The organism is Nocardia veterana NBRC 100344, from assembly GCF_000308855.1.
GTDB lineage: Bacteria > Actinomycetota > Actinomycetes > Mycobacteriales > Mycobacteriaceae > Nocardia > Nocardia veterana.
In genome coordinates this window covers 1-57671 of record NZ_BAGM01000113.1, presented here as the reverse complement: position 1 = coordinate 57671, position 57671 = coordinate 1, and the positions used below count along the sequence as shown (strand labels likewise).

The window sequence follows — 57671 nt, the reverse complement described above, 5'->3', positions numbered from 1 at the left end:
GCACGTCCTGCCCGTGGCGGGGCCCTGGGTGCCGAGCATTCCGGAGATCGGTGACGGCAGTACCGCCTTCATCGCGGGTGTGCTGGTGGGGCTGCGCGAGACCCGGCCGGATATCGATGTCGACAGCTACCTGAGTCCACGCGGCCGCGAGCTGCTCGACAGCATCGGCGCCCTCTGCCTGGACAAGATGATCGACCAGGTCGCCGGCTCGTCGCTGGGGGCCCTGCTGGCGAAGCCCCTGGGTGATCCCCGGTTCACGGCGGCGCTGACCGATTATCTGGCCGTCCCGACGAGCGGATACGACGCTCCGATTCTGTTGTTGCTCAACGCGACCGACAAGACGGTGCCCTCCCCGCTGCACGCGGCGCTGGCCGCGCAGCTGGCCGCCAACGGTGTGGACGCGCGTTCGGTGGTCGGCTTCGGACAGCACTGTGAGTTGAACCCGCAGATGTGGGCGGCGATGGACGAGTTCGTGGCACGGGTCCGGTCCACGCCGACCGAGCCGTAGCCGCACTGATACCTTGTCGGGCGTGTCCGAACCTGTGAGCGAAGCCCGTGGCCGGGCCGAATTGCTCGGCCCCGCCGAAGTGCGGGTACTGGCGGAGCGGTTCGGCGTGCGCCCCACCAAACAACTCGGACAGAACTTCGTCCACGATGCGAACACGGTACGCCGGATCGTCGCCACGGCCGGGGTGGGACGCGAGGACGTGGTGCTGGAGGTCGGCCCCGGCCTCGGCTCGCTGACGTTGGCGCTGCTGGACGTCGTCGAACGAGTGATCGCGGTGGAACTGGATCCGGTACTGGCGCAGCATCTTCCGGAGACCGTGGCCGACCGCGCCCCCGAACTGGCGGACCGGCTCACCGTCGTCCCGGGTGATGCGCTACGGGTGTCGGCCACCGATATCCCCGGCGCGCCGACGGCGCTGGTCGCGAACCTTCCCTACAACGTCGCCGTACCCGTGCTGCTGCATCTGCTGGCCGAACTGCCCAGTATCCGAACGGCTCTGGTGATGGTGCAGGCCGAGGTCGCCGACCGCCTCTCCGCCGAACCGGGTACTCGCATCTACGGCGTCCCCAGTGTGAAGGCCGGCTTCTTCGGCACCGTCCGGCGGGCCGGGGCGGTGGGTCGGCAGGTGTTCTGGCCGGTACCGCAGGTCGAATCCGGGCTCGTCCGCATCGAGCGGTTCACCCGGCCGCCGTGGTCGCTGGACACCGCCCATCGCGAACGAGTCTTCGCGGTCGTGGACGCGGCTTTCGCTCAGCGCCGCAAGACATTACGCGCGGCCCTGGCCGGCTGGGCGGGCTCGGCCGCCGAGGCGGAGCGGCGATTGGTCAGCGCCGGGATCGCGCCGACCGCGCGGGGCGAAACACTCGACACCGCCGCCTTCGTGCGCCTCGCCGAACAGGGTTGAACGCTGTTCGGCGTCGCCCTCGGGTGTTCGGCTAGCGCGACTTCAAGGCGGCGAGCAGGCGGTGGCTGCGCGCGCTCATCGCCGCGGCCGACTCTTCGGGATGCCGCAGCCACCAGTTGACCAGCGCGGTCACGATTCCCATCCAGGCATCGGTCAGCGCGGAGAGGTCGGCGGGATCGGTGATCCCGGTGGCGCCGACCACCGCGGCGACTCCCCGCGCGGCCTGGTCCGCGATGCGGCGCCGGACTCGCCGGGCGGCGTCCGCGGCGTCTCCTTCGTCGGGGTGGGATCTGTCGAAGATGACGTTCCAGTCGTTCGGGCGCGGTTCGAGGGCGCCGAAGATCGCGTCGAGTGTCCGCTGCACCGTGTCCAGGCCCGCCGGCTCGGCGATCACTCGCTCGATCGCCTCGCCGAGGATGTTCCCGGCGCGCTCCACGCAGGCCGCGTAGAGCCCGTCTTTCGACTGAAAATAGGCGTACACCAGCGGCTTGGATACGCCGGCGCGCACTGCCACGTCTGCCAGGGACAGGCCCGCGTACCCGTGCCTTCCGATCTCGGCCACGGCGACGTCGAGGATCTGGCTCTCCCGTTCGGCCCGTGGCACGCCCTTGGTTCCGGCTGTACTCACATCCGACATCCAACCATTGCGGCCTGCCTTGCGATGGAATTGACCATTTAGTAAATTACGAATTGGTCAATTTAAGGAGCTGCCATGTCTGCCCTGTGGGAACTCGTGAACACCCCGTTGCTCTACGCGCTTCCGTTTTTTCTGGTGTTCATCGCGGTCGAGGCCGCGAGCCTGCGCCACGGACAGGGCGGGCCGGCACGGCCGTACTCGACGATCGATACCCGCACCAGCCTGAGCATGGGCATGGTCGCTTTGGGCTTCTTCGCCCTGTTCAAGCTGACCCTGATGCTGTTCGTCTTCGTCTGGAGCGCGCTGGCCCCGTGGCACATACCGACGAACACCTGGTGGTACTGGCCACTGCTGATGGTGGTCGTCGATCTGGCCTGGTACTGCAACCACCGGTTCTCGCATCGGGTGCGCCTCGGGTGGGCCGGGCATCAGGCTCACCACTCCAGCGAATACTTCAACCTCGGCACCGCGTTGCGGCAGAAGTGGAACCCCTGGTCCGAGGCGATCTTCTGGCTGCCGCTGCCGCTGCTCGGTTTCGCGCCGTGGACGATCTACATCGCCTTCATGCTCAACCTGATCTATCAGTTCTTCACTCACACCGAGACCATCGGCACCCTGCCGCGGCCGCTCGAGTTCGTGCTCAACACGCCGTCCCATCACCGCGTCCACCACGGCAGCGATCAGCTGTACCTCGACAAGAACTACGGCGGCATCCTGATCGTCTGGGACCGGTTGTTCGGCACCTTTCAGAAGGAATTGCATACTCCCACATACGGATTGACCACGCCGGTGAACACGTACAACATCGTGCGGCTGCAATACCACGAGTACGGCAACATCATTCGTGATGTCCGCGGCGCCACGCGCTGGCGAGACCGGCTCGGCTACATCTTCGCTCCACCCGGCTGGCAACCCACGGACGTCGCCCGGCCGGACCGTCAGGAGCTGCCCGCGTGACCGTCTTCGACCCGATGGGATTGTTGCTCGACCCGCAGCTGCTGTGGCATCACCCGGTCGTTCGCCGGGCTGCGGGCGGCACCACTTCCGTTGCGGGTAAGACGGTTCTGCTCACCGGTGCGTCCTCCGGCGTGGGTAGGGCGGCTGCGTTCAAGCTCGCGGCGCGCGGCGCGCATCTCGTTCTGGTGGCTCGCGGCGCCGAAGCCCTCGGTGCGGTGCGGGATGAGTTGCGGGCGGAGGGCGCTCACGCCGAGGCGTTCGCCTGCGACCTGTCCGATCGTGACGCTGTCGACGCCCTCACCCGGGCGGTACTCGACCGATTCGGCACGGTCGATGTCCTGGTGAACAATGCGGGCCGTTCCATCCGGCGCGCCGCCGTCGACGCGACCGACCGCGTCCACGACTACGAACGCACCATGGCGGTGAACTACTTCGGTGCGGTACGGCTGACCATGGGACTCCTGCCGTCGATGATGGAAGCGCGCCGAGGCCATATCGTCAATATCTGCACCTGGGGTGTCGCGGCCGGAACGATGCCGCTGTTCACCGCGTATCACGCGTCCAAGGCCGCGCTGAGTGCGTTCGGCCGCAGCCTCGGTGCGGAGACCCGGCCGCACGGGGTGTGCGTCACCACCATCGGCTATCCATTGGTTCGCACCGAAATGATCGCTCCCACAGCCGAATACACGGACCTACCGGCGCTGTCGCCCGAGCGGGCCGCCGACTGGATCCTGACCGCGATCCGGACTCGACCGGTCGAGATCTACCCGCGGTACAGCCGGCTGCTACAGGCCGTCGGGTTCCTCGCGCCCAGCGCGGTGGATGCCCTGGTGTGGCGGATGGGAATCTGACGTCGAGGCGATGCGTGAGCGGTGACGGACTCGGTGGAGTCACCGGAGCGGTACTCGGCGGTGCGGCCGGTGCGGCCCTCGCGAGTCCCACGGTGGTCGGCGCCCCGGTCGGCGCGGTGGCCGGGGGCGTGCTGGGAGCGACCGCGGGTACGTGCGTCGGGTACTACGCGGGCGTCTCGGCCGGAACCGTTGTGGCCGAACAGGCTCCGCAGCTCGTTCCGAACATTCTGCCCTGAGTTCGGCGTAAAGGACCGCAGCCGAAGGCGATTCGGCAACGGTGCCCACCGGTGGTGAACGCCGAAGGTCCCGTCCGATCGGCGGATCGGACGGGACCTTCGGCTGTTCGTTCAGCGGAAGCGCCGTAGTCGCAGACTGTTGCTGACCACGAATACGCTCGACAGCGCCATCGCCGCACCGGCGAGCATCGGGTTGAGCAGTCCGGCCGCGGCCAGCGGGATCGCCGCCACGTTGTAACCGAACGCCCAGAACAGGTTGCCCTTGATGGTGCGCAGGGTGGCTCGGGAGAGCCGGATGGCGGTGCCGACGGTGCGCAGGTCGCCCCGCACCAGGGTGATGTCGCCGGCCTCGATCGCCACATCGGTGCCGGTGCCCATCGCCAGACCCAGATCGGCCTGGGCCAGGGCGGCCGCATCGTTGACGCCGTCGCCGACCATCGCGACGACCTTGCCCTGCTCCTGCAACCGCTTCACCACGTCCAGTTTGTCGGCGGGCAGCACCTCCGCGATCACCTCGTCGATGCCGACCTGATCGGCGACGGTGCGGGCGGTGGCGGCATTGTCACCGGTCAACAGCACCGGAGTCAGGCCGAGGGCGCGCATATCCGCGATCGCGTCGGCACTGGTCGACTTGATCGCGTCGGCGATGACCAGCACACCGCGCGCCGTTCCGTCCCAGGCCACGACGATGGCGGTGCGCCCGGCCGCCTCGGCCTCGGACTTGGCCCGTGCCAACGAGTCCGGCAGCGTGATCGACCAATCCGCGAGTAGTTCCGTGCGGCCGATCACGACCGCACGGTCGCCGACCAGCCCCTGAACACCCTTGCCGCCGTGGCTGACGAACTGCTGAACCGGCTCTTCGGTCAGCCCCCGATCGGCGGCGCCGCGCACCACGGCACGAGCGACCGGGTGCTCCGAGCCGTGCTCCACGGCCGCGGCGACGGCCAGCAGCTCGGCCTCGTCCTGCCCCTCGGCGGCGATCACCTGCGCCAGTGACATGGTGCCGGTGGTGACGGTACCGGTCTTGTCCAGCACGACCGTATCGATGCGACGCGTCGATTCCAGCACCTGCGGACCCTTGATCAGGATGCCCAGTTGCGCACCGCGCCCGGTGCCGACCAGCAGTGCGGTCGGCGTCGCCAGGCCCAGAGCGCAGGGGCAGGCGATGATCAGCACCGCGACCGCCGCGCCGAAGGCCACCGCCACGGCGGCGCCGCTGCCGAGCCAGAAGCCCAGCGTGACAACGGAAATCGCGATGACGATCGGGACGAACACGCCCGCGACGCGATCGGCGAGCCGCTGCACGGGCGCCTTGCCGTTCTGCGCCTCCTCGACCAGCGCGGCCATCTGCGCCAGCTGGGTATCGGCGCCGACCCGCGTGGCCCGCACCGTCAGCACTCCGCCGGCATTGACGGTCGCACCGATCACGGCATCGCCGGGGCCGACTTCGACGGGTACGGATTCGCCGGTGAGCATGCTCATGTCCAGCGCCGAACTGCCCTCGTTCACCACGCCGTCGGTGGCGACCTTCTCGCCCGGCCGCACCAGGAACAGGTCACCGACGTGCAGGTCGGCTACCGGGATGCGCTGTTCGGTGCCGTCGCGCAGGACCGCCACATCCTTGGCGCCGAGTTCCAGCAGCGCCCGCAGCGCGGAACCGGCCCGGTCCTTGGCGCGCGTTTCGAAATACCGGCCGGCCAGGATGAAGACGATCACGCCGGCGGCGACCTCGAAGTAGATATTCGACGCCGAGGCCGAACGTTCGATCGCGAAGCTGAAGCCGTGCTTCATCCCGGGCATGCCGGCATCGCCGAAGAACAGGGCGTATACCGACCAGGCGTAGGCGGCCAGGGTGCCCAGCGAGATGAGCGTATCCATGGTCGCCGTCGCGTGCCGGGCGTTGACCCAGGCGGCGCGATGGAAGGTGGCGCCGCCCCAGAACACCACGGGGGTGGCGAGCGTCAGCGATAGCCACTGCCAGTTCCGGAATTGCAGCGCCGGGATCATCGCCAGCGCGATCACCGGAATCGCCAGGGCAAGGCTCACGAGCAGTCGCTGCCGCAGTTGCCGTAGCGGGGAGTCGCTCGAGTTGTCTTCGGCGGCAACGGTTTCCGTGGGACGCGAGTCGTGCACGGTGGCGGTGTAGCCGGTGTCCACGACGCGTTCGATGAGTTGATCCGGTGTCACCGATTCGGGGTAGCTGACCTTCGCCTTCTCGGTGGCGTAGTTGACGGTGGCGGTGACCCCGTCGATCCGGTTGAGCTTCTTCTCGATCCGGGCGGCGCAGGAGGCGCAGGTCATCCCACCGATATCGAGCTCGATGGAGCGTTCGGTCGTGGGCGCGCTCATTGCTGACCTCCTTCGTGCCGATTGTGGTTGCCGTGCTGGTTGTCGCCCGGGTGGTTGTCGCCGGCCACCGCCTGTGCCGTGAATTCCGCGGTGTGGACCGCGCCACCATGGGCGAAGTCGAGGAACAGTCGGTAGTCGGCGGCGCTCGGGGCCTGCGCGTGGAAGGCTACCCGCGGCCCGGCGGGGGTCGAACCGACCTCTCCCTCCGGACGAACATGCAGGTAGGCCAGATCGTTCCCGCGCAGCGCGACCAGATGTCCGTATGCGCCGAGATACGGCTGTAGATCGGTGACCGGCTTGCCGTCCTTGCTCACGGTGAAACTCAGTTCGCCGCCGGCGGTCGACAGGTCACCGTCGAGGCGAACCTGGTAGCCGTCGACCGTGGCGGTGCGCGAAACCGGCGGGAGCGGGCGCTCGACGGCCGAGCCCGCGACCGTGACGGTCCGGCTCAGGACCAGCTCGCCGGGGGCGCCGACGGGCTGGGCGTCGGCGAAGATGCGGTAGGTGCCGGGTTCGGCCCATGTCCAGTCGATCGACCAGGTCCCGGCGGCGTCGCGGGTCGGGTGCACATGGCGGTACTGCGTGCTGTCGGAGCGGACCGCGATCAGGTGCAGGTCTTTTTCGTGCAGGTCGCGGTAGGCGGTCACCGGGGCGCCGTCCGGACCGTCGATCCGGAACCGGAGGGTGCCGGGGGCGTCGGGGGCATCGGGCGCGCTCATTCCGGCCAGGGTGTATCCGGACTCGGTGGTCCGGAGGCCGATCGGCTCGCTGGTAGCCGAGGTGTCGTGCCCGGGGGCCGGCCCGGTCGGATCGCCCACCAGGGCGCCGATGCCGAGCGCGGCCCCGAACAACACGACCAGCCCGCCGCCGAACGCGGCGAACTTCAGTCCGTCGTTCATGTCAGCTCGCCACCTGATACCCCGCCTCGTCGACGGCGGCGACGACGTCGGCCTCGGCGACTGGTGCGGCGGATTCGACCTGGACGCGGCCGGAGGCGAGATCCACGTCGACGTTGGTGACACCGTCGATCTTGCCGATCTCCTTCTGCACCGACGCCACGCAGTGGCCGCAGGTCATCCCGGTGACGGTGTAGGTGCTGGTAGCCATGATCGCTTCCTTCGCTCGCTCTTATACGGTGAGGGGGTATCCCCTGACATCCACGAACATACCCCCCACGGGTACCCGACGCAAGCCGCCGGCGGGGAAATTTCGCCGACTGCCGCCGCCCCGGCTCGCAGTCGGCGAATCACCGCAGGTCATGGCGGGACGAGAGGTGCGTCACCCGAGGACCGTGCGCGCGATGCGCGGCTAACCGGCCGATTGCCGCGCGGCCCGATAACCTAGCCCGGTGCTGTCTGTAGTACCCAGTTCGGTGGTTGTCCGCGCCCCGTCGAAGGTGAACCTTCATCTCGGGGTCGGTGATCTACGCGGCGACGGCTACCACGAGCTGACCACGGTCTTCCAGGCCCTGTCGCTCTCCGACGACGTGCGCATCGCGCCGGCCGGATCGCTTGCGGTGACGGTGCGTGGTGAGGGCGCCGGGCAGGTGCCGACCGATCGCACGAATCTGGTGTGGCAGGCGGCGGTCCGGCTCGGACATCTGGCCGGGCGGGCCCCGCTGGTGGAGATCGAGATCGACAAGGGGATTCCGGTGGCCGGCGGGATGGCCGGTGGTAGCGCCGATGCCGCCGCCACCCTGGTCGGACTCAACGAGCTGTGGAATCTGGAGATGTCGCGCGACGACTTGTCCGCAGTGGCCGCCGAACTCGGCAGTGATGTGCCCTTCGCCCTGCACGGCGGCACGGCGCTGGGGCGCGGGCGCGGCGAGAAGCTGCTGCCGGTCCTGGCGCGCAACACTTTTCACTGGGTGCTGGCCCTGGCCAAGGAGGGTCTGTCCACCCCGAAGGTCTTCGGTGAACTCGACCGACTCCGTGAGAACGGCACCCCGCCACGTCTGGGTGATCCGCAGGACCTGTTGCAGGCCTTGGCATCCGGCGACGCTCATCAGCTGGCCCCGCTGCTCGGCAACGACCTCCAGGCCGCCGCGCTCTCCCTGAATCCGGCCTTGCGCCGCACCCTCCGCGCCGGCGTGGAGGCGGGTGCCCTCGCCGGAATCGTCTCCGGGTCGGGACCCACCTGCGCCTTCCTGTGTTCCGATGAAGTGGCTGCGGTCGCGGTCTCGGCCGAACTGTCCGGTGCCGGCGTATGCCGCAGCGTACGCACCGCGACCGGTCCGGTACCGGGAGCGCGGTTACTGGGTGACGGCCGGCACTGACCTGGTCCACTCTCCGAGTCGATGCCGGATAGCCGATCGGTGAGCGTTCCCGGCGGTGGCTGAGCGGAGAACCGAATTGCCCTGTGCGGGGTCTGGTTCGGCGCTCAGCCCAGTACGTCGGCGAGTCGGTCGACTTGTTCCGGATCTCGGCCGTAGCAGTAGAAGATCACTTCGTCGGCGCCTAGGTCGGCGAATTGCTTGGTGACCGTGCGGATCCGGTCGGGCGTGGTGAGCATGCCCTCGACCATGAAGTCCGCGCGGCCGCTGAAGTCGTAGTACGCGGCCATGGCCGAGCGGGCCTCGTCGATCACCGAATCGGGGCCGAGGGCAGCATTGACCTGGGCGACGATGCGGGGTGTGCCCGGGCGGCCGTATTCCTGCCAGTAGCGGCGCACGGTGTCGAACAGGCGAGGTGCCCACGACGGCGCGGCCGCGGCGAGGAAGCCGCCGCCCCAGCGGGCGGCGCGTTCCAGGGCGGCGGGCTGGAATCCGCCGAACAGCAGCTCCGGCCCGCCGGGGGTATGCGGTCGCGGACCGATCGCGCCGCAGCTGTCGGTGTACGAATCGCCGGACCAGAGCCGCCGCATCGTCGCGATCTGCTCGTCCAAACGCTTTCCGCGCGTGCGTAATTCGGTGCCCGAGGCTTCGTGGTCGTCGGCCCGTCCGCCGACGCCGAGACCGAGGGTGAAGCGGCCGGGAGCGAGCCGATCGAGGGTGGCGACCTGTTTGGCGAGCAATGCGGTCTCGCGCAGCGGTGCGATGAGTACCTCGGTCTGCAATCGGATCCGCTCGGTGGCGCCGGCCAGATGAGCAAGTGTCACAAGGGGTTCCGGATTGTCGTAGACGAGCCGGTCGAGCAGTCCGAGGGTGGCGAACGGGCCCGTCTCGGCCCGCGTCGCCCACTCGACGAGCAGTTGCGGATCGGCGATCGGGAGCCCGATGCCGACCCGGATGTCCGAGCGGTCGGCTTGTTCGGGCATCCGCGAGACCGCGGGCACACCGGAATTCTGCGTATTCCTGGTTGACGACGAGGCAGCGGACGGCGACGAGGGGGTCATGAAAATCCTCCGAATGTGGGTTCGACAAATCAGCGCCGCCCACTCCGCACCCGGTGACTACCGGGTGGGCGCTCCCGCACTACGGCAATACTTCTGGAGAGCACCTCTTGGATTGCGAGCAGAGTACCCACGGGACAACAGCTTCCGCAAGCGCAGGCATCCGGCAGACGCACCGCCGACAATGTCGACCCCGCCGGAACCCCCGCGTAGCGCCGCCCGACCGCGGCCCGCCTCGGGTGCTCGCCGGTCCCCGCCTGCAGGCGAGGCGTGCCGCCCTGTCGGAGGTCGCCGTCGGCAACCAGCTCGCAGCGGGCGGAGAGTCGGCCAGGAGGCGGTATCTGCGAAATCCGACGTCACGTTCTTACTCGACATCCCCATGTCGGCGTAGGTCAGCGCCACGACGGGAAGGGTGTCACATCGGCGAGTGGTGACCCGGCCACTTTCAGCGAGGTGCTGAACGCGAACAGCAACCGGGCGATCATCGCCTGCAATTGGTCGCGGTCGATGGATTCCACAGCAGGGTCCGGCGCCCAGGAGGTTCTGGATGTGCAGGTGATCTTCACTTCGCTGCCGGACGAGTGGAATGACAAGGTCCGTTCTACTCCCTGGCCATACAGGTCGATCTCGCCGACTCGGTATGCATGGAGATCATCGAGAAGATCGGGGAGTTGTTCGACCAGCGTCGACAGATCGTAGGCGATGTCCACGGGCCAGTCGTCGGAGCCGAACCCGCCGAGGGCGAACACGCAATCGGTCTCGGCGAGCACCTGACACGCTTCCATGACAAGCGAGTCGTAGTCCAAGTCCCTGTCCGGCGGGGGAGCAACAGTTCCGAGTGGCTTCGTTGCGGGTATGAGGGAGAAGGAAAAAGCCATCGTGTGTCCGTCCGGAGGTGAGGCTGCGGGCCGCGGTTCTGGTATGGGTAGCGCAGCGTGAGCGGCGTCCGACCGTGAAGACGATGCTATCCGCGACCGACTTCCGGTTCACCGGGCACCGGCTACAGCAGGCATATCCCTCTCGTGCCGTAATCTGCACTGGTGAAGCCGACGGGCGTGGTCCCGCCGCTGCGGGAGGGCAGCCGGCGCGCGCGACGCGGCCGGATCTCCGCCGAGCTCGTGGCACGTCCGTAGGCCCCGCCGTACTCGGAGAGGACAGACCCCTTGGCGAATCTGATCAATCTGGAGCAGGTCCACAAGAGCTTCGGAATCACCCCGCTGCTGGACAACGTGTCCCTCGGCGTGCAGGAGGGTGAGCGGATCGGGGTCGTCGGTCTCAACGGCGGCGGTAAGACCACGCTGCTCGAGGTGCTCACCGGGCTCGAGGAACCGGACAGTGGGCGGGTGAGCCGGATCAACGGCCTGCGGATGGCGGTGGTGACGCAGCGCGGTGTGCTGCCGGAAGGGGCGACGGTCGGTGAGGTGGTGCTGGCCGGTTTGGCCGAGGACGCCCGCACCGACGGCGTGGCCGAACACGAGTGGGCCGCCAACCCGCGTATTCGCAGCGTGCTCGACGGTATCGGGATCGCCGATCTGGGCATGGACGCGGCGGTCGCGAATCTGTCCGGTGGTGAGCGGCGCCGGGTCGCGCTGGCCGCGGCGCTGGTGCGCGAACTGGATCTGCTGGTCCTCGACGAACCGACCAACCACCTCGATGTCGAGGGTGTGCAATGGCTGGCCGAACATCTGCTCGCCCGGCGCAGCGCGCTCGTGGTGGTGACCCACGACCGCTGGTTCCTCGACACCGTCGCCACCCGCACCTGGGAGGTGGTGGGTGGCAAGGTCGAAAGTTACGAGGGCGGCTACAACGACTGGATCTTCGCCCGCGCCGAACGGGCGCGGCAGGCCGACGCCACCGAGGCGCGGCGCCGCAATCTGGCCCGCAAGGAATTGGCCTGGCTGCGGCGGGGTCCGCAGGCCCGCACCTCGAAACCGCGCTATCGGGTCGAGGCGGCCGAAGCGCTGATCGCCGACGTCCCGCCGCCGCGTGACACCGTGCAGCTCGCTTCGTTCGCGCGGAAACGCTTGGGGCGGGTGGTGATCGAACTCGAGGATGCCACCCTCACGACACCCGACGGGCGGGAACTGGTTCGCGATCTGACCTGGCGGCTGGCGCCGGGGGAGCGGGTCGGCCTGGTCGGCGTGAACGGATCCGGTAAGACGACGCTGTTGCGGGCGCTGGCCGGTGACGTGGAACCTGTTGCCGGTAGGCGGATCCAGGGGCAGACCGTACGGATCGGCTGGTTGCGTCAGGAACTCGACGATCTGCCCACGAATATGCGTGTCCTGGAGGCGGTTGCCGACGTCGCGGAGCGAACCATGCTCGGCGACAAGGAGATCAGTGCCGGACAGCTCGCCGAGCGACTGGGGTTCAGTCCGGCCAAGCAGCGCACGCCGGTCGGGGACCTCTCCGGTGGTGAGCGCCGCCGGCTGCAGCTGACCCGGATCCTGATGGGTGAGCCGAACGTGCTGCTCCTCGACGAGCCCACCAACGATCTCGACATCGACACCCTGCAGCAGCTGGAGGATCTGCTCGACGGCTGGCCGGGCACCCTGGTCGTGATCAGCCACGACCGATATCTGATCGAGCGGATCAGCGATTCCACCTGGGCACTGTTCGGCGACGGCAAACTCACCAACCTGCCAGGCGGTATCGAGGAATATCTACGCCGCCGGGCCGCCCTCGCCGACACCGCGCGCCGCCCGTCCGGATCGCCCGCTCGAGCCGAAACATCCGCTTCCGCAACCGATTCCGCTGCCTATCGGGCCGCGCGCAAGGAATTCGGCCGCTTGGAGCGAACCCTGGAGAAACTCACCGAGCGTGAGGAGCGGCTGCACGCCGCCCTCGCGGAAGCGGCCACGGACCCCGAGAAATTGGTCGGTCTCGGCGCAGAGCTGAAACAAGTTCAGGCCGAGAAGGAATCGACCGAAATGCGCTGGCTCGAACTTGCCGAGGAGGTCGGGTAAGGCCGGTTCACGACGGTCGCGGCGACCCGGGCCTCCGGCTCATTACAGCGCACTGAGTCCCGGACGTCGTATCCGTCGGAGAGCCCGGCCGTCCGCGTCCGGCGGATCCGGGCCGATGAGTGCGCACGGACGGGTCAGAGGGCGTGGCCCCGCGGCGGCACCGGCAGGCATGCGGTGGTGAAATCGGTGCCGAACGAGGTCAGCGCGATACTGCGGTAGGCGACCTTGGTGCCGAATCCGCGCTTGAGCAATCGGCGCACCTCGGGCTGCGATTCCAGCAGCTGATAGCGCGTCGGATTGTCGAGCTGGTCGCCGTCGACCGTGATCAGGCCGAGGCGGCGCAGATTGGTCAGATACGTGATCGCGCGGTCGGCGAAGCGCAGCGCCGCGGTCTCGCCGATCAGCGACATGCCGACCTCGATCCGCTGGGTGCCCGAACTCAACGGGCGGCCGGTGCGAATGTCCAGTGCCGGCTGTGGGCCGTCGAGATACAGGAACCGCAGGATCCGGGCCTCGTCGGGGGCCAACTCGGACAGGATGCGGGTGAACGCCGGGTGGTCGGTGTCGGCGGAGTGCACATCGGCGGAGCGGCGCAACAGTTCGGCGCCACGGTCGCGCAGGCTGGGGGCCGCGGTGGCGGCCGCCCCGGAGGCCGCGCTGTCGACGCCCAAGGCGCGCCGCACCGAATCGCGGACCTGTTCACCGGCCTGCGACAGCACCTGCCGGGGCGGTTGTCCGGCCATACTGCCGCGCACCACGGTGGCGGTCACTCCGACCGCGGTGCCGAGGCCCCAGGAGGCGGCCTCGGTGACCGCCGACAGCGCCACCCACACCACGCCGGTCGTGGTGCGCACGGGTCCGGCCCAGCCGGGCCGGGCGTCCTCGGCCACCATCAGCTCCGCCGATCGGCGCGCCACCAGATCGGTGGACGGCCGCGGATCCGGGTGGACCGTCTCGATCTCGGCCGAACCCGCATCGCCCGCCGCGTCCGCGCCGGTTTCCGTCACCGCCTCGTCGTACTCGATCGAAAACTCGGCGCCACCACCGGATTCGGGGGCGGAGTCGGGTCCGCTCACAGCCATACGTTCGCCACTTCCGTTCCGAAGATCAGAAGATGAGCGTAACCGGCGATGAGGCCCAGCACACCGCCATGAACGAACAAAAGCCACTCGTCCTGTTTGATCGCCGCGCGCAACATGTCGACGAAGTCCGGCGGTTTCAGCGCCGCCATCTGCTTGGCGATGTACTGGCTGACCTGTCGGCTCTGCTGGGCGTTGAAGCCCGGATCGGCGAAGGCCGCCGGAGCCAGCGATTTGGCCTCGTCGGTGAAGCGCGTCTGCAGCGTGGCGTAGTCACGGCTGCCGATCATGAATTTCAGCGCCCCGCGCATCGGGCCCAGGGCGCGGTCGGTCGCCGGGCGCAGGGTGTCCTCGAGTACCTGCATGGTGCGATCCGAGCGCGGGCCGTTGAGCAGTTCGTCACCGACATTGGCGACGGTGATGATCTGGGTGGCGACCAATTCGGCATAGCCCTCGGTGATTTCGGGTTGCCGCTTGATCAGCAAACCCTGCCGCCACGGGCACCACCACTTGGGATAGGCGGGCTCGAAGATCATGTTGAGCCCGATCCAGTTGACCACCCAGCCGATGATCACCCCACCGATCGGCAGCACCACCAACGGCGACCAGTGGGTCAGATGCAACACCCCGACCAGCACCAGACCCATCGGCGCGCCGAAATAGAAGCCGAAGTTCTGCATGAACCGCAGTTCCTTGGCGCCGAGCACCTGAAATACCGTGTTGAGCAGTTGCGGCCGCGACTGGAAATACCGGATCACCATCTGTTTGACATCGAGCAGTTGTTCGATGTTCGACCCGAGTTCGTCGGTCAGTTCCCGGAGAATATCCGGCAGCTGTTCCCGGACCCGTTCGTGTACCAACTCCCGGACCTGGACGGGCAGGTTGTACCAGAGCTGGGGATGTTCGCGGCGGGCGATCTCTTCGACGATCTCCCGAATCTGCGACTGGGCCATATCGGTGAGGTGGGCGGCCAGTTCGTCGGGCTCGAGTTCGCGATAGAAGTCGGCCACACTGCCGAGTTTCGACAGGCCTTTGTCGACCGCGATCGAGGCCATCTTGTCGGCGCGCGACGGCACGATTCCCTGCCAGCCCATCCGGCCGTCGTACTGCAACAGCGGCAGCACCTGAATGCGCTTGGGGAGGTATGGAAAGAGCCATTTCAAACCGGGCACCCGAAAGCCGTGAAAGCGAAGCGGCTTGAACAGCATCAGGATGCCGGTCCAGTTGGTGATGTAGCCGATGACGCCCGTGAACAGAGGGATCGTGATCAGTTCCAGCAATATCGTCGGGTGAAAACCCAGCAAACTATCCAGCACGACACCCTCCTGCCGACCCCTTACCGAGTGACCGCCGTCACACCGGCACTTCAACGTACCCCGTCGGCCAGGCGAACCTTACTGTGAATTCCGGAAACGGGTCCAATTGCGACCGGAGCGACGCGGCCGGAGGAGGCAGCGCGCGTAACCCCGGAGGCCGCCGCGGAGGTCGCAGGCAATACGACCGGAGCGACGCGGCCGGAGGAGGCAGCGCGCGTAACCCCGGAGGCCGCCGCGGAGGTCGCCAATGCAATACGACCGGAGCGACGGCCCGGAAGTCGCCATGGGATTCGGGTTGGAAGCTGCTACACGGTAGCGTATTCAGCGGAGACTTCGATCACATCGGGCGATCGGAATGTCGCACCGGACAGCGGCAGCCGCAAGAATGACCGGAACCACATTCATGCCGCGATCGCTGTGCGGGTGTCGGTGCTCATGGCCGAGGACCGCCGAACATGAGCCGGTGGCCTCGGGGTGCGGTAGGAATATGTGAGCGGATTCGTTCACCTGGCGATATTCGGAGAAGGACGTGGCAGACGACAGGACCGGACAGGATGTGGTCCGACCCGGTTCCCGAGCTGTGGAACGCAGCTCGGACGTGGAGAAGCGGCAGATCAGCAACGAAGCCCGCATGATCCGCGGCGTCTTCCGCGCGGCGGGTCTGGCCGCCGGGACGGCGGTTCGCGGCGGGCAGTGGGCGGTCGGCACCGGACTCGAGGTCACCAAGCAGATCGCGCAGGCCGCCCTGGACGGCGAATCGTCCACCGAGATCGCCGAACGCACCGGCGCCGCACTGCAGTCCGTCGCCCGCAGCGTCCTCGGCGTGACCGAGGGCTCGGTACGGGAAATCGTCAGCTACGTCCCCACCAACGGACATGCGGCCGGGCCCGCAACCGGCGGACTGGTCCGCTCGTCCACCCTCGCCGACCTGCGCCGTCGCGGTGACAATCTGCTCGCCCGCTCGGCTGATGTGTACTTCACCGAGGAGGTGCACCCGGCCTACGACCGCATTCTCGACCAGCTGTCCTCCGACGAGGCCCGGATTCTGCGGTTCATGGCCATCAACGGTCCGCAGCCCACGGTCGACGTGCGCACCAATCGTCCGCTGGGGATCGGCTCGGAACTGGTCGCGGGCGATCTGACGTCGGTGCCCGAGCAGGCCGGCGTGCGCTATCCGGACCGGTCGCGGCTGTATCTGATCAATCTGAATCGGCTGGGTTTGCTGACCACCTCCGACGACCCGGTGGTACTGAGCCGTTACATGGTGCTCGAGGTCCAGCCGATCGTGGAATCGGCGCTCAAACAGGCCGGGCGGGTACCGAAGATCGTGCGGAAGAGCCTGCGGCTCACCGAGTTCGGCGAGGATTTCTGCAAGACCTGCTTCACCATCAACGGGTCCTGACCCACCGCCGCCGGTGAACGCTGTATAGCGATCCGATACAGATTTCCGGATCTGCGCAGATTCGCCGGATCCGGTGGGATTGTTGAGGTATGGACTCCGATGCCGTCTCCGCGATCAGCCGGCTGAAGTTCCGGTACTTGCGAGCACTCGATACCAAATCGTGGGAAGACTTCGCCGACACGATGATCCCGGAGGCGACGGCGACCTACAGCGAATATCTGCAGTTCGAATCGCGTGACGCCTTCCTGGCGTTCATGCGCAATACGCTCGGCCCGCACGTGATCACCGAGCATCGGTGCGACCACCCCGAGATCGATATCGACGGCGACGCGGCGACCGGCACCTGGTACCTCGCCGACACCGTCCTCATCCCCGGTCACAACATGCTGCTGCGCGGAGCGGCGTTCTACAACGACCGGTACGTGCGCTGCGACGACGGGCATTGGCGGATCGCGCACACCGGCTACGAGCGAACCTACGAGGTGGTGCTGTCGCTGTCGGACCTGCCGAGCCTGCGGCTGACCGCCAGCCGGTGGGGTGTGATCACCGGCGAGCCCGGCACCGCGCCGGACATTCCGGGGGTGGTGTCCCGAATCGAGGACACGCCCGGCGGCGTGGAGGAAGAACCGGACGAGCAGGCGATCGGGTAGGTGCTCGGCTGCGGTCGTCCCGCTCCGCTGCCGCCTTCGGTCGTCCCCGTCAGTCCGCGGTGGCGACGAGCGGTTCCAGCGTCAGGTCGGCCATTTCCTTCTGGATGTACTGCAGCCGCCACTTATCGCTGAACAGGGCCAGGATCGCCCCGTCGGTGCGGGTGAAGACCTCGACTCCGCGCTGGCGGTCCAGCTCCGGCGCCGAGGCGGCGTCGGTGCGGCGGGCCAGCTGGTAGGGCAGGAAGTCCAGCTGCGTTTCGACGTTGAACTCGGCCTGCATGCGGGCGGTGACCACCTCGAACTGCATCGGGCCGACTGCGGCCAGAACGGGGGAGGCGTCGCCGCGCACGTCGTTGCGCAGCACCTGCACCACACCCTCGGAGTCGAGCTGATCGATCGCCTTGCGGAACTGCTTGTACTTGCCGGCGCTACGGGCGCGCAGGGTGGCGAAATGTTCCGGGGCGAACGACGGGATCGGCGGGAACTCCACCTTCTTGTCCACGAACAGGGTGTGTCCGGGCGCGAGCGCGGTCGCGTTCACCAGGCCGACCACGTCACCGGGATAGGCGGTGTCGACGGTCGCGCGTTCCCGGCCGAACACCGTGAGCGCGTATTTGGTCGCGAACGGGCGACCGGTCTGCGCATGCGTGACGACCATGCCGCGCTCGAACTCTCCGGAGACGATGCGCATGAAGGCCAGCCGGTCGCGGTGCGCGGCGTCCATTCCCGCCTGCACCTTGAAGACCACCGCGCTGAACGGGTCCGAGGGTTCCCGCGGAGTGCCGGTGATGTCGGTGCGCGGGCCCGGTGACGGTGCCAGGGCTACCAGGGTGTCGAGGAGTTGCCGGACACCGAAGTTCAGCATCGCGGAGGCATAGATGACGGGGGAGGTCTGGCCGGCCAGGAACAACTCCTGGTCGTGGTCCTGCCCGGTGGCCGACAGCAGTTCGCTCTCCTCGGCCGCGGTCTCCCACGGCTCGCCCTCGCGAGCGGCGGCCTGTTCGGGGGTGAACGATTCCTCCGGCGCGATGGTCGCGCCGCCCGCGGTCCGGGTGAAGTGGATGTATTCGGTGGCGACGCCGTCGGGCCCGCGCCGCAGCAGCCCGCGGAAGTCGCCCGCGATACCCACCGGCAGGAACAGCGGCGTCGGGGTCAGCCCGATTCGCTCGTTGATCTCGTCGAGCAGTTCGAGTGGGGCGCGGCCCGGCCGGTCCCACTTGTTGATCACGGTGATCACCGGAATGCCGCGATGCCGGCACACCTGGAACAACTTGAGCGTCTGCGGTTCCAGGCCTTTGGCCGCGTCGATCAACATGACGGCCGCGTCGACGGCGGTCAGTACCCGGTAGGTGTCCTCGGAGAAGTCGGAGTGACCGGGGGTGTCGACCAGGTTGATCACACACTCGCCGTATTCGAACTGCAGCGCGGTCGAGCTGACCGAGATACCGCGTGCCTTCTCCATCTCCATCCAGTCCGAAACGGTCGACTTGCGGCCCGACTTGCCGTGGATGGCGCCGGCCTCGGAGATCATCTTGGCGTGCAGCGCGAGCGCCTCGGTGAGCGTCGATTTACCGGCGTCGGGATGGGAGATGACCGCGAAGGTGCGCCGCCGTTCCGCCTCCTGCGCCACCCGCCCGGATGTGGTCGTGCTGGCTGCGGGGGAATTCACCGATCGGCTCCTCTTCGCGGGACAGGGCAAAGCATCAGAATACGGGAGCCAGCGGCTCGGCCCGGCATCGGGAGGACTGCGGCCGGAGGAAAGCTGCCGGTCAGAGCGGGTGTTACCGCGCGGCCGGGTCGCCGCACCCCGACGCGAGGCGGCGTCCTCCGCGATCGGGTTCAGTCGGACAGATGTCGCGCGACGGTCCGCAGTACCAGCCGGTCCAGATCGATCCCCGGTGCGATCAGTTCGACGCTGCGGTTGGCCACGAGCGTGGCGATGCCGTGCAGATTGGTCCACAGGCCGAAGGCGCGCTCGTCCGCGCGGTCGGACACGCAGCTCGCGACCAGGTCCGTCCACGCCCGGTAGAGCGGAATCGTCTTGCGGCGCAGATTCTCTCCGGAGCCCTGGAGCAGGTCGTGGCGGAACATCAGGGTGAACATCTCCGGCCGCGCGGCCGCGAAGTCGATGTAGGCACCGGCCATGTGGTCGATGCGGATCCGCGGGCTCTCGTCGTCGTGCCGCGCGAATCGGGCGCTCAGATCGGCGAAGCCGCGCACCGCGACGGCGGCGAGCAGCGCATTGTGCGTGGGGAAGTAGCGTCGCGGCGCTCCGTGCGACACGCCCGCCGCCCGCGCGATCGCCCGCAGTCCGAGTTGGGCGGCGCCCACCTCCTCCAGCAGCCCCACTCCCGCGCTCACCAGCCGCTCCCGCAGTGGTTCGTCGACATCCATGCGGGTCATTGTCGCGTGTCGAGGTCGGCGTCGGCTGCGGGCAGCCGCCGTCGGCCGCGGGTGTAGACAGTGTCTACTAAACTGGCGTAGACAATGTCTACAAGCGGTCGTGGAGGGTGCCCATGTGGTATTGGCTTTTGAAGTTCGTCCTGATCGGTCCGTTCCTGCGGATTCTGGGACGGCCGAAAGTCGAAGGGTTGCAGCATGTTCCGAAGGACGGGCCGGTCATCATCGCGGCGAATCACCTGGCCGCGATCGACTCGCTGTATCTCGCGCTCGTGCTGCCCCGCCGCATCACCTTCCTCGCCAAGAGTCAGTACTTCGACGAGCCGGGATGGCGCGGGCGGCTGCATCGGTGGGTGATGACCGCGACCGGGCAGGTTCGGGTCGATCGTTCCGGCGGTTCGGCGTCGGCGGATGCGCTGGCCGCGGCCGTGCGCATTCTCGAGTCCGGTGGGGTGTGGGGAATCCACCCGGAGGGGACCCGGTCGCCGGACGGCCGGGTCTACCGGGGCCGGACCGGCGTGATCCGGGTGGCGATGCAGACCGGAGCGCCGGTCGTGCCGGTCGCGTTGAGCGGCACCGACCGGGTCAACCGGCGCGGGCACCGGCTGCTGCGCTTCGGCAAGGTGCGGATCGTCTTCGGTGCGCCACGCACCTTCGGTCCGGTCGACCGTGCCGCGGTCCGGGCTGCGACCGACGATCTGATGGTGGAATTGGCGATGCGTTCGGGTCGTCGCTACGTGGACTGCTACGCCGCGCACTTCCGGTCCGAATCCGCCTGACCGGGTGCGGGGCCGCGCGCCCCGCCGGGTGGTGTCGCGGCTCATTACCGCATCGGGGTGCTGTGCGGAAGCGTTTTCCGCTACATGCTATTGTTCTCAGGTTGTCTCGGCGAGGGTGTCGCACCCAGTGCACACCGTGATCGACGCGGCTCGGCTTCCGGTCGTTGTCGTGCGGTCGTCGCCCGACGAGCAGACCCTTTCGCCAGGGCGGTCCGCATTCCGGACGGTACCTGGCCCGCACACCGTCCGCCCCGGAAAGCCGTAGGAGAGTATTCCAGTCATGTCCGACGTCAGCGTCCTCGAAGCCACGACCCGCACCGAATTCGGCAAGGGCGCCGCGCGCCGCACCCGTCGCGCCGGCAACGTTCCCGCCGTGCTGTACGGCCACGGCGAGGCGCCGAAGCATCTGTCGGTCAACGCCCAGGCCTTCGCCGCGATCCTGCGCGAGCACGGCACCAACGCCGTCGTGGACCTGGAGATCGACGGCAAGAAGCAGCTGGCCATGACCAAGTCCGTGGTCGTGCACCCGATCCGCCGCTACATCGAGCACGCCGACCTGCTGATCGTCAAGCGCGGCGAGAAGGTCGTCGTGGACGTGCCGGTCGCGCTGGCCGGCGATGCGGGTCCGGGCACCCTGGTCACCCAGGAGGCCACCACCGTCTCCATCGAGGTCGACGCGCTGAACGTGCCCGAGTCCATCGAGGTCTCGATCGAGGGCGCGGAGGCCGGTACGCAGATCACCGCCGGTCAGATCGAGCTGCCGAAGGGCGCCGCACTGTCCGGCGACCCGGAGACCCTGATCGTCAACATCATCGTCGCGCCGGCCGCCGAGGCCATCGAGGGCGAGGGTGAAGGCGAGGCCGAGGGCGAGGGCGAGAGCGCCGAATAAGTCGGTCCCCCAACCGTTTTCCGATGACGGAATCGACCGTGCCGGCGCTCGTCGTCGGGCTGGGTAATCCCGGCGCCGAATACGAGCGCACCAGGCACAATGCCGGTTTCCTGGTCGCCGATGTGCTCGCCGAGCGCATCGGCGGCCGGTTCACCGTGCACAAGAAGTCGGGCGCCGACCTGGTCGAAGCTCGGCTCGACGGCCGGAAGGTGCTGCTGGCCAAGCCGCGCAGCTATATGAACGTCTCCGGGCGTCCGGTCGCCGCGCTGGCGCGGTTCTTCTCGGTGCCGGCCACCGAGATCATCGTCGTCCACGACGAACTGGATCTGCCCTTCGGCACCGTGCGGCTCAAACGCGGCGGCGGCGAGGGCGGCCACAACGGACTGCGTTCGATCTCGAATGCGTTGTCCACCAAGGATTATCTGCGGGTGCGCTTCGGTGTGGGGCGTCCGCCCGGTCGGCAGGATCCGGCCGACTTCGTGCTCAAGCCCTTCTCGGCGGCCGAACGCAAAGAGGTTCCGGTTCTCGTCGAACAGGCCGCCGATGCGGTCGAGCTGCTGCTGCGGGTGGGTTTGGAAACCGCGCAGAACCAATTGCATTGAGCCCCTTGCCCGGAACCGATCGCTGAACCGAGCTCGGCGAGCACATCGCAACGATCGGGCGGAAACGATTGCACCGAGGCGTCCGTTTGCGATGATGCCCGGTGTGCAGGATTACACGAAGATCTTCGACCGTTACCGGGGCACGCTGCTGGGCGGGGCGGTCGGGGACGCACTGGGCTGGCCGATCGAATTCCTGAAGCTGGAGCAGATCCGGGACCGTTTCGGGCCCGACGGTCTCACCGATTTCGCCACGGCCGCAGCCGATTCCGCGCCTCGGCAGATCACCGACGACACCCAGATGACGCTGTTCACCGCCGAGGGCCTGCTGCGTTGCGCGGTGGGCGCCGATCCGGTGCCGGTGCTGCGACGGGCCTACCTGCGCTGGTTGCGGACCCAGCGGGAACCGGGACCGGCCGGGCAACCCGACGGTTGGCTCGCGAGTCTGCCGTATCTGTATGCGGTGCGCGCACCCGGTAACGCCTGTATGCGCGGGCTGACCCGCCAGGAGCAGAGCTACCTGTCGCCGCACCCGTTCGGCCTTCCGGGCGAGGTGAATTCGGACTCGAAGGGCTGTGGCACGGTGATGCGCTCGGCGCCGTTCGGTCTCGCCGCGGCCGGCCCCGAGCAGGCATTCGAGGTATCGGCGCGCTGTGCCCAGTTGACGCACGGTCATCCCACCGGCTATCTGGCCGCAGGCGCCTTCGCCGCCCTCGTCCACCGCGTGGTGAACGGGGCGGACCTGCGAACCGCCGTGGACGAGACCATCGTCCAGGTCGCGGCGGTGGCCGGTGGCGCCGAGACCGCCGCCGCCCTGCGCACAGCGGTCACCGCCGCCGACGCCGGGCCGGCCACCCCCGAGGGAGTCGAACAGGTCGGTGCCGGCTGGGTCGCCGAGGAGTGCCTGGCCATCGCGGTGTACTGCGCGCTGGATGCCGAGCGGACCGGCGATGTGCGTCGTGCATTCCTGTTGTCGGTCAACCACTCCGGTGATTCCGACTCCACCGGCGCGGTGACGGGCAATCTGCTCGGCGCTCGGCACGGTCTCGACGCCCTGCCTCTGGACTGGTGCGCGGCGGTCGAGGGTCGCGACGACCTGGCCCAGGTTGCCGACGATCTGGTGGCGGCGTTCGTGTACGGCGATCGCGCGCCGCTCGGCGATCGCTATCCGATCGACGCCGACGCCGACTGACCGCCGGCGCTCAGCTCAGATGGACCGCGGTCGCGGACCGGCGCAACTTCCCGGACGAGGTCTTGGGCAGCGCGCCCGGCCCCAAGACGGTGACACTGCGTGGCCGGGCCCCGACCGCGGAGAACACCTCGTGCACCACGTCGTGTTCGATCCGGCGCACGGCCTCGGGATCGGCGAAGTCGTTGCTCTCCACCACAACCGCGAAACTTTCCCGCTTCTGCCCGGCGTCGAGCCGGACGGCGACCGCGTTGCCGGGGCGCACGCCGGCGACCCGTAGGGCGGCCCGCTCGATATCGGTGGGAAAGATGTTGCGCCCGCCCATGATGATCACGTCCTTGATCCGCCCGCAGACCACCACCGACCCGTCCTCGGTCAGGTAGCCGATATCGCCGGTGTCGAGCCATCCCTCGGCGTCCTGCGCGGGCCGGAACCCGTCGACCGTGACGTACCCGGACGAGACCGCCCGCCCGCGCACCTCGAGGACCCCTACGGACCGGGTCGGCAGCGGTCGGCGTTCGTCGTCGACCACGCGCACGGTCAGATTGTCGACCGGCCGGCCCAGTAGCGGGAGCCGCCGCACGGCGCCGTGATGGGCGGCCGGATCGGTCACCGGCACCGCTTTACCGAGCGCTTCCAGGAGATCGGCGTCCACGGTGTCGATCACCTGGCCCGCGCCCGGATCCGGAATGGACACCGCCAGGGTGGTTTCGGCCATTCCGTACACCGGTGTCAGCGCGGAGGGACTGAGACCGAACCGCTTACCGGCGCGGGCGAGCGCCTCCATGGTGTCCGGGTCGACGGGTTCGGCGCCGTTCCACATGTATCGCACGCTGCTCAGATCCACGGCGTCGTCGTCGGCGCGGGCGAGGCGCCGGGCCAGCAGCGAATAGGCGAAGTTGGGTGCGGCGGTGACGGTTCCGCGGTACTTCGAGATCAGCTCGGCCCACAGCACCGGCCGCCGGAGAAAATCCATCGGCGTCACGCAGACCACCTCGGCGCCGAATTGCATGGGCACGCTGAGGAATCCGACCATCCCCATATCGTGGAACAACGGCAGCCAGCTGACCATCACGTCCTGATCCAGCTGGAACTTCACCCGATCGAACATGGCGTAGGCGTTGACGTAGAAGTTGTCGTGGGTGATCCGCACCGCCTTCGGTGATCCGGTCGAGCCGGACGTCAACTGCTGCAGGGCGATATCGGATTCCGCGGTGGGCAGCGGATCGGTGTCCGGTCCGGCGGCGGCGTCGTCCACCAGCACGACGGTGATACCCCGTTCGGCCAGCAGCGGAGCCGCCACTTCGAACGGGGCGCCGAGTACCACCGCCCGGGCGTCGATCATCTGCAGCACGGTTTCGGTATCGCGCGCCCACAGTTGCAGATCGGTGCGCGGGGTCGGCTGATGCAGCATCGTGATCGAGGCCCCGCGCATCCAGATCGCCTGGCATACCGGGGCGATATCGGCCGGCAGTCCGGCCAGCACCCCGACCGCGTCGCCGTGCCCGATACCGGCTGCGGCCAGTCCGCCCGCCATCCGTCGCGCGATCCGATGGATCTCGTCCCAGCCGCGCCGCAGGGGCGCATCCGGCTCCCCGGTGACCAGCCCCCGCCGGGAACTACGTGCGGTCGCGAACATTTCCTCGGTGAACCGGCTCACCCTCGAACTCCCGTCTCCACCCGACCGGCGGTCGGACCCTCTGCACTATCTCGGTACGCCGGTGTGGTGTTAGCCCGGCGTGGTCGATACGAATTGCGTCACTGCGGATAACACGGTGGAAGTCGAACCCCGGTTCGCCCGCGCGGCGACCGTCGACTGCGACGGTCGCGGCGGCGAACCCCCGACGAGACTAGTCGGCCGCTCGACGAACGCGGTCGACGGCGTCGAGGAAGCGATCGAGCTCGTCGGTGGTCACGAAGCAGTGCGGTGAGGCGCGCACCACGGAATCCAGTTGCCGCGCCGACATATCCAGCAGTGTCGAACTCCGATGGCTGACCGTCACCGTGATGTCGGCTGCGCGCAGTCGATCACGCACCTCGACCGGTTCGACGCCGTCGACGGTGAAGGACACGATGCCGCACTGTTCGGTGCCGAGATCGCGCACGGTGACGCCGGGAACAGCGGACAGGTGCCGGCGCAGATAGGCGGCATTGGCGGCAACGGCGGCGAAGACCTCGTCCGGCCCCTGGTCGAGCAGATAGCGGACGGCCGCACCGAGCCCCAGCCGGGCCGCCACATCGCACTCCCAGAATTCGAATCGGGTGGCGTCGGGGGCGAGCCGGTAGTCGGCGGGCCCGGTCCACGTCGCGCTGTGCAGGTCGAGGCGGCCCGGTTCGAGTTCGGCGCACAGCTCCGGGCGCACGTACAGGAAGCCGGTGCCGCGCGGGCCGCGTAGCCATTTCCGGCCGGTGGCAGACAGTGCGTCGACACCGAGTTCGGCGACGTCGATGCGGATCTGGCCGACCGACTGACAGGCGTCCAGCAGCACCAGGGCGCCGACCCGGTGGGCGATGCGGGTGGCTTCGGCCGCCGGGTTGACCAGGCCGCCGTTGGTCGGCGTGTGCAGCAGCGAGACGATCCGCACTCGCTCGTCGAGCATCGCGTCGAGCGCCGCGAGATCGATCCGGCCGGTGTCGTCGCTGGGAATGCTCTCGACGACGGCGCCGGTGGCGCGGGCTCGCTGCAGGGCCGCGATCGCATTGCTCGCGTAGTCCGAACCGGAGATCAGGATCCGATCGCCGGGTCGTAACGGGATCGAATAGAAGAAGTCGGCCCAGGAACGAGAGGCGCTGTCGCTGAGGGCGATTGCCGAGGGGTCGGCATTGATCAGGGTCGCGATGGCGGTTTTGACCGCGGCCAGGTCGTCGAGTCGTTCCGCGGCCGCGCGATAGCCACCGACCTCGGCCTCGCGCCGCAGATGCGCGACGGCGGTGTCGATCACCACCCGGGGCGGTAACGAGGATCCGGCACTGTCGAGAAAGACCGGCGGTGGTCCGTCGGCGTCGGCGTAGGCGGGAATGTCCGCGCGCAGGCGATCGATATCGAGCACCCCATCGACGTTATGTCATCGTCGGCCGCGCTCGCCGAATCGGCTGCCCGCCGTGCCGTCGGGCGGGGCGAACAGCTCCGGACGCGCGGGACCGGGAGCCGCCCGACCCGGCCCCGGACCGCGGGCGCCCGCGGTGCCGCCGGTACGCCCGTGACCGGGATGTTCATCATTTCGTCGGAAATTTTGTCGGTGGCCGCGGTTACCCTGGGTCGAGTCGGCGGAAGAATCGGGGCGGACTTCGGTGTTGTAACCCACACAGCCGGTGGTGGTGAGGAGCTGGGCCGGCCGGGTACGTGCCCGGGAGGCTGATCGGAGGGTGGCATGTCGGAGGGTGGCATGGCGGTAACGGTGGATCGGGCACCGGCCGAGACGGGGGCAGGCCTGTCGTCACGCGCCGCCGCGGAGGCGTATGTGGGAGGTGTCTGTTTCAAGCAGGGGCCGCCTGCCTTGATCGGTGCCGAATTGGAGTGGCTCACCGCGCACGGTGGGTCGTCGGCGCCGAGTTCGCGTCCGAAGCTGTCGCTCTTCGCGGACGCGTTGGGACCCTATGCACCCCAGTCCATTTCGCCCGATTCTCCCGCCAAAGTGCTTCCGGGGGGAAGCCGGATCACCATCGAACCCGGCGGTCAGATCGAACTGTCCAGCGCCCCGTTCGCCGATGCCGCGCAATTGTGCGCGCGGTTGCTCGAGGATTCCCATTTTCTGTCCGGCCTGCTCGGCACCCGGTCCATCCGGATGATCTCCGCCGCGGCCGATGCCGATCGTCAGGCCCGCCGCGTGCTGCGGCTGCCGCGTTACCGGGCGATGGAGCGGTCCTTCGCCGGCGTCGGCCCCTACGGCAAGCTGATGATGTGCAATACCGCTGCCACCCAGGTCAGCGTGGACGCCGGCGCCGACCGGGCCGAGATCGCGGCCCGCTGGAAGGCGCTGTACGCGGTGGGCCCGGCACTGGTCGCGGCCTTCGCCTGTTCGCCGGTCCTGTACGGAGCGCCGGTCGGTGCGTGGGCGTCGCAACGGATGCGGACCTGGTTGCGCCTCGATCACACCCGTACGCGGCCACCGGTGCGCAGTTGGGCCGATCCGGTCACCGAATATGGGCGCTGGGCGCTCGAGGTGCCGCTGCTGTGCGTGCGGCGCGGCGCGGCGGGGGAGGATTGGTCCGCGCCGCCGGGGGCAAGTTTCTCGGATTGGCTGTGTGGCGCCCTCGACGACGAGATCGGTCGCCCTCCGGAGATCGCGGATCTCGATTACCACCTGACGACGATCTTTCCGCCCGTGCGCGCCGCCGGGCACCTCGAGGTGCGATATCTGGACGCGCAACCCGGCGATCAGTGGGCGGTGCCGATCCATGTCCTGGACGCGTTGATGTCCTCGCCGGCGGTGGTGGCGGAGGCGACCCGAACGGCCGACCCGGTCGCCGACGAATGGGCGATGGCCGCCCGCTGTGGCCTGGCCGACCCGCAGATCCGCACGGTCGCCGTCGAGTTGTTGACGCTGGCCGCCGAACACGCCCGCGGCGCCGAGGCGGCCGACCGAATCGGCGCCGCGGCGCGGCGGTGTCGCAGCGGCCGCATTCCGGACGGATCGGTCGCCCGCTGCCTACCGGAGGAGGCGACGGAATGAACGGTGCCGTCCCGCCGCGTGCGACGAGCCGGTCACGACCCATGGGAGAGCGCAGATGACCCTGTACATCGGATCCGATCATGCCGAGACCGAGCGATTACGGACCCGGATCGCCGAGGCCCTCACCCGGGCCCGGACTCGCACGACCGCGTTGACCGATGCGGTGGACGAGGCCGAACTGGTGGCTCAGCACTCGCCGCTGATGAGCCCGCTGGTGTGGGACCTGGCCCATATCGGCAACCAGGAGGAACTGTGGTTGGTGCGCGATGTCGGGGGCCGGGAACCCGTGCGCGCCGATATCGATCACCTCTACGACGCCTTCCGGCACGCCCGCGCCGACCGCCCCGCCCTGCCACTGCTGGATCCGGCCCAGGCCCGCAGCTACGTCGGCACCGTGCGCGACAAGGTCTGGGATGTGCTGGATTCCAGCCCGTTGGCCGGTAATCGCTTGGTGGACAGCGGCTTCGCCTTCGGCATGATCGCCCAGCACGAACAGCAGCACGACGAGACCATGCTGGCCACCCATCAACTCCGCGCGGGGGCGGCGGTGCTGACCGCACCGCCCGCGCCCGCGGCCCGGGTGGCGGTCGGCGCCGAAGTCGTGATTCCCGCAGGCGAATTCACAATGGGCACCACCGCCGACCCGTGGGCGCTCGACAACGAGCGGCCCGAACATCGGGTGTACGTACCGGCCTTCGCGATCGACGCGGCGCCGGTGACCAACGCGCAGTACCAGGCCTTCATCGACGACGGCGGCTATCGGCGCCCGGAGCTCTGGTCTGCGCGCGGTTGGGCGCATCGTACGGAGGCGGAGCTCACCGCGCCACAGTTCTGGGAGCGCGACGCGGACAATCGCTGGTGGCGAAGGGTTTTCGGAACCTTGCAGCCCGTGCGCCCGCAGCAGCCGGTGGTGCACGTGTGCTGGTTCGAGGCCGAGGCCTATGCCAACTGGGCCGGCAAGCGTTTACCCACCGAGGCCGAATGGGAGAAGGCGGCCCGCTTCGATCCGGCCACCGGACGGTCTCACCGCTATCCGTGGGGCGATGCCGAACCCGACGAGACCACCGCGAATCTGGGCCAGCGGCACCTGGAACCGGCCGATGTCGGCGCCTATCCCGCCGGTGCGTCGCCGCTCGGGGTGCACCAGCTGATCGGTGACGTCTGGGAATGGACCGCGTCGGGTTTCGATCCGTATCCGGGCTTCGCGGCCTTCCCGTATCGCGAATACTCCGAGGTGTTCTTCGGCGGCGACTACCGCGTCCTGCGCGGTGGTTCCTTCGGCACCGATCCGGTCGCCTGCCGCAGCACCTTCCGGAATTGGGACCATCCGATTCGCCGCCAGATCTTCGCCGGTTTCCGCCTCGCCCGCGACCTGCGCCCCGAAGAGCGCTGATGTGCCGACATCTCGGCTACCTGGGTCCCCCCGCGCCGGTGGGTGAACTGCTCACGCGAGGCACCCATTCGCTGCGCACCCAGTCGTGGGCGCCCACCGACATGCGACGCGGCGGCACCGTCAACGCCGACGGCTTCGGTGTGGCCTGGTGGGTGCCGACCCTTCTGGAGCAGGCGGACGGCGAGGGCCCGAGCGACGGGCGGGTGGCCGGCCGGATCGGCGGTCGAGCGCCGGTGACACTCCTGGCCAGCCGCTACCGCAACCCCGCTCCGATCTGGACCGATCCCGCGGTGGACGAGGTGTTGCCGCAACTGCGGTCGACGGCCGTGCTCGGGGCGGTGCGGTCGGCGACGGTCGGCATGCCCGTGGAGCGCAGCGCGTGTGCGCCGTTCACCGACGGACGCTGGGCCTTCAGTCACAACGGCGTGGTCCAGAACTGGCGGACGGTCCTGCCGGCGGTGGCGCGGCAATTCGGGTCACCCGATCTGTTGGCCGCCGAATCCGCCACCGATTCGGCGACGCTCTGGGTGGTTCTGCGGGCCGCGCTGGCCGGCGCCGAACACGACTCGGCGGTGGCCGAGGTGCTCGCGGCCACCGTCCGAGCGGTATTGGCCGACGCTCCGAACGCACGACTGAATCTACTGCTGGGCGACGGTGAAACCCTCTGGGCGACAACGGTGTACCACTCGCTGTCGGTGCTGGTCACCGACGACTTCGCGGTGATCTCGTCCGAACCCTACGACGACGATCCGCGCTGGCGGTCGATTCCCGACCGGCAGGTGCTGACGGTGCGTCCCGGCCATCTGGTCGTCGAACCGCTGGCTGCTGTCCCCCACCCAGGACCTGATGAATCCGAAAGGGCCCGTTCATGACCGAACCGACAGTGGACATCCATCTCACCGACGACGATCTCGCCGCGGCGCTGCGGTCGGATGCGCGGGCCGGACTCACGAGCACACCGAAAAGCCTGCCGCCGAAGTGGTTCTACGATGCGCGCGGCAGTGAGTTGTTCGAGGCGATCACCGAGCTTCCGGAGTACTACCCGACCCGGACCGAGCGGTCCCTGCTGGAGCGCGTCGTCGGCGATATCGCCCGCACCGCCCAGGCCGAGGTGCTGGTCGAACTGGGCGCCGGTTCGGCGGCCAAGACGCGATTGCTGTTGTCGGCGCTGCTGGCCGAGGGTCCGTTGAAGACATATGTGCCACAAGATGTTTCGGTCTCCGCCCTGCGCGGTGCCGCCGAGCAGGTGAGTGTCGAATTCCCGAATCTGGCGGTGCACGGCGTGGTGAGCGACTTCACCGACACCCTGCACAATCTGCCGCGCGGCGGTCGCCGCATGATCGCCTTCCTGGGCGGGACGATCGGCAACCTGATCCCGGCGGAACGGGCCGAATTCCTCGGCAGTATCCAGCAGGTACTCGAACCCGGTGAACAATTACTGCTCGGCGCGGGGCTGGTGACCGATCCGGCCGTGCTCGTTCCGGCCTATGACGACGCCGCCGGCGTGACGGCCGAATTCAACCGGAATGTGCTGCACGTGTTGAACTCTCGGCTGCACGCCGACTTCGATCCGGATGCCTTCACCCACATCGCCCGCTGGGACGCCGAGAACGAATGGATCGAGATGCGGTTGGCCGCCACCCGGGCGATGACGGTGCGAGTCGCAGATCTCGATCTGGTGGTGGATTTCGCCGAGGGGGAGCAGATGCGCACCGAGATCTCCGCCAAATTCCGGGTCGACGGGCTGGGCCGGGAACTGGACCGCGCCGGATTCGCTACCGAACAGGTGTGGACCGACCCGGACGACCGTTTCGCGCTCGTCCTCGCCGAACGACGCTGACGTCCCCGGCTGTGCCGGCCGGGGTCAGCGGAGTCGGTTTCCGATGACAGCGGACAACCACTCGACCAGCGGCCGCAGTTCCTCCCACGCGGCCCGGACCTCGGCGCCGGCGCGGGGAGTTTCCAGCCAGGGCGGCGCCCCGAAGTCCTTGTGGATCACGAGGGATTTGTGCCGCAGCAATTCGATGCGAGGGTGGTCGGCGGGGTAGCCCTTGGGGCGGGTCTTCAACCGTTCCCCGCCGATCGCATAGCCCGCGGCCGCCAGCCCGTCGAGCAGGTTCTGCAGTTCGCGGCCGCGGACCTCGTCGTCGATGGTGGTGCGCAGCCGAGCGAGCTGTTCCGGCGTGGGGGAGTACACACCCGCGCCCACATAGAGGCCGGGTGCGCCGATCCGCACATACCAGCCGGCGCCCGGGGCCGTCCGCACCACCGCGCCCTGATGATTCTTGTAGGGCGTCTTGTCCTTGGAGAACCGCACGTCGCGATACGGCCGGAAAACCTTCGCCGGGCCGAACGCATCCTCCAACTCGGCGGTCAACGCGATCATCGGGGCCCGGACGGCCTGCTCGTAGATGTGCTTGTTGGCCGTCCAGAAGGCCTTGGAGTTGTCGGCCTCCAGATCCTCGTAGAAGTCCAGCCCGGCGAACGGGAACCCGGCGAATCCGCTCATACCGCCAACTTAACCCGCCCTCAGTCGCCCGGTTCGTCCACCACCTCGATGGCGGCGACCTCGGCGGGCCGCTCGTCCTCGGCGCGCAACTCCTGGCGGTACCGACGGCGCGTCCATTCCTGGTCGAGTTCGCTGCGAATGCCCAGGCGCCCGTCGTCGTCGTTCTCGTGATACTTGATCACCAGATCCTCGGGCGGGTCGTCGATGTAGCGCTGATACTCGCGGATCTCGTCGGCCTGTTCGTCCTCGCCGAGGTCGTAGTCCAGATCCTCGCGCTCGTCATCGCCCATCTCGAACACCTCGTCCATCAACGGGTAAGTGTCGTCGTCGGCCATCCCAAGCCCACCTTTCTCGCAGGCTCCCCCGCCTCTCCGGGGATTGTGCGTGCCGTGAGAGCCGCTCGACCAGGCAGTCGGTCTCACCTCACGACGTATGAAGTTGTGGGTGTACCGGGCGAGTTACCCATGCCCTCGCGAAATCGGTCGATACGTCGGCTTCCTTCGTGAGGACCCGGTACCCCACTTGCTCCATTCTCTACTCGAGCGCAGCTCCATGGAAGCGAGGAGGCTTTTCTTCCTAGGCGGAGCCGTTGAACAGGCCGGTCACGGACCCGTTCTCGAACACCTCGCGGATCGTGCGCGCGAGCAGCGGGGCGATCGACAGGACGGTCAGCGAGGGGAACTTCTTGTCCTCGGTGATCGGCAGGGTGTTGGTGACGATGACCTCTTTCGCGCCGCAGGACGCCAGGCGCTCCGCGGCGGGGGAGGACAGCACGCCATGGGTGGCGGCGATGACCACGTCACCGGCGCCCGCCTCGCGCAGGACGCGCACGGCCTCGGCGATGGTGCCGCCGGTGTCGATCATGTCGTCGATCAGGATGCAGGTCCGGCCCGCGACGTCACCGACGGGACGGTGCGACTTCACCTGGTTCGGCACCAGCGGATCGCGGGTCTTGTGGATGAACGCCACCGGGGCGCCACCCAGCGCGTCGGCCCACTTCTCGGCGACCTTCACGCGGCCGGCGTCGGGGGAGACGATGGTGACGTTCTCGGTGCTGTAGTGGTTACGCACGTACTCCGACAGCTGGACCAGGGCATGCATGTGGTCGACCGGGCCGTCGAAGAAGCCCTGGATCTGGTCGGTGTGCAGGTCCACGGTGATGATGCGGTCGGCGCCGGCGGTCTTGAGCAGATCGGCGACCAGGCGGGCGGAGATGGGCTCACGGCCGCGGTGCTTCTTGTCCTGGCGGGCGTAGGGGTAGAACGGCAGCACGGCGGTGATCCGCTTGGCCGAACCGCGCTTGAGCGCGTCGATCATGATGAGCTGTTCCATCAGCCACTGGTTCAGCGGTGCCGGAAAGCTCTGCAGCACAAAGGCATCCGAGCCACGCACCGATTCCTCGAAGCGGACGAAGATCTCACCGTTGGCGAACTCCCGGGCAGTCTGCGGCGTGATCGCGACGTCGAGTTCCTTCGCGACCTGTTCGGCCAACTCGGGGTGAGCGCGCCCCGAGAACAGCATCAGGTTCTTCTGGTTATCGGTGGAGAACGCGGTCACTCTGTGTTGCCATCCTTTTGCTCGGTTGCCTGACTCGCTCTGTTGTCGGCCGCGATCGCCTCCGCCGCCGCCTGCGCCGCGGCCGTCCCGGGACGATACCGCTGCACCCAGCCCTCAATGTTCTTCTGTGCTCCACCGGATACGGCGAGCGCCCCCGGCGGAACGTTTCTACGCAGCACAGTACCCGCACCCGAATACGCGCCGTCGCCGACCTTCAGCGGGGCCACGAACATGGTGTCGCTGCCGGTGCGGACGTGCGAACCGATCACGGTGTGATGCTTGTTCACCCCGTCGTAGTTCACGAATACGCTCGATGCGCCGATGTTGCTGTACTCGCCGATGGTGGCATCACCGACGTAGGTCAGGTGTGGAACCTTGGAATGCGCGCCGATCGAGGCGTTCTTCGATTCCACGAATGCACCGAGTTTGCCGGACTCGCCGACGATGGTGCCCGGGCGCAGGTAGGCGAACGGCCCGATGGTGGCGGACGGGCCGATGGTCGCGCCCTCGCCGTGGGTCCGGACCACCTTCGCGCCTTCGCCGACCACCACGTCGGTGAGGGTCGAGTCGGGACCGACTTCGGCATCCTCGCCGATGACGGTATTGCCCAGCAGTTGCACGCCGGGCCGCAGCACCGCGTCGCGGCCGATCCGCACGCCGGCATCGACCCAGGTGGTGGCCGGATCGATGATGCTGACCCCGGCCCGCATATGCCGCTCGAGGATGTAGCGGTTGAGGGTGCGGGCCGCCTCGGCCATCTGCACCCGGTCGTTGACACCGGTGACCTTGGCCGCATCCACCAGCCGAGCGCCGTGCACGGGGTGGCCGGCCTCGCGCGCGAGCTTGAGCACATCGGTCAGATACAGCTCGTGCTGGGCATTCGCGGTGTTGAGCCGGTGGATCATCGTCCGCAGGACGGTGACGTCGAAAACGTAGACACCGGAATTGACTTCGTTGATCGCCGCCTGCTCGGGCGTGGCATCGGCATGTTCGACGATCTCCATGACCTGGCCGTCGGCATCGCGGACGATCCGGCCGTAGCCGTTCGGGTCCTCGGGGACGAAGGTCAAAACCGTGACCGCGGAACGCGGTTGGTAACTGCGGTGCTCGTCGAGCAGCGCCGACAAGGTGTGGCCGTCCAGCAGCGGGACGTCGGCGGAGGTCACCAGCAGATCGCCGGTGAATTCGTCCGGCAGTTCCGACAGCGCGCACTGGACCGCGTGACCGGTGCCGAGCTGACGCTCCTGCACAGCGCTGGTGATGTCCCGGCCCAGTTCCGCCGCAATGGAATTCACCGCGGCGCCGACCTGTTCCCGGTCGTGGCCGATCACGGTGATCAGCGCGGTGGGGTCGATCTCGTTCGCCGCGTGCAGGGCGTGCTCGAGCATGCTGCGACCGGCCAGTGAATGCAGCACTTTCGGTGTCTTGGACCGCATTCGAGTTCCGGCACCGGCGGCGAGAACGACGACGGCGGTCTGCTGTGGCATGGATCTCCCTCGGCTGCCTGTCATCGTGCTGGTGTGGGCTGTGGTGCCTGCGGCAGGGCTGGCCTGCGCGGGCTCGGCCGGCGGCGGGCCGTCCGCCCACACCCTAGTGCACCTGCACCCGGGATCGGCGACGGTATCCGTCCGGCAGCCGACGCGGCGGTCACCGTCCCGTTCGGGTCGGCCGGGCGCAAGCGCTGCCATTCGTGCAGGTCGCAGCCCCTTCGCCAGCTCCGCCGCCAGGACTCGAACCTGAACTAACTGAACCAAAATCAGTGGTGCTGCCATTACACTACGGCGGATCGTCGCACCGGCGGACCGTTCGATCCACCGCTGCGCCACGGCATGCGGTCCACATCTTCGCATGTTTGCCCGGCCTTCGGCGAATTGCGGGGAGATTCGGCGGGCGCGGCGGCCACGCGCCGACCCCACTTCTCTCGGCCGGCCGCGCCTGGGGATGCTCGGATACCGCGCCGGTGGCCCCTCGACCTGCTCCTGACCTGCTCCTCGATCGATCTCCGATGGGGTCGGCGGGTGCCGTCGCCGGACACGCGCGAGCGGTCCGGTTCCCGCGCGAGGCGGGGGAGCCCGCGAGAGAATCCGGAGAGTCTGGAAGAGTTGTCGGTCAATCGGATAGGTATCGCAGGGAGGCGGCGCGGCGCGATGACTTCGACGGGTGATGCGAATCGGGCGCCGCGGCCGCGGATGACCGGAACCCAGCGGCGGCAGCAGTTGATCGAGATCGGCCGGACGCTGTTCGCCGAACGTGGGTACGACGCCACGTCCATCGAAGAGATCGCCCAGCGCGCGCAGGTGTCCAAACCCGTTGTCTACGAACACTTCGGCGGCAAGGAAGGGCTCTACGCCGTGGTGGTAGACCGCGAGATGTCGACGCTGCTGGACATGATCACCTCCTCGCTCACCCAGAATCGCTCCCGGGTACGCCTGGAGCAGGTGGCGCTGGCCCTGCTGACCTATATCGAGGAGCGCACCGACGGGTTCCGCATCCTGATGCGCGATCAGCCCGCGGCGGCCGCCGCCGGTACCTACTCGAGTCTGCTGAACGAGGCCGTCAACCAGGTCGCGCACATCCTCGCCGGCGATTTCGAGCGGCGCGGCTTCGACACCAGCCTCGCGACCCTGTACGCCCAAGCCCTGGTCGGGATGGTCGCCACAGCGGCCACCTGGTGGCTCGACGAGCGGGAGCCGACCAAGGAAGTGGTCGCCGCCCACCTGGTGAATCTGTGCTGGAACGGGCTCACCCACTTGGAGGCCGATCCGCAGCTGACCTCGGAATGGCCGAGCGGGACGCCCGGCTGAATCCCCTCGCCGCCATCGGTCGGCGGCCGTGTCGGGGCAATTAGGGGGCCGAACTGGACGGTTAACCCAGGATTAGCGAAGGAGACTGGTCTTAATGCTCGATTCCGCTGGCGACGGCCGGTCGGATGGTACGGTTCACCCATCCTTCAAGTGCTGTTCGAGCTGTGATGTCGGTCAACTTCGGGATATCGGTCTACTTCAGGATGGCTGGTTTGAGGACAGGCGGATCTGATGGCTAGGCAAGCGCGTGCGGAAATCACCCGCGATTCGGTGCTGGCAGGCGCGGCCGACGTCTTTCTGCGACTCGGTTACGCGAATGCGAGCCTCAGCGAGATCATCTCGCAGTCCAATGTCACCAAGGGCGCACTGTACTTCCACTTCGGATCCAAGGAAGAACTCGCGCGCGCCGTGGTCGACCAGGGCAACGAACGGTTGCGCGGCGCCTGCCAGGGTTTCTTCGATCCCCGGGTGCCTGCCCTCGAAGCCGCTATCGGCATCACCTACGTCGTCGCCGATCTCACCATGAACGACCCGATGGTCGGCGCGATGCTCAAGCTCACCCACCAGATCGGCGACTACCGCGGCGCCTCCGGTGAGAACATCACCAAGACCTGGGGTGAAACTCAGATCCTGCTCGCCGAGCGGGCCATCGCCCAGGGCGACCTCAAACCCGACCTCGATCCCGAAACCATCGGCCTGCTCCTGCAGGAGATGACTGCGGGGGTGCACATCACGGCCGTCGGCACCGAATCCATCGACCAGATGGCGGTGCGGATGGAACGGATGTGGTACTTCCTGCTGCCGTCGATCGTGCCGGACGAGAAGGTGGCGTACTTCCGGGAGTTCGCCGCGCGCAGGCTGCGCCGCTACGTGCCGTAATTTCGGCCTCCGCTTCGCTCCGGCGGGGTCTCGGCCCTTTAAGCCTCGATTTTCCCTCCTCCGCTCAGTCGCTGCGCTCCTTCGCTCCGTCAGTCCAAAATCGAGGCCGGGCCGAGACCCACCCAGGTGTACGGCTCGCAGATGTACGCCTTGTGGGTGTTCTCCGGGTACCGGGTGGACCGGCGTTGCTGGACGTGTTCACAGTGGCGGGGACCACCGTGCCGGCGGCATATTCGCGTGACTAGACTCGATTGGTCGCTCTGAATCGCCGATCTGTGCAGCGGGAGTTTCTTTCATGCCGAGCCATCGCCCACCTCTTGCGGGACTGGCCGAGGTGGCCGGTGCCGATGCCGCGCTGAGTCAGGTTCGGGAACTGATCGGTCGCTCGTCGGTGCAGTTGGTGGCGCCCGCGGCGATCCGGCCGTTCGTGGCGGCGACCGTCGCGGCCGCGCGGCCGCTGGTGGTGGTGACCGCCACGGGGCGTGAGGCCGACGATCTGACCGTCGAGCTGAGCGAGATCATCGGCGATCGGGTCGCGCTGTTCCCGTCCTGGGAGACGTTGCCGCACGAACGGCTGTCGCCCAGCGCCGACACCGTGGGCCGTCGTTTGCAGGTGCTGCGGCGACTGGCGCATCCGGAGGATCCGGGGCATGAGGAACCGCTGCAGGTCGTCGTGACCACGGTTCGATCGCTGATGCAGCCGATGGCGCCCGGGCTCGGCGAGATCGAGCCGATCGTCTTGCGGGTCGGTGCCGAATTCGATTTCGACGAATTGACCACGCGCCTGGTGGAATTCGCCTACGAACGCGCCGATATGGTCGGCAAGCGCGGTGAATTCGCGGTCCGCGGTGGCATTCTCGACATCTTCCCGCCCACCGCCGATCATCCGGTGCGCGTGGAGTTCTGGGGCGACGAGATCAGCGAACTGCGCGCGTTCTCCGTCGCCGATCAGCGCTCGCTCGCCGAGGTCGACGTGGATCTCGTTGTGGCGCAACCCTGCCGGGAATTGCTGCTGACCGAGGAATTGCGCGAATCCGCGGCGAAGGTTGCCGCCGACAATCCGGCCGATGCCGCGCTGGTCGAAATGCTGGAGAAGTTGGCGCAGGGTATTCCGGTCGAGGGGATGGAGGCACTGCTGCCGGTGTTGCGGCCCGGCGAGCTGCAGCTGCTCACCGACGTCGTGCCCGCGGATTCGCATGTGCTGCTGTGTGATCCGGAGAAGATCCGCACCCGCGCCGCCGACCTGGTCCGCACCGGGCAGGAATTCCTGGAGGCGTCGTGGACGGCCGCCTCGTTCGGCGGTGCGGCCCCGCTGGGCGCGCACGGCCTGGATCTGGCGTCCTCGGCGTATCGCGGCCTGGACGTCGTGCGGGCGGGCGCCGAGTCGCGTGGCCTGCCGTGGTGGACGCTGAGCCCGCTGGCCGCCGACGATCCTGCGGAGATCGTGCTGCCCGTGCTGTCGGCCCCGGCGGCCCGCGGCTCGGAGGAACTGGTCGCGACCGTCTTCGCGTCGCTGCGCGCGCACGTCACCACCGGTGGTCGCGCGGTCATCGTGGTCGCGGGACACGGTACGGCGCAACGCATTCAGGAACGTCTCGCCGAGGCCGAGGTGCCGGCCGCGGCGCTGGAGCCCGGCGCGGAACCGGTGCGCGGGCTGGTCGGTGTGCTGTGTGGTTCGCTGCACGACGGCATCGTCTTCGACGACGCGAAACTCGTCGTCATCGCCGAATCCGATCTGACCGGCAATCGCGTCACCGCACCCGGCGAAGGAAAGAAGCTGCCCGCCCGGCGGCGCAACCAGGTCGATCCGCTGGCGCTGAGCTCGGGGGATCTGGTCGTCCACGATCAGCACGGCATCGGCCGGTTCGTGGAGATGATCGAGCGCACGGTCGGCGGCGCTCGGCGCGAGTATCTGGTCATCGAATACGCGCCCAGTAAACGCGGCCAGCCGGGGGACCGGCTGTTCGTGCCGATGGATTCGCTGGATCAGCTCTCCCGCTATGTGGGCGGGGAGATGCCGAGTCTGTCCAAGCTCGGCGGATCCGACTGGGCGAATACGAAACGCAAGGCGCGCAAGGCGGTTCGCGAGATCGCCACCGAACTCGTGCAGCTGTACGCGGCGCGTCAGGCTGCGCCCGGCCATGCGTTCGCCCCCGACACTCCGTGGCAGCAGGAGATGGAGGATGCCTTCGCGTTCACCGAGACCCACGATCAGCTGACCGCCATCGCCGAGGTGAAGGCCGATATGGAACGCCCGGTCCCGATGGACCGGGTGATCTGCGGCGACGTCGGCTACGGCAAGACCGAGATCGCGGTGCGCGCGGCGTTCAAGGCGGTGCAGGACGGTAAGCAGGTGGCCGTGCTGGTGCCGACGACCCTGTTGGCGCAGCAGCATCTGCAGACCTTCACCGAACGCGTGGCCGGCTTCCCGGTCACGGTGAAGGGGCTGTCGCGCTTCACCGATCCGGCCGAATCGCGCGCGGTCATCGACGGAATGGCCACCGGCGAGGTCGATATCGTGGTCGGCACCCACCGACTGCTGCAGACCGGGTTGCGGTGGAAGGAACTCGGCCTGGTGATCATCGACGAGGAACAGCGGTTCGGTGTGGAACACAAGGAACACATCAAGGCGCTGCGTACCCATGTCGATGTGCTGACCATGTCGGCCACGCCGATTCCGCGCACGCTGGAGATGAGCCTGGCCGGAATCCGCGAGATGTCGACCATCCTCACCCCGCCCGAGGAACGCCACCCGGTCCTCACCTACGTCGGCGCCTACAACGACAAACAGGTCGCCGCCGCGGTGCGCCGGGAGCTGCTGCGCGACGGCCAGGTCTTCTACGTGCACAACCGGGTCTCGTCGATCGACAAGGCGGCCAAGCGGATTCGCGACCTCGTACCGGAGGCGCGGGTCGCGGTCGCGCACGGTCAGATGAACGAGGACACGCTGGAGAAGACCGTACAGGGCTTCTGGGAACGGGAATTCGACGTCCTGGTCTGCACCACGATCATCGAGACCGGCCTGGACATCTCCAACGCCAATACGCTGATCGTGGAACGCGCGGACACCCTGGGGCTGTCGCAGCTGCATCAGCTGCGCGGCCGGGTCGGGCGCAGTCGCGAACGCGGGTACGCCTATTTCCTGTACCCGGCGGAGAAGCCGCTCACCGAGACCGCCTACGACCGGTTGGCCACCATCTCGCAGAACTCCGATCTCGGCGCGGGCATGGCGGTGGCGATGAAGGACCTCGAAATCCGCGGTGCCGGAAACGTTCTCGGCGCCGAACAGTCCGGCCATGTCGCCGGCGTCGGTTTCGATCTGTACGTGCGGCTCGTCGGTGAGGCGGTCGAGGCCTATCGCGCCGCCGCCGACGGCCGGCCGATCACGACCGAGGAAGAGGTCAAGGAGGTGCGGATCGACCTGCCGGTGGATGCGCACATTCCGCCCGACTACATCGCCAGTGACCGGCTGCGCCTGGAGGCGTATCGCAAACTCGCTGCGGCGCAGGACGATTCGGCCGTTGCGGCGGTGGTCGAGGAACTGATCGACCGGTACGGTCCGCTGCCCGTGGAGGTCGGCCGATTGGTGTCGGTCGCCAAGCTGCGCCTGCTGTGCCGGGAGTACGGCATTCAGGAGGTCGGGGTCACCGGAACCACGCTGAAGGTGTCGCCGCTGCAGCTGCCGGATTCCAAGCAGATGCGGCTCAAACGGCTGTATCCGAGCGCGAGCTATCGGCCCACCACCGGGATCGTGCAGCTTCCGCTGCCGCGCGTGGAAGACAGCGTCGGCGCGGCCCGGGTCCGCGATGTGCAACTGTTGCAGTTCGTGGCCGATCTGTTGCTGGCGTTGGACGGTAAGCCCAAGGGCATGGTCGATCTGGCGGTGGGCACGGAGGTCGCGGTCGGGTGAGCGAGTTCCGCTCGAACGGCCGCGACGGCGGTGCGGCCGATTCCGCCCGGATCGCGCACGGCCTGACCGAGGCCGTCGAGGTGATGGATCGGCTGTGGAATTTCGGCGGCTGGGAGGTCACCCAGACCCACGACTCGCTGCGGCCGTATCTGCTGGAGGAGACCTACGAACTGCTCGACGCGATCCAGCACGGCGATGCCGAGACCATCAAGGAGGAACTCGGCGATCTGCTGTTGCAGGTGCTGTTCCATTCCCGGATCGCCCAGGCCGCAGGCGAATTCACGGTGGACGACGTGGCCGCCGCGCTGGTCGCGAAACTCGTGCACCGCAGCCCGCATCTGACGAATCCGGCGGTCGACGCCGAATCGGATGTGGCGGCCAAGGTGGCTGCTCAGGAAAAGGCCTGGGAAGAGCGCAAACTCACCGAGAAGGCGCGGCGCTCCTGCCTGGACGGGATCGCGATGGCGCAGCCCGCGCTCGCATTGGCGGAAAAGATTCGGTCCCGCAGCGCGAAGGCGGGACTACCCGAGGATTTGATCCCGGACGAGTTGCGGGTGGTTCGCCTGGGCGGACCGGAGAGCGCCGAGGAACGACTCCGCAAAGCCACGCTCGCCTTCGCGGCGCGGATCCGGTCGGCCGAGGATGCCGCCGAGCGGGCGCGGGGCGAACATGCGCCGCTGACGGCCGAGCAGTGGCGCACCTACTGGGACGCCTCGCCGTCCGACTCCGGGTAGCGACAGTTGTCGGGGTCCGATCCCGGCGCTGTCGGGGCGGGTCATTCCTCGGCGAGATAGCGCTCGACCGTCTCGACCTTCGAGGTCAGGGCGCCGGTGACACCGGGACGGATATCGGCCTTGATCACCAGGCTGCATCGGGGTGCGACGGCGAGGATGGCGTCGGAGGCCTGTTTGATCACCGCCATCACCTCGTCCCATTCGCCCTCGATCGAGGTGAACATCGCATTCGTCTCGTTCGGCAGTCCGCTGGCGCGGACGATGCGAACGGCTTCGGCGACGGCACGGCCCACATCGGCGCCGACGCCGAGCGGAGTGACGGAGAAGGCAGCGATCATGCGATCAATTGTTGGTCTCGGCCATCTCCTGCAGCGTGGCGACACGCGAGCGGAGGTACTCGAGTTCCGGCTCGTCGAGAACCGTGCGCTGAATGCCGGCGTCGACCTGGAAGGCGGATTGGCGGTGGTCGTCGATGACCTCGACATCGATCGCGACGGCGACATAATCCTCGGCGCCGGGCATCGGATCGGCGATGACCCGCGCTCGGCCGCGTGCGCACAGGGCCACATTGCCGCCGCCCAGGATCAGCAGGGCGACGTCCGGGCGTTTGCGCAGCCGTGCCAGCGAGCCGCGATCGAACTTGAGGCTCAATAGAATTCGGCGTTCGCCGGCGCGCACCGGCCAGCTGACCGGAATGGCGTGCGGGGAGGGATCGGTGGTCACCAGAACGGCGATGGTGTCCAGCGGCCAGGTCGGTAGGGAGTCCAGTTCGGGATGCTCGGTCGCAGGCTGTTGACGTTCCCCGGCTCTGGCTACCATCTCGTCACCTCACGGTCGGCTCACGCGGCGTCGGCCGCCGCGACTGGCACCCCAGTGTAAACCGTTGTGCCGCTTACCCGCTGGGCTGCGCACTGCGGACGGGAACCGCGCTGGTGATACGGGTGCGATCGAGCGGAGACGAGTGCGCCGACGGTCGGCCGCGCGCCCGGACCGCCCCAGCCGGATCGCGTTCGAGGGGTCGGCGGGCACCGACCGGCCCTCCACCTCGGATCCGACACCGGTCGACCGGGTACCGAGCGGTGTCGGCCGCTCGGCACCCGATCGGCGGTGACGGGCACTCAGTTGAGGCTGTCGGCCAGCTGGCGCGGCTCGGTGGCCGCCCGTTGCTGCAGCAGCGAGAGGTACCGCCGCAGCATCAGTACCGCGGTCGTCGCCAGGCCCGCGGTGAGGCCCCACCAGACGCCGCTCGCGCCCAGCCCGAGCGGGAAGGCGAGCAGCAGTGCGGCCGGCAGGCCGACGATCCAGTACCCCACCAGCGACAACCGGAATCCGGCGCGGGTGTCCCGGACACCGCGCAGCAAGCCGTTGCCGATGTTCTGCGCGGCGTCGAAGAACTGCAGCACGATGGCGATCAGCAGCAGGCCGTGGGCCAGCTCGACGGTGGCGCCGTCCCGGCCGGAGAGGAACGGGCGCAGCACCGGATCGGGGGCCGCGATGTACAGCACCCCGACCAGCGCGGCGACGAGGGCGGCCTGTCGCAGCGCCAGCCAGGCCAGGTTCTGGGCGCGACGGAATTCGTCACGAGCCACGGCCCGGCTGACCAGGATCGACGCTCCGTGCGAGAGCCCCACCGCGACCTGGAACACGATGTAGACCAGCTGATACACCACGTTGTGCGCGGCCAGCGCCGCCGGGCCCAGGGTGCCCATCGCGAGCGCCAGCACCGAGAACATGCCGGCCTCGGATCCGTAGGTGAGCGCGATCGGCGTGCCGAGCCGCAATTCGTCGACGACCGTGCGCCGGCGCACCGGCCACATCCGGACCGGCAGGGTCGCGCCCAGCGTCGAATCCCGGCGCACCATCACCCAGAAGACGGCGAAGGTGACCAGGAAGACAACCGAGGAGGCGACACCGACGCCGGTCAGTCCGAGTGCGGGCAACCCGGCCCAGCCATGGATCAGTGCCAGGGCCACAACCACATTCAGCGCCACGGAGCCGAGCGTGACGAGCAGCAGCGCCTGCGGACGCCGCATCCCGACGGTGTATTGGCGCAGCACCTGGAACCACAGACACGGCAACAGTCCGGGTGCCAGCGCCACCATCATCGGCCGCGCCTCGGCCAGCACGTTCGCGTCCTGGCCCAGCCATTGCAGCGACCAACCGAGTCCGATGAGAATCGCACCGCCCAGCAGACCCGCCACGGTGGCGATCAGGAAACTCGACCGGACGACATCGCGAATCTCCTCGTCCGCCGGCCGGTGCTGTTTCTCCGCGCGGCTGACCACGGTCGCGACCTGGTTGCCGCTCGCGGTGATGAGCCCGACGCACATGGTGCGAATCTGGTTGAACAGCACCAGGGCCAACCCGCCGGCCGCCACCTGATCCACACCGAGGCTGCCCATCAACGCGATGTTGGTGGTGGAGATCGCGACCTGCGCCAGCTGGGTCAGGGCGATGGGAGTGGCGAGTGCCGTCAGCCGGCGCGCGTCGCCACGGGCCGGCACGGCGCTCATCCCGATCACCTGCCTGCCCCCGGCGCCGTTCGCCGCAGCCGTCCGGCGGAACTCATCGAACCCCCACCAGATCCCGCGGATCCGGCAGCTCCGGCGCAACGGGTGCGTAGCGGCCCAGCAGATCGGTCACCGCGTGCTCGGCAGCGCGGTCGAGCAGATCGCGATCGCTCATCCACTCGTCGTCGAAGACCGTGTCCAGATACTTCTCGCCGCCGTCGCAGACGATCGTCACAACCGTCGACCCCGGCTCGAACTCCTCGAGTCGCTGCAGCGCCACATACACCGAACCGCCCGCCGAGCCGCCGATCAGCAGACCGGACCGCTGGGCCACCGCGCGGGCGGTGGCGAAGGCGTCCACGTCCGACACGGTGACACCCTCGTCCAGCAGCGAATAGTCCACGGCGGTACCGACGGTCGCGCCGGGCGGAGTGCCGGTACCGGACTGCCAGTACGGGCCGCCCGGTCCACCGAAGGCGATCGAACCGACGGGTTCCACCCCGATCACCCGCGCGGGATGCCCGAGGTCACGCAAGCGCCGTGCGGTACCGAACAGCGACCCGCCGGTACCGACCGCGGACACCAGGATGTCGACATGCCCGAGATCGGCCAGCAATTCTTCGGCGACCGCGTAATAGCCGACCGGGTTGGCGTCGTTGTTGTGCTGTTCGGTGAAGTACGCGTCGGGGCGCGCGGCCGCCATCGCCTCGGCCAGATCCTCCCGGGCGGAGGTGGCCAGGCTGTCGTCGCCATCGTCCGCGACATAGACGAGATCGGCACCCATGGCTCGCATCGCGCGCAGTTTGTCCTTACAGGCGTGGTTGTCCACGACCGCGGTGAACCGATAGCCGCGTTCGGCCGCGACCACCGCCAGTCCCAGTCCGGTATTCCCGGATGTGGACTCGATAATATGTCCGCCATCTCTCAGCAAACCTCGGCGCTCGGCATCGAGCACCATTTCGCGCGCCATCCGGATCTTCGCCGCACCGGTCGGATTGAACTGTTCCAGCTTCAACAGCAACCGGGTGCCGCCGGACGTGACGGCCAACTCGAACAGCGGGGTGTTTCCGATCAGGTCCGTCACGCGCGTGACGATCGGCATGCGAGTCTCCTCGTCAGAGTGGTGGTGGGGGTTATCGCTCGAGCGTCCAGCGCAGCCGTGGTGGCTGTGCGGGGTCGCCGTCGGGGCTGCTCCACAGCAGCACCTTCGGCGGAATCGGTAGATCGTGGAACGCCGATTCGTTCGAATCCATCTGGTAGCCGGCCGTATTCGGATAGACGAGCAGATCGCCGACCGCGGCCGGGCGCGGCAGCGGAATGCGCCGCCAGCTGAGCATGTCCGACTCCAGGCAGGTCGCCGCGCCGACGCAGGCCGGGGTCGTGCTGCCCGCCCGCGCCGGCCACAGCACCGGGTCGGGCAGGTACTCGCTGTCGAACCACTGCTCGGACAGGCTCAGACTGCTGCCGTCGACGGTGAGCACCTGATAGGGAACAGACTGTGCCGTCCGGGTTTTCACGCCTTGAACGCGAAACACGGTGCTGCCCGCGCGATCCACCAACGCCCGCCCGGGTTCGATTGCGAGCCGGATGGCGTGGGCGCGTAGGGATTTCGATAGCTCGCCGTGCTCGAGGACGGCGGCCAGCGCGGCCGGACCGGCGGGGCGCTGGTGATAGGGGTAGTACGAACCGAACGTCTTGTCCGCGTGGAACCAGCTCGGATCGCATCCCTCGGTGAATGCGCGCCACGCCGAATCCGGCAGATACTCCACCCCGAACCCGCCACCGATGGAAATGGTGGTGACCGGATGGCCGAGAGCGCGCGCGTGCCGGCAGCGGTCGAGCAGCGCGGCCGCCAGTTCGGAGCGGGCGATCGGGTCGTAGCCGGCAAGGTGGAAGCTGAAGCCCTCCACCCGGACCGGTCCCGGATCGGTGCGTTGCAACACCGTATCCAGTTCGAGCTCGGTCATCCCGAATCGGCTGGTCGAATCGGGCGGCAGCACGCGCAGCAGCACCCGGGCGGTGACGCCGCAGGCGGTGAGCCGCTCGAGCTCGTCCGGTTCGTCGATGGCGATCAGGGCGCCGTGCCGGGCGGCCAGCCACAGCAGATCGTCGGATTTGGCCGGGCCGGTCACCATCAGATCGGGGCCGCGAATGCCCTGTGCCAGAGCCGAACTCAGCTCACCGACGCTCGCCACGTCGGCGCCGGCGCCGTGCCGGGCGCAGGCTCGCACCACGGCGGCGGACTTGTTGGCCTTCTTGCCGTAGTAGATCGCGCCGTCCACGCCATGGCGGCGGAACTGCTCGCGGAACCCGTCGATATTGGCGCCCACGCGCTCGGGATACAGCACATGGAACGGGCCGCCGATCGCGAAGGCGATATCGCCGAGCAGGTGGTGATCGGCCAGCAGCCGCCGCTCCCACTCGTCTCGGTGCGCGGGGAGCGGCGGTGCCGTGATCGAGGCGGGGTCCGGGGCCGCGGTGGTCGGCTGCGCAACCGGATCGGCGGTCACCGGGCCTGCTCCGGCGCCGGTCAATCCCACAGCGGCACCTCTGTTCCCCGGCCCTCGGCGATAGCCCGTTCGGCGAGGGCGTGCGCGACGGCGATATCGGTGAGGACCAGGCCGCTGTTGTAGACGAACAGCCGCTCGTCCGGACTCGTGCGCGCCGTGGCGCGGCGTCCGAGAATCGCGGGCAGTTCCGCGTCCACCGACCGCAGCCGCCCGTCCGGGCCCGCCATGTCGGTCCCGGTCAGGGCCATCTGCTCGGCGCTGGTCGCGATGACTCGGTCGGCGTCGGCGAGGGTCGAGGGCGCCAGCCCGTAACCCACCAGCACCGCGACCGAACCCGGTGCCAGATCAGCGGATTCGAGGGCGACCTGCGTCCCGGGACCGGCGGTCGCCAGCACCACATCGGCCGTGGCCGCCGCGGCGCGCGGATCGTCTACCACATCGAGCTCCAGATGCGGTGCGTACTCGCGCAGATGACTGCCCACGGCGGCCAGTCCGTCGGGGTGGGTGCCGTACACCATCAGCCGGTTCAGTTGCGGGTTCGCGGCGAGCAAGTGCGGCAGCGCATTCCGGCCCTGCGTGCCGGTGCCGATCAACAGCACGCTGCGCGCGCCCGGCCGGACGGTTTCGCGGACCAGCAGCGCCGACACCGCCGGGGTGCGCAGCGCGCCGACTCGCGCGCAATCCATCATCGCGATCGGGGTGCCGGTGGCGTCGTCGTACAGGGTGATGGTGGTGTAGTACCGCTTGGTGCTGCGATCGTGGCTCGGATCGAATTTGTAGGAGGTCTTCATCGCCACCACCCGGCGGCGGCCGTCGCGCCCCAGCATCGCGTACGCCACCGACCAGCCATCCGGATGCGCCACGCTGAGTTTGCGGGGGTTGTCCGAATCACCCTGCGCCAGTGCCAGATAGGCGTCTTCCACGGCACGCACCACCTCGTTGGGCGCGATCGGGACATCGGCGAGATCACTGCGGCTGAGTACGCGCAGGGGGGTGGGTCGGCTGCTCACTGCATTCCTCGGTTCACTGGTCGGTTCATCGATGCGTAATACCCGGTGCCGCAGCGGTATTCACCCGGAACGGACGCACGGTCCGCTGCCCGTATCCGCTTTCGGCGGCCTCGGCCGGTGCGCGGCGGCGGGACAGCCGGATGTTGACCCGCTTGAGCCAGCGATCGGTGCCGTCGTAGCGGGGCGTGAACGGAACCCGGCCGTGCACCACCACATCATTGTCCACGAGCAGTAGTTCGCCCGGCTCCAACACCGCGCGTCGGCAGACTCGCTCCAGTTCGGCACCGAGATCGTCGTAGGCGCAACGGTATTCGGGGTCGGCATCGTCGAGCGGGGTGTAGGCGGGGTCGTAGCGCAGGGTCGCGCCGTGCTCGCCGGCGCCGATGGTCGCCACCGGTGTGGGGCGGTGGTCGCCGAAATCCGCGCCGTAGGACACGTCCGGCAGGATCGGCAGAGTGGGTTCGGTGAGCCGCCGGCGCCGCTCGGGGCCCAACTCGACCTGGCGGATCGAGGAGACCGTGGTGCCGACCCGATCCGGATTGCGCAGACATCCCAGTAGCAGCAGATGTGCGCGGTCGGGATGGAAGGCGTCCTCGGTATGCGGACTGAGCAGCGTGGTACTGCTGGCGCCGGACTGTTCCTGTTCGTGACCGGGGGTGGGCAGGATGTTGTTGACCAGCCGTCCGCCCTGCTGTCCCTGCCAGCCGAACGGTTCACCGGCGCAGCGGGCGAGTAGCAGCATGGCGATATCGAGCCGAAACGACGCGGAGCGAGCCGATTCCGCGGCGTGGCGCCAATCCGGCGGCGTGGGGCCGAGTTCGCCGTCGAGCACCGGCAGCCGGCCGATGATCGCGGCGCCGGCGCTCGTCTCGGGTGGTCGCAGGGCGGTGCGCACGGTGGCCGGCAACGCGTCCGCGTGGGTATCGACCAGCCGGATCAGTTCCGGATCGCAGAGCGTGCGGCGCATCGCGGTCGAGCCGCTACGATCGAGTGTGACCGCGATCTCTCCCGCCGAACAGAGCACGGCCGCCGCGGCTTCGGCGGGAAGCGTACGGCGGTCGATCGTTTCGTATTCTTCGTGGTGGGGTGTCTTACGTTCGCGGAGAACGTTTTTCACCAGGAGTTCCCTTCCTCGCGCTGGGGGGTGAAGCAGGTGGTGAAGACTCGGATTGCGAAGGTAGTCGCCGCGTTGATCTTAAGCAAGGCTTACCTAAAGTACGCCGGTGGAGATAGCGTTTCGACATGGGACGGCGGTAGCTGATCGGATGCCGTGACCGCGACCGGGCGGCGTCGACGATCCGTGCCATCGCCGCGCGAATCTGGATGATGGAGAGGTGCGTTCGACAATCCCCGGTGTCCGGATCCTCGTGTGCGCCGCCGTCGCGGCGGCGGCACTGCTGTCCGGATGTGCGGGAACCGATAACCTGCCGCCGATTCCGGACGGCTTCCCACCCGGTGCGGGCGCGCCGGTCCCGCCCATCGATCTCGATGCGCCGGGGCGCAGTGCCGAACAGTTGCGCGGCTGGGCCGAAGGGCAGTCGGATGCGCTCGGAATTCCGACGGTCGCGCTGGAGGCCTACGGTTACGCCGCGGCGGTCATGGCGCGTTCGCGCCCGGACTGCGGAATCGGCTGGACCACGATCGCCGGGATCGCGCGGGTGGAGAGCAAGCACGGCAGCCACGGCGGCTCCGAACTCGATGCCGACGGCGAGGTGCGCCCGCCGATCCGCGGCGTTCCGCTGGACGGATCACCCGGCGTCGCAAGGATTCTCGACACCGAGGCGACCGCCCGCACCGGTAATCCGGTGTACGTGCGCGCGGAGGGTCCGTTCCAATTCCTGCCCGAAACCTGGCAGCACTGGGGTGTGGACGCCAACGGTGACGGGCGTGCCGACCCCGACAACATCGACGACGCCTCCCTCACCGCGGCGCGCTACCTGTGCGCCAGCGGCGGCGATCTGCGGACCGCGGAAGGCTGGCAGCGGGCGGTGCTGACCTACAACCAGTCCACCACCTATATGGCGACCGTGCGGACGAAGGCGGCGGCCTACAGCGTGGGGCGCCGCGCCTAGGACCTGCGCTCGCGATCCGCGCGGGGCGGGATCCGGGGGCGTGAGGTTCGTCGCGGGAGGACCCGATTGCGGTGGATTCTGTTGTTCCCGCGAACGACCACCACCGCGCGCGGACCGGTGTCGTGCGACCCCGACCGCACCCATTAGGCTCGCAGGCGCACGGGCCCGCCGTGCGACCTGCCCATGGACGGCGGTGGGCAGGGCCGATTGTCAGCAGCCGAAGGAGTGTCGTTTCGTGGCCATCATCGAACAGGTCGGAGCTCGCGAGATCCTGGATTCACGCGGTAACCCCACCGTCGAGGTCGAGATCGCTCTCGACGACGGCACGCTGACCCGCGCGGCCGTACCGTCCGGCGCGTCCACCGGCGAGCACGAGGCCGTGGAGCTGCGCGACGGCGGCGACCGCTACGGCGGCAAGGGCGTCCGCAAGGCCGTCGAGGGTGTCCTCGACGAGATCGCACCGGCCGTGATCGGCCTGGACGCGGTCGAGCAGCGCACCGTCGACCAGGTGCTGCTGGATCTGGACGGCACCCCGGACAAGTCCCGCCTGGGCGCCAACGCGCTGCTGGGTGTGTCGCTGGCGGTGGCCCGTGCGGCCGCCGAATCCTCGGGCCTGGAGCTGTTCCGCTACCTGGGCGGGCCGAACGCGCATGTGCTGCCGGTGCCCATGATGAACATCCTCAACGGTGGCGCCCACGCCGACACCAGTGTCGACGTGCAGGAGTTCATGATCGCCCCGATCGGCGCGCCCACCTTCCGCGAGGCGCTGCGCTGGGGTGCTGAGGTCTACCACGCCCTCAAGGCAGAGCTGAAGTCCAAGGGACTGTCCACCGGTCTCGGTGACGAGGGCGGTTTCGCCCCGGATCTGGCCGGCGGCACCCGCGAGGCGCTGGACCTGATCGCCTCGGCGATCGGCAAGGCCGGCTACAACCTCGGCAGCGACGTCGCACTGGCGCTCGATGTCGCCGCGACCGAGTTCTACACCGCCGGAACGGGCTACAAGTTCGAGGGCACCGAGCGCACCGCCGAGCAGATGGCCGAGTTCTACAACGAGCTGCTGGGCGCGTACCCGCTGGTCTCGATCGAGGACCCGCTGTCGGAGGACGACTGGGACGGCTGGGTCGCGCTGACCGATCTGATCGGCGACAAGATCCAGCTGGTCGGCGACGACCTGTTCGTCACCAACCCGGAGCGGCTCGAGGACGGCATCGCCAAGGGCGCGGCCAACGCGCTGCTGGTGAAGGTCAACCAGATCGGCACGCTGACCGAGACGCTGGACGCGGTCGAGCTGGCCCACCGCAACGGCTACAAGACCATGATGAGCCACCGTTCGGGCGAGACCGAGGACACCACGATCGCCGATCTCGCGGTCGCGGTCGGTAGCGGTCAGATCAAGACCGGCGCTCCCGCCCGCAGCGAGCGCGTCGCCAAGTACAACCAGCTGCTGCGCATCGAGGACGCCCTCGGTGATTCGGCTCGCTACGCCGGTGACGTCGCATTCCCCCGGTTCGTCTTCGAGGGGTAGTAGCCTCGTCAACGGTTGTGCCGCGCGGGGCCGGTCGACACAGCGGCCGGTCACCGCGCGAAACCGTTGCGCTGTGCGGTCGAGTCGCAGCGCCGCGACGGCACGGATCGGCAGTACCGCTGCCGGACTGATGGGCAGCACCGCTGCGGAACCGATGGGCAGCACCGCTGCTGGACCGATGGCAGCACCGCTGCGGAGGCAGGCGATTTCGAGGTGTGGGGATGACGGAGCGACGGGCTCGCGGTACCAGTCCGGCAGGACGCGGTGACCGCCGCTCGGCGCGGTCGCCCCGGCCGGAACGCGGCGCGACCGGATCCGCCCGCACAGCCGCGGGCAGGCGTGCCGCGCAGCGGCGTTCGACCACGACCAAGGCCGAATCACGCACCGCGCGGACGAAGTCGAAGAAGTCCGAGGATCGCCACGATCGCCGCATTCTGGGCTTGACGACCGGGCGCGCGGTGGTGCTGGCCGCCGTGCTGTGCGCCCTCGCGCTGACTCTCGCCGTGCCGATGCGCACCTATTTCAGTCAGCGTTCGGAGTCGGCGCAATTGGCAGAGCAGCGCCGCGATCTGGAAAGTGATCTGGCGCGGCTGCGCGATCGTCGCGCGCAGCAGGAAGATCCCGCCTACATCCGGTCCGAGGCCCGCGACCGTCTGCGGCTGGTGATGCCCGGCGATACCGCCTATATCGTCCAGGTTCCCGGTATCGAGCAGCCCGCAGTACCGGTGCCCACCACGCAGGCCCGCCGCCCCGACCCCTGGTACACCCAGCTCTGGCGCAGTATGTCCGAGCCCCAACCACAACCACAACCTGCCGCCCCGCCGGCGCCCCCGCCACCACCCCCGCCCAGCCCCGAAGGAGAACCCCGGTGACCGACCCCGCTACGCCTCGGCCCGAACCACCGGCCGGCGCGGCGAACGCTCCCGAGCGCGACCCCGATACGGCGCCCAGCGCGGCGGATCTCGAGATCGTGGCGCGGCAGCTGGGCCGGCCGCCGCGCGGGGTCCTGGCGGTCGCTTACCGCACCCCCGACGGTCAGCCCGCCGTGGTCAAGACCGCACCGCGACTGCCCGACGGCACCCCGTTCCCGACCCTCTACTACCTGACGGATCCGCGCCTGACCGCGGAGGCGAGCCGGCAGGAAGCCGCCGGGTTGATGCGCGGCATGACCGAGCGGCTGGCCGCCGATCCCGAGCTCGCCGCCGCCTACCGTGCCGCGCACGAGAGCTATCTGGCCGAGCGCGACGAAATCGAATCGCTGGGAACCGATTTCAGCGGCGGCGGAATGCCCGAACGGGTGAAATGCCTGCACGTGCTGATTGCTCATTCGCTGGCCAAGGGACCGGGGCTGAATCCGCTCGGCGACGAGGCCGTCGCACTGGCCGCCGATACCGGTCTGCGCGGCACCGCGATTCCCGAGGACTGGCCGAAATACGAGCAGTACCAACCGAATACCGATGCGGGAGACACTGATGAGTGACCGGGTCGCCGCCGTCGACTGCGGAACCAATTCCATCCGGCTCCTCATCGCCGATGTCGGCGGCGACGGCCGGCTCACCGATGTGCATCGGGAGATGCGGATCGTGCGGCTCGGCAAGGGCGTCGACGCCACGGGGGAGCTGAATCCGGAAGCGATCGAACGCACCCGCCTCGCCCTGCACGACTACGTCGACCGGATGATCGAGACCGGCGTGAGCCGGGTCCGGATGGTCGCCACCAGCGCCACCCGGGACGCGCGCAATCGCGACGACTTCTTCACGATGACCGGGGTCGAACTGGGTCGCGTCGTACCCGGCGCGCAGGCCGAGGTGATCACCGGCGACGAAGAGGCCAGGCTCTCGTTCGCCGGTGCCGTCGGCGAATTGTCCAGTGCGCAGGGGCCGTTCGTGGTCGTCGATCTGGGCGGCGGATCTACCGAGGTGGTGCTCGGCGACAGCTCCGGCGTGCAGGAGGCCTACTCCGCCGATATCGGCTGTGTCCGGATCACCGAGCGCTGCCTGCACGGGAACCCGCCCACCGGAGAAGAGGTCGCCTCCGCTCGGTTCTTCGCCTCGCAGCAGCTGGCCCAGGCCTTCGGCGTCGTGCCGGTCGAGCGCGCGCACACCTGGGTCGGTGTGGCCGGCACGATGACCACGATCGCGGCGGTGGCCCTGGACCTGCCGGAATACGATTCCGACCGAGTCCATCTGACCCGCCTCACCTTCGATCGGCTGCGCGAGGTCTGTCACCGCCTGATCGGGATGAACCACGACGAGCGTGCCGCCCTCGGACCCATGCATCCGGGCCGGGTGGACGTGATCGGCGGCGGTGCGGTGATCACCGAGGTACTGGCCGACGAGCTGGCCCGGCGCGCGTGCATCTCCGAACTGATCGTGAGCGAGCACGACATCCTCGACGGAATCGCACTGTCCATCGCCTGAGCGGCGGGTGGCGCGGTCCGGTCGACACCGCGGCGACGGCGGGGATCGTGCCGACATCCCCGTCCGATCGGCGATTCGCCCGATCGGAGTACCCCGTTGCTGGACAATTGCGTCTCATGAGCAGGGTGGAACCCGTCCCGGGGGAGCAGGCAGCGGCCGGACCCGAGACGCGCACGATATTCGGCCATCCCATCGGACTGGTCAATTTGTTCGGAGTCGAGCTGTGGGAACGGTTCTCGTTCTACGGCATGCTCACCATCCTCGGGTACTACCTGTACTACTCGTTGACCGACGGCGGGCTGGGACTGGAGAAATCCACGGCCACCGGAATCGTCGGCGCCTACGGCGGGCTGGTGTATCTGTCCACCGTGCTCGGCGGCTGGCTGGCGGACCGGCTGCTCGGGATGGAGCGAACCGTCTTCTACGGCGGTGTGGTGGTGATGGCCGGCCATATCGCGCTGGCCGTCCTGCCCGGACTGACCGGGGTGGGCGTCGGTTTGGTGCTGGTCGCGCTCGGCTCGGGTGCGTTGAAGGCCAACGCCTCCTCCCTGTTGGGCACCCTCTACGAGAAGGGTGACGCGCGCGCGGACGGTGGTTTCACGCTGTTCTATCTCGGCGTCAATCTGGGTGCCTTCGTCGGCCCGTTGATCACCGGACTGCTGCAGACCCATCTCGGTTTCCACTACGGATTCGGCGCGGCGGCGATCGGGATGGCGCTGGGCCTGACGCAATACGTGATCTTCCGGCGCAATCTGGGCACCCACGGGCGGGAAGTTCCGAACCCGTTGCCGCGCAGCGCGATCGGCAAGGCCGCCGCATTCGTGCTGGTGATCGCGGTCGTGGTCGCCCTGACGATCTGGGCCGGGTGGGTGCGATTGTCGAATCTGTCCTGGGTGACGACCGGCGTCATCGCGGCGGTATCGATAGTCTATTTCGGATTGATGTTGACCAGTCCGAAAGTGGTTGCGGTGGAACGAGTCCGGGTGCGGGCCTTCATACCGCTGTTCATCGCCAACGCGGTGTTCTGGTCGCTGTTCCAGCAGATCTTCACCGTGCTGGCCGTCTACTCCGACGAGCGGATGAACTGGACCCTGTTCGGCTGGACGGCGCCGTCGAGCTGGATCGGCTCCGAGGAACCGGTCTGGATCATCGTGTTGTCGCCACTGTTCGCGATGATGTGGACCCGCTTGGGCAACCGGGCCCCCACCACACCCCGAAAGTTCGCCTACGGCGTGCTGGGGATGGGTGCTTCCTTCCTGCTGTTCGTCCCGCTGGCGGCTTTCGACGACAAATCGGTCCCCGCCCTCCTGGTGTTCGTGATTCTGGCCGGATTCGCGATCTCGGAGCTGCTGTTGTCTCCCATCGGCCTCGCGGTTACCACTCAGCTCGCTCCCGAGGCCTTCCGCGCCCAGATGATGGCCCTGTACTTCTTCTCCGTCGGCATCGGCACCTCGATGTCCGGCGTGCTGTCCGAGTTCTACGACACCAGCCACGAAGTCGCCTACTTCGGCCTCACCGGCCTGGTCGCGATCGCCGTCGGAATCGCCGTGTACTTCCTGGCTCCGCAGGTCAGCCGCCTGATGGAAGGCGTTCACTGAGCAAATCCCCGGACAATTCCGAGACGGACGTACGACTTAGGTACGCTATCCCAGCCGCCCCCGTAGCCCAATTGGCAGAGGCAGCGGACTTAAAATCCGCACAGTGTCGGTTCGAGTCCGACCGGGGGCACGTACTGCGTCGACACAAACGACGCCCGCTGCCTGCGTGGACGTTTGTTGTGTAGTGGTCACGGGGGCGGTGATCCTTTCGGCTGCTTGGGCGATGTCGGGGATCTGGTCGGCGGGCAATGTGATGGTGATGGTCACCTGGTTTCCGCTGTCGTGTAGCCGGACACTGAGCTGGGTGATCTCGAACAGTCGCCGAACCAACGGTTCCGGTGCGGCGGTGAGATTGAGCGCGAGGTGCGGCAGGGCGTCCAGCAGCGTGATGTCGGAGGTGCTGGGGCGGCCGCTGCCCGCTTCATCGGCTGCGTCGAGTTGAGCTACGGCGGACAGTGCGGTGGATTTTTCGGCGTCGAGATCGTTGTAGGTGCCGCGCAGGGCCTTGGTGAAGGGGTCGTCGGGGTCGCCGTCCTGGGCTTGTTTCAGGATCGAGTTCTGCCGTCGGGTGACGTCCGCGATGACTCGCTGGAGCCGTTCCCGTTCGGTATGGCGTTCCCGCGCGGCGCGGTCGTCGACACTGTCGAGATCTGCGGCCAGCATGTCGCGGCGGTGTGGGCCGAATACCCGGTCGGCGAAGAATCGTGTGATCGCGTCCGATACGGCGTCTTCGCGGAGGTAGACGGCTTTGGGGTGGCCGACGTACTTGTCCGCGCGGCCTCGGTTGTTGCCGCGGGGCCAGCACAGGTAGTAGGGGGAGTTGTGCCGGTGGGTGCCGAACATCCGCCGTCCGCATCCACAGAACACCATCCCCCGCAGCACGTAGGTGTGGCGCGTGGCCGGGTGCGTGTTGGGTTTGTTGCCGTCGCGGGATCCGCGCTTGACCCCTCGGCGTGCGGCGAGTTCGTCGTACATCCATTTCGGGATCAGTGGCTCGTGCGCGGGTTCGGTGGACCAGACCCACTTCACCGGGTCGTTGACCTTGCCGTGCCGGGAGCGTGAGGCTCGTCGGTTGAATACTTGGTATCCGGTGTATTTGGGGTTTCTCAGCACTTCGAACACGCTGGTCTTGCCCCATGCGCCACGGGCTCGTTCCCGGTTGGGTGGTTCGGGCGGTGGGTATTTCGTGGGGTCGGCGTTGAGCCGGTCGACGATGGTGTCGTATCCGATGCCCTCGTGGTAGCGCCACAAGGCGATCTGTGTGACGGTTTCCGCGCGGGCACCGTCCGGTTCCAGGCGGGTCTTGGTCTGGCTCTTGGCCGCTTTCGTCGGGTTCGGGTGGCGGTAGGTTTTGGCCTTGTATCCGTACGGGGGCTTGCCGATGTTCCATCCTTCGCGCACGTGCGTGCACAGACCGCCCCAAGATTGCTCGAGGGTGTTGAGGACTTCGTATTCGGCGACGGACTGGTTGATCCGTCGTTGCAGGATGCGCTGGGCGCGGCTGCCGGACAAGGTGATCGGCTCGTTGGCCGCGAACAGCGGTACCTCGGCGCGTTCGAGTTCCCGCTCGATCGACAGGCCCTCGAAGGTGCGCCGAGCGACGCGTGACACCGATTCGCAGATCACAACGTCGAACCGGCGGCCGGGGTTCGCTGCCTCGTCGAGTAGGTCGGCGACGCCGCCGTCACGGGCGATCGGGATGTCGAACCGCTCGTAGCCTGTCCCGTGGCCGCGTGCGGCCAACTCCATGCGACCGGACTCGACGTCGTAGAAGTGCGCGCTGATGACCCAGGATTCGGGTATCGCGGTTTTGCAGTTCGCCAGCTGTCGCATCATGGATTGGCGCGGGTCTTGCTGGTCCTCGGTGGAGGTACGTCCGAGGAATGCCACCCGGACCTCGTCGCGCAACACTGCGACCGGCACGCCTAGCGGGGATACCGCGTAATCGGATAAACCCGATGGCCCGGAGACGGGCACGCTCGCGGGCAGCGATGCGGACCGGTGGGTCAATGCGGGTGCGGGTGGGTTGACTGTCGGGTTGTCCGAGGTCATGCCGCGGCACCACTCTCGGTCGAATCATCGTCGCGGTGCTGCGCGGCCCAGTCGAGAAGCTCCACGAGTACGCCGGCGAGTTCGCTACGCAGGCGTTCTGCTTGCGGTCCGCGGACATATCTGACGTGGCCGGAAAAATGCCGTTCGCCCCGACGTTTCCCGTATTGGGAGTAGCGCCAAACCGGCTCGTCGGATGCGGCTTCTGGATTTCCAATGTGATTGTGGAATGCCGTTCGCCGCAGTGGAATCACTACCGCGTCCCGGTCATCTGTCGGGTGAGGCGGGACAACGGCGGGTAGGTCGTCGCCGGGCTCGGGGTGGGTACTGGCTTGGTGGGCATGGGGGGACATGAGCGCCTTCCTGTACCGGAGTGATGGTCTCGCGAGACCGGTTGAAGGTGGTCTCGACAGGTGATTGAAGACGTGGTGGGTTACATGAGCGGCTCCGGGCTGATCGAGAGAGGTGTTCACTTGT

50 protein-coding genes, 2 tRNA genes and 1 pseudogene (1 of these 53 running past the window's edge) are annotated in these 57671 nt (G+C 68.2%); 28 read left to right on the top strand and 25 right to left on the bottom strand.

From position 1 onward, the window contains the following. Together ON37_RS21645 and rsmA are read left to right on the top strand one after the other, a co-directional pair. Positions 1-508 carry the end of an alpha/beta fold hydrolase gene (locus ON37_RS21645; protein WP_051031882.1) on the top strand. Its footprint begins 683 nt before the window's first position, so 508 of the gene's 1191 nt are visible here — the last part of the coding sequence; its start codon lies beyond the left edge, outside the window; the stop codon is at positions 506-508. A gap of 22 nt (positions 509-530) precedes the next feature. Continuing rightward, a complete protein-coding gene (gene rsmA, locus ON37_RS21640; RefSeq protein ID WP_040721806.1) occupies positions 531-1412 on the top strand; it encodes a 16S rRNA (adenine(1518)-N(6)/adenine(1519)-N(6))-dimethyltransferase RsmA in 882 nt (293 codons plus the stop codon). Between the two features lie 31 nt (positions 1413-1443). Here the strand turns inward: rsmA and ON37_RS21635 are convergent, their stop codons facing one another. Further along, positions 1444-2040: a TetR/AcrR family transcriptional regulator gene (locus ON37_RS21635; RefSeq protein ID WP_040721857.1), complete on the bottom strand. Its 597-nt coding sequence runs from the start codon at positions 2038-2040 to the stop codon at positions 1444-1446. A gap of 84 nt (positions 2041-2124) precedes the next feature. On the opposite strand from ON37_RS21635, the gene ON37_RS21630 reads away from it, so the two are divergent. From ON37_RS21630 to ON37_RS21620, 3 genes are read left to right on the top strand one after another with little or no spacing between them, the layout of a single operon-like run. Then, entirely contained in the window at positions 2125-3006 is an 882-nt protein-coding gene (locus tag ON37_RS21630) for a sterol desaturase family protein (RefSeq protein ID WP_040721804.1), read from the top strand. A 14-nt stretch (positions 3007-3020) separates the two neighbouring features. Then, the gene (locus ON37_RS21625) at positions 3021-3857 is read left to right on the top strand and encodes an SDR family oxidoreductase (RefSeq protein ID WP_083893192.1); all 837 of its coding nucleotides are present in this window, start codon (positions 3021-3023) and stop codon (positions 3855-3857) included. Between the two features lie 14 nt (positions 3858-3871). Continuing rightward, a complete protein-coding gene (locus ON37_RS21620; protein ID WP_040721803.1) occupies positions 3872-4093 on the top strand; it encodes a hypothetical protein in 222 nt (73 codons plus the stop codon). Between the two features lie 111 nt (positions 4094-4204). Here ON37_RS21620 and ON37_RS21615 read toward each other — a convergent pair whose 3' ends face one another. From ON37_RS21615 to ON37_RS21605, 3 genes are read right to left on the bottom strand one after another with little or no spacing between them, the layout of a single operon-like run. Beyond that, entirely contained in the window at positions 4205-6442 is a 2238-nt protein-coding gene (locus tag ON37_RS21615) for a heavy metal translocating P-type ATPase (protein ID WP_040721801.1), read from the bottom strand. Then, a complete protein-coding gene (locus ON37_RS21610; protein ID WP_040721799.1) occupies positions 6439-7341 on the bottom strand; it encodes a DUF8832 domain-containing protein in 903 nt (300 codons plus the stop codon). The genes ON37_RS21615 and ON37_RS21610 overlap by 4 nt, the downstream gene beginning before the upstream one ends. Before the next feature lies 1 nt (position 7342). Then, positions 7343-7549 carry a heavy-metal-associated domain-containing protein gene (locus tag ON37_RS21605; RefSeq protein WP_040721798.1) on the bottom strand — a complete coding sequence of 69 codons (207 nt, stop codon included), beginning with the start codon at positions 7547-7549 and terminating at the stop codon, positions 7343-7345. 241 nt (positions 7550-7790) lie between these two features. On the opposite strand from ON37_RS21605, the gene ON37_RS21600 reads away from it, so the two are divergent. After that, entirely contained in the window at positions 7791-8717 is a 927-nt protein-coding gene (locus tag ON37_RS21600; RefSeq protein WP_040721797.1) for a 4-(cytidine 5'-diphospho)-2-C-methyl-D-erythritol kinase, read from the top strand. A gap of 104 nt (positions 8718-8821) precedes the next feature. On the opposite strand, the gene ON37_RS21595 is transcribed toward ON37_RS21600, so the two are convergent. After that, positions 8822-9715, bottom strand: a complete 894-nt coding sequence (locus ON37_RS21595) for an LLM class flavin-dependent oxidoreductase (protein ID WP_245553311.1) — start codon at positions 9713-9715, stop codon at positions 8822-8824. 449 nt (positions 9716-10164) lie between these two features. Beyond that, positions 10165-10542: a hypothetical protein gene (locus tag ON37_RS21590; RefSeq protein WP_157171534.1), complete on the bottom strand. Its 378-nt coding sequence runs from the start codon at positions 10540-10542 to the stop codon at positions 10165-10167. A 393-nt stretch (positions 10543-10935) separates the two neighbouring features. Here ON37_RS21590 and ON37_RS21585 point away from each other — a divergent pair, with 393 nt between their 5' ends. Next, the gene (locus ON37_RS21585) at positions 10936-12738 is read left to right on the top strand and encodes an ABC-F family ATP-binding cassette domain-containing protein (protein WP_040721796.1); all 1803 of its coding nucleotides are present in this window, start codon (positions 10936-10938) and stop codon (positions 12736-12738) included. A gap of 134 nt (positions 12739-12872) precedes the next feature. Here the strand turns inward: ON37_RS21585 and ON37_RS21580 are convergent, their stop codons facing one another. Then, positions 12873-13814 (bottom strand): Abi-alpha family protein, encoded by a 942-nt coding sequence (locus ON37_RS21580; protein WP_245553309.1) that lies wholly within the window; start codon positions 13812-13814, stop codon positions 12873-12875. After that, positions 13811-15133, bottom strand: a complete 1323-nt coding sequence (locus tag ON37_RS21575; RefSeq protein ID WP_051031879.1) for a DUF445 domain-containing protein — start codon at positions 15131-15133, stop codon at positions 13811-13813. The genes ON37_RS21580 and ON37_RS21575 overlap by 4 nt, the downstream gene beginning before the upstream one ends. Before the next feature lie 529 nt (positions 15134-15662). Between ON37_RS21575 and ON37_RS33695 the strand changes: the two genes are divergently transcribed. Beyond that, positions 15663-16535: a DUF4393 domain-containing protein gene (locus ON37_RS33695; RefSeq protein WP_040721794.1), complete on the top strand. Its 873-nt coding sequence runs from the start codon at positions 15663-15665 to the stop codon at positions 16533-16535. Between the two features lie 89 nt (positions 16536-16624). Next, positions 16625-17185: a nuclear transport factor 2 family protein gene (locus tag ON37_RS21565; protein ID WP_051031878.1), complete on the top strand. Its 561-nt coding sequence runs from the start codon at positions 16625-16627 to the stop codon at positions 17183-17185. 49 nt (positions 17186-17234) lie between these two features. Here ON37_RS21565 and ON37_RS21560 read toward each other — a convergent pair whose 3' ends face one another. Then, positions 17235-18854, bottom strand: a complete 1620-nt coding sequence (locus tag ON37_RS21560; protein ID WP_040721792.1) for a peptide chain release factor 3 — start codon at positions 18852-18854, stop codon at positions 17235-17237. 170 nt (positions 18855-19024) lie between these two features. Beyond that, positions 19025-19579, bottom strand: a complete 555-nt coding sequence (locus ON37_RS21555; protein ID WP_040721790.1) for a TetR/AcrR family transcriptional regulator — start codon at positions 19577-19579, stop codon at positions 19025-19027. 122 nt (positions 19580-19701) lie between these two features. Here ON37_RS21555 and ON37_RS21550 point away from each other — a divergent pair, with 122 nt between their 5' ends. The 4 genes from ON37_RS21550 (at position 19702) to ON37_RS21535 (ending at position 23044) form a co-directional block, all read left to right on the top strand. After that, positions 19702-20364 carry a lysophospholipid acyltransferase family protein gene (locus ON37_RS21550; RefSeq protein ID WP_040721788.1) on the top strand — a complete coding sequence of 221 codons (663 nt, stop codon included), beginning with the start codon at positions 19702-19704 and terminating at the stop codon, positions 20362-20364. A 280-nt stretch (positions 20365-20644) separates the two neighbouring features. Continuing rightward, on the top strand, positions 20645-21253 hold the full coding sequence (locus ON37_RS21545) for a 50S ribosomal protein L25/general stress protein Ctc (RefSeq protein WP_040721786.1): 609 nt from the start codon (positions 20645-20647) through the stop codon (positions 21251-21253). Between the two features lie 23 nt (positions 21254-21276). Further along, complete coding sequence (pth, locus tag ON37_RS21540; protein ID WP_040721784.1) at positions 21277-21855, top strand: aminoacyl-tRNA hydrolase; 579 nt, start codon at positions 21277-21279, stop codon at positions 21853-21855. A gap of 103 nt (positions 21856-21958) precedes the next feature. After that, positions 21959-23044, top strand: a complete 1086-nt coding sequence (locus tag ON37_RS21535; RefSeq protein WP_040721847.1) for an ADP-ribosylglycohydrolase family protein — start codon at positions 21959-21961, stop codon at positions 23042-23044. Between the two features lie 10 nt (positions 23045-23054). On the opposite strand, the gene ON37_RS21530 is transcribed toward ON37_RS21535, so the two are convergent. Next, positions 23055-24701, bottom strand: a complete 1647-nt coding sequence (locus ON37_RS21530; protein ID WP_040721782.1) for a fatty acyl-AMP ligase — start codon at positions 24699-24701, stop codon at positions 23055-23057. Between the two features lie 190 nt (positions 24702-24891). Next, on the bottom strand, positions 24892-26091 hold the full coding sequence (locus tag ON37_RS21525) for an aminotransferase class V-fold PLP-dependent enzyme (RefSeq protein ID WP_040721781.1): 1200 nt from the start codon (positions 26089-26091) through the stop codon (positions 24892-24894). 336 nt (positions 26092-26427) lie between these two features. Between ON37_RS21525 and egtA the strand changes: the two genes are divergently transcribed. From egtA to egtD, 4 genes are read left to right on the top strand one after another with little or no spacing between them, the layout of a single operon-like run. Further along, a complete protein-coding gene (egtA, locus tag ON37_RS21520) occupies positions 26428-27714 on the top strand; it encodes an ergothioneine biosynthesis glutamate--cysteine ligase EgtA (RefSeq protein WP_040721779.1) in 1287 nt (428 codons plus the stop codon). A gap of 55 nt (positions 27715-27769) precedes the next feature. Then, positions 27770-29107, top strand: coding sequence for an ergothioneine biosynthesis protein EgtB (gene egtB, locus ON37_RS21515; RefSeq protein ID WP_040721777.1), 1338 nt, complete (start codon positions 27770-27772; stop codon positions 29105-29107). After that, on the top strand, positions 29107-29979 hold the full coding sequence (locus ON37_RS21510; RefSeq protein WP_051031877.1) for a class II glutamine amidotransferase: 873 nt from the start codon (positions 29107-29109) through the stop codon (positions 29977-29979). Before egtB ends, ON37_RS21510 begins: the two co-directional genes overlap by 1 nt. Beyond that, on the top strand, positions 29976-30947 hold the full coding sequence (gene egtD / locus ON37_RS21505) for an L-histidine N(alpha)-methyltransferase (RefSeq protein WP_040721775.1): 972 nt from the start codon (positions 29976-29978) through the stop codon (positions 30945-30947). Before ON37_RS21510 ends, egtD begins: the two co-directional genes overlap by 4 nt. A 24-nt stretch (positions 30948-30971) precedes the next feature. On the opposite strand, the gene ON37_RS21500 is transcribed toward egtD, so the two are convergent. The 5 genes from ON37_RS21500 to ON37_RS21480 all read right to left on the bottom strand — a co-directional run bounded on the left by ON37_RS21500 (position 30972) and on the right by ON37_RS21480 (position 34959). Continuing rightward, positions 30972-31616: a DUF2461 domain-containing protein gene (locus ON37_RS21500; protein WP_040721773.1), complete on the bottom strand. Its 645-nt coding sequence runs from the start codon at positions 31614-31616 to the stop codon at positions 30972-30974. 20 nt (positions 31617-31636) lie between these two features. Continuing rightward, entirely contained in the window at positions 31637-31951 is a 315-nt protein-coding gene (locus tag ON37_RS21495) for a hypothetical protein (RefSeq protein WP_085997362.1), read from the bottom strand. 241 nt (positions 31952-32192) lie between these two features. After that, a complete protein-coding gene (locus ON37_RS21490) occupies positions 32193-33173 on the bottom strand; it encodes a ribose-phosphate diphosphokinase (protein ID WP_030515237.1) in 981 nt (326 codons plus the stop codon). Continuing rightward, positions 33170-34660, bottom strand: a complete 1491-nt coding sequence (glmU, locus tag ON37_RS21485; protein ID WP_040721771.1) for a bifunctional UDP-N-acetylglucosamine diphosphorylase/glucosamine-1-phosphate N-acetyltransferase GlmU — start codon at positions 34658-34660, stop codon at positions 33170-33172. Before glmU ends, ON37_RS21490 begins: the two co-directional genes overlap by 4 nt. A gap of 228 nt (positions 34661-34888) precedes the next feature. Further along, positions 34889-34959: transfer RNA gene (locus ON37_RS21480), tRNA-Gln, on the bottom strand. A gap of 361 nt (positions 34960-35320) precedes the next feature. Between ON37_RS21480 and ON37_RS21475 the strand changes: the two genes are divergently transcribed. From ON37_RS21475 to ON37_RS21460, 4 genes are all read left to right on the top strand, one after another. Beyond that, positions 35321-35977 carry a TetR/AcrR family transcriptional regulator gene (locus ON37_RS21475; protein WP_083893183.1) on the top strand — a complete coding sequence of 219 codons (657 nt, stop codon included), beginning with the start codon at positions 35321-35323 and terminating at the stop codon, positions 35975-35977. A gap of 231 nt (positions 35978-36208) precedes the next feature. Beyond that, complete coding sequence (locus tag ON37_RS21470; RefSeq protein WP_040721767.1) at positions 36209-36856, top strand: TetR family transcriptional regulator; 648 nt, start codon at positions 36209-36211, stop codon at positions 36854-36856. A gap of 295 nt (positions 36857-37151) precedes the next feature. Continuing rightward, positions 37152-40766, top strand: a complete 3615-nt coding sequence (mfd, locus tag ON37_RS21465; RefSeq protein WP_051031876.1) for a transcription-repair coupling factor — start codon at positions 37152-37154, stop codon at positions 40764-40766. 83 nt (positions 40767-40849) lie between these two features. Continuing rightward, the gene (locus ON37_RS21460) at positions 40850-41500 is read left to right on the top strand and encodes a nucleoside triphosphate pyrophosphohydrolase (RefSeq protein ID WP_083893191.1); all 651 of its coding nucleotides are present in this window, start codon (positions 40850-40852) and stop codon (positions 41498-41500) included. A 41-nt stretch (positions 41501-41541) separates the two neighbouring features. On the opposite strand, the gene ON37_RS21455 is transcribed toward ON37_RS21460, so the two are convergent. The 7 genes from ON37_RS21455 to ON37_RS21425 form a co-directional block, all read right to left on the bottom strand. Further along, positions 41542-41838 carry an MTH1187 family thiamine-binding protein gene (locus tag ON37_RS21455; protein WP_040721765.1) on the bottom strand — a complete coding sequence of 99 codons (297 nt, stop codon included), beginning with the start codon at positions 41836-41838 and terminating at the stop codon, positions 41542-41544. 4 nt (positions 41839-41842) lie between these two features. Next, on the bottom strand, positions 41843-42319 hold the full coding sequence (locus ON37_RS21450) for a hypothetical protein (RefSeq protein WP_040721764.1): 477 nt from the start codon (positions 42317-42319) through the stop codon (positions 41843-41845). A 299-nt stretch (positions 42320-42618) separates the two neighbouring features. Continuing rightward, positions 42619-44013: an MATE family efflux transporter gene (locus ON37_RS21445; protein WP_040721843.1), complete on the bottom strand. Its 1395-nt coding sequence runs from the start codon at positions 44011-44013 to the stop codon at positions 42619-42621. A gap of 52 nt (positions 44014-44065) precedes the next feature. Next, the gene (locus ON37_RS21440; RefSeq protein ID WP_040721763.1) at positions 44066-45112 is read right to left on the bottom strand and encodes a PLP-dependent cysteine synthase family protein; all 1047 of its coding nucleotides are present in this window, start codon (positions 45110-45112) and stop codon (positions 44066-44068) included. Positions 45113-45143: 31 nt separating this feature from the next. Continuing rightward, positions 45144-46550: a type III PLP-dependent enzyme domain-containing protein gene (locus ON37_RS21435; RefSeq protein WP_083893182.1), complete on the bottom strand. Its 1407-nt coding sequence runs from the start codon at positions 46548-46550 to the stop codon at positions 45144-45146. Then, complete coding sequence (locus ON37_RS21430; protein ID WP_174362135.1) at positions 46541-47530, bottom strand: ornithine cyclodeaminase family protein; 990 nt, start codon at positions 47528-47530, stop codon at positions 46541-46543. The genes ON37_RS21435 and ON37_RS21430 overlap by 10 nt, the downstream gene beginning before the upstream one ends. Positions 47531-47555: 25 nt before the next feature. Continuing rightward, positions 47556-48647 (bottom strand): TauD/TfdA family dioxygenase, encoded by a 1092-nt coding sequence (locus ON37_RS21425; RefSeq protein WP_051031875.1) that lies wholly within the window; start codon positions 48645-48647, stop codon positions 47556-47558. Positions 48648-48864: 217 nt separating this feature from the next. On the opposite strand from ON37_RS21425, the gene ON37_RS21415 reads away from it, so the two are divergent. From ON37_RS21415 to ON37_RS21385, 7 genes are all read left to right on the top strand, one after another. Beyond that, complete coding sequence (locus ON37_RS21415) at positions 48865-49602, top strand: lytic transglycosylase domain-containing protein (RefSeq protein ID WP_051031874.1); 738 nt, start codon at positions 48865-48867, stop codon at positions 49600-49602. Between the two features lie 235 nt (positions 49603-49837). Beyond that, positions 49838-51127 carry a phosphopyruvate hydratase gene (gene eno / locus ON37_RS21410; protein ID WP_040721759.1) on the top strand — a complete coding sequence of 430 codons (1290 nt, stop codon included), beginning with the start codon at positions 49838-49840 and terminating at the stop codon, positions 51125-51127. Between the two features lie 221 nt (positions 51128-51348). Next, the gene (locus ON37_RS34500) at positions 51349-51999 is read left to right on the top strand and encodes an FtsB family cell division protein (RefSeq protein WP_040721758.1); all 651 of its coding nucleotides are present in this window, start codon (positions 51349-51351) and stop codon (positions 51997-51999) included. Positions 52000-52094: 95 nt separating this feature from the next. Continuing rightward, entirely contained in the window at positions 52095-52607 is a 513-nt protein-coding gene (locus tag ON37_RS21400) for a DUF501 domain-containing protein (RefSeq protein WP_040721838.1), read from the top strand. Then, on the top strand, positions 52600-53547 hold the full coding sequence (locus tag ON37_RS21395) for a Ppx/GppA phosphatase family protein (protein WP_040721757.1): 948 nt from the start codon (positions 52600-52602) through the stop codon (positions 53545-53547). The genes ON37_RS21400 and ON37_RS21395 overlap by 8 nt, the downstream gene beginning before the upstream one ends. Positions 53548-53663: 116 nt before the next feature. After that, positions 53664-55145: a peptide MFS transporter gene (locus ON37_RS21390; RefSeq protein WP_051031873.1), complete on the top strand. Its 1482-nt coding sequence runs from the start codon at positions 53664-53666 to the stop codon at positions 55143-55145. A 56-nt stretch (positions 55146-55201) separates the two neighbouring features. After that, positions 55202-55275 (top strand) — tRNA-Leu (locus ON37_RS21385). 635 nt (positions 55276-55910) lie between these two features. On the opposite strand, the pseudogene ON37_RS34755 reads toward ON37_RS21385, so the two are convergent. Continuing rightward, a pseudogene (locus ON37_RS34755) lies at positions 55911-56894 on the bottom strand (recombinase family protein); the annotation flags it as partial. Between the last annotated feature and the right edge of the window lie 777 nt (positions 56895-57671).

Coding starts and splice junctions, on each gene's coding strand:
- ON37_RS21630 (WP_040721804.1), top strand. CDS start 2,125: ATGTCTGCCCTGTGGGAACTCGTGAACACCCCGTTGCTCTACGCGCTT.
- ON37_RS21625 (WP_083893192.1), top strand. CDS start 3,021: ATGGGATTGTTGCTCGACCCGCAGCTGCTGTGGCATCACCCGGTCGTT.
- ON37_RS21615 (WP_040721801.1), bottom strand. CDS start 6,442: ATGAGCGCGCCCACGACCGAACGCTCCATCGAGCTCGATATCGGTGGG.
- ON37_RS21610 (WP_040721799.1), bottom strand. CDS start 7,341: ATGAACGACGGACTGAAGTTCGCCGCGTTCGGCGGCGGGCTGGTCGTG.
- ON37_RS21605 (WP_040721798.1), bottom strand. CDS start 7,549: ATGGCTACCAGCACCTACACCGTCACCGGGATGACCTGCGGCCACTGC.
- ON37_RS21565 (WP_051031878.1), top strand. CDS start 16,625: ATGGACTCCGATGCCGTCTCCGCGATCAGCCGGCTGAAGTTCCGGTAC.
- ON37_RS21555 (WP_040721790.1), bottom strand. CDS start 19,579: ATGGATGTCGACGAACCACTGCGGGAGCGGCTGGTGAGCGCGGGAGTG.
- ON37_RS21550 (WP_040721788.1), top strand. CDS start 19,702: ATGTGGTATTGGCTTTTGAAGTTCGTCCTGATCGGTCCGTTCCTGCGG.
- ON37_RS21545 (WP_040721786.1), top strand. CDS start 20,645: ATGTCCGACGTCAGCGTCCTCGAAGCCACGACCCGCACCGAATTCGGC.
- pth (WP_040721784.1), top strand. CDS start 21,277: ATGACGGAATCGACCGTGCCGGCGCTCGTCGTCGGGCTGGGTAATCCC.
- egtA (WP_040721779.1), top strand. CDS start 26,428: ATGGCGGTAACGGTGGATCGGGCACCGGCCGAGACGGGGGCAGGCCTG.
- egtB (WP_040721777.1), top strand. CDS start 27,770: ATGACCCTGTACATCGGATCCGATCATGCCGAGACCGAGCGATTACGG.
- ON37_RS21510 (WP_051031877.1), top strand. CDS start 29,107: ATGTGCCGACATCTCGGCTACCTGGGTCCCCCCGCGCCGGTGGGTGAA.
- egtD (WP_040721775.1), top strand. CDS start 29,976: ATGACCGAACCGACAGTGGACATCCATCTCACCGACGACGATCTCGCC.
- ON37_RS21500 (WP_040721773.1), bottom strand. CDS start 31,616: ATGAGCGGATTCGCCGGGTTCCCGTTCGCCGGGCTGGACTTCTACGAG.
- ON37_RS21495 (WP_085997362.1), bottom strand. CDS start 31,951: ATGGCCGACGACGACACTTACCCGTTGATGGACGAGGTGTTCGAGATG.
- glmU (WP_040721771.1), bottom strand. CDS start 34,660: ATGCCACAGCAGACCGCCGTCGTCGTTCTCGCCGCCGGTGCCGGAACT.
- ON37_RS21475 (WP_083893183.1), top strand. CDS start 35,321: ATGACTTCGACGGGTGATGCGAATCGGGCGCCGCGGCCGCGGATGACC.
- ON37_RS21470 (WP_040721767.1), top strand. CDS start 36,209: ATGGCTAGGCAAGCGCGTGCGGAAATCACCCGCGATTCGGTGCTGGCA.
- mfd (WP_051031876.1), top strand. CDS start 37,152: ATGCCGAGCCATCGCCCACCTCTTGCGGGACTGGCCGAGGTGGCCGGT.
- ON37_RS21460 (WP_083893191.1), top strand. CDS start 40,850: ATGGATCGGCTGTGGAATTTCGGCGGCTGGGAGGTCACCCAGACCCAC.
- ON37_RS21455 (WP_040721765.1), bottom strand. CDS start 41,838: ATGATCGCTGCCTTCTCCGTCACTCCGCTCGGCGTCGGCGCCGATGTG.
- ON37_RS21450 (WP_040721764.1), bottom strand. CDS start 42,319: ATGGTAGCCAGAGCCGGGGAACGTCAACAGCCTGCGACCGAGCATCCC.
- ON37_RS21445 (WP_040721843.1), bottom strand. CDS start 44,013: ATGAGCGCCGTGCCGGCCCGTGGCGACGCGCGCCGGCTGACGGCACTC.
- ON37_RS21440 (WP_040721763.1), bottom strand. CDS start 45,112: ATGCCGATCGTCACGCGCGTGACGGACCTGATCGGAAACACCCCGCTG.
- ON37_RS34500 (WP_040721758.1), top strand. CDS start 51,349: ATGACGGAGCGACGGGCTCGCGGTACCAGTCCGGCAGGACGCGGTGAC.
- ON37_RS21395 (WP_040721757.1), top strand. CDS start 52,600: ATGAGTGACCGGGTCGCCGCCGTCGACTGCGGAACCAATTCCATCCGG.
- ON37_RS21390 (WP_051031873.1), top strand. CDS start 53,664: ATGAGCAGGGTGGAACCCGTCCCGGGGGAGCAGGCAGCGGCCGGACCC.